Raw genomic sequence first — 57,671 nt, 5'->3', positions numbered from 1 at the left:
CGGTCATGAAATCGTTGAACAGGCCCAGCGGGTGCTCGGCGCACTGGGGCTGGACCTGACGATGGAACAGGCGCCGGTCGGCGGCACGGCTTATGATTTGCATGGCCATCCCCTGCCGGAAGCGACGCTGGCGCTGGCCAAACGCAGCCAGGCCATCCTTTTTGGCGCTGTAGGCGGATGGAATTACGATTCGCTGCCGCGCGAGCATCGTCCTGAACAGGCCATTCTGGGCCTGCGCAAGAACCTGGGCTTGTTTGCTAATTTGCGGCCGGCCATTCTTTATCCGCAGCTGGCCAATGCCTCATCCCTCAAGCCCGAAATTGTATCTGGCCTGGATATCCTGATCATCCGCGAGTTGACAGGAGACATTTACTTCGGCCAGCCCAGGGGCATGCGTGTGGTTCAAGAGGGCCAATTCAAGGGTGAGCAGGAAGGCTTTGATACCATGCGCTATGCCGAGTCCGAAGTTCGGCGCATCGCACGCATCGGTTTTGAAGCCGCGCAAAAACGCAGCAAGAAACTGTGCAGTGTAGACAAGGCCAACGTGCTGGAAACCTCGCAGTTCTGGCGCGATATCGTGATAGACGTGTCCAAGGACTATCCCGATGTCCAACTGTCTCATATGTATATCGATAATGCCGCCATGCAGTTGGTGCGTGCGCCCAAGGAATTCGATGTCATCGTGACCGGCAATATCTTCGGCGATATTCTGTCGGATGAGGCGGCCATGCTTACCGGCTCAATCGGCATGTTGCCGTCGGCCTCCCTGAACGCCTCCAACCAGGGCTTGTATGAGCCGAGCCACGGTTCAGCACCGGATATTGCCGGCAAAAATATGGCCAATCCGCTGGCGACCATCTTGTCGGCCGCCATGATGCTGCGCTATTCGCTGAACGAAGCAAGCGCGGCCGCTCGCGTGGAAGATGCCGTCAAGGCAGTGCTTGAGCAAGGGTTGCGTACAGCCGACATTTATGAGGCGGGCACCACAAAAGTTTCCACTTCTCAAATGGGTGATGCCGTATTGAAAGCGTTAAACTGATATAGTTATAAGATTCAGTTACTTATCAGGGCGGATGGCGCGCATGGCTGCGCACATCCGCTATCGCGATTATATTTCAGCACGTATATCTCAGCGGTTAGATCGCAGTGGGTATTTCTGATTGGTATATTACTAGTTAGTATATTACTGGTCGGTATATTACCGATTGGTATATTACTGGTTGATATATTTCTATCGGAGATAGTCCGACGGGTATACCAGTCTGGAATATTTTAGCCAGTTATTTTGGCTACCGTTATCAGTAAATCAATTTTTCAGTTTCACAGAATCAGGTAAAGAATTATGTCACAGTCAGTGGGTTTTGTCGGGTGGCGCGGAATGGTCGGTTCCGTGCTTATGCAGCGCATGCGCGATGAAGGCGATTTTGCCTTTATCAATCCGGTCTTTTTTTCAACGAGCAATGCCGGCGGCAAGGCGCCCGCCTGGGCAGAGGGCGCCGCGCCTTTGCAGGACGCGCATGACATTGACGCACTGAAGAAATTGCCCATTATTGTGACGGCCCAGGGCGGCGACTACACCACGCAGGTGCATGGCAAATTGCGAGACGCCGGCTGGGATGGTATCTGGATCGATGCGGCTAGCACACTGCGCATGAAAGACAATTCCATTATTGTGCTGGACCCGGTGAACCGTAACGTGATCGATACGGCCATTAGCAAAGGCGTGCGCGATTTTGTTGGTGGCAACTGTACCGTCAGCTGCATGCTGATGGGCTTGGCCGGCCTGTTCAAGCACGATTTGGTCGACTGGATGACCAGCATGACATACCAGGCAGCCTCTGGCGGTGGTGCCCAGCACATGCGTGAACTGCTGACCCAGTTTGGGCAGCTCAATGCAGCCGTCAAGCCGTTGCTGGACGACCCGGCCTCTGCGATTCTTGAAATAGACCGCCAGGTGCTGGCAAAACAGCAAGATCCGAATCTGCCGCGCGACATGTTCGGCGTGCCGCTGGGTGGCAGCTTGATCCCGTGGATAGACAAAGAGCTCGACAATGGTCAGTCCCGTGAAGAGTGGAAGGCCGAGGCAGAAACCAATAAAATCCTGGGTCGTGGCGAAGGCTTTGGTACGTCTCCCATTCCTATCGATGGCCTGTGTGTCCGTATCGGCGCCATGCGCTGTCACAGCCAGGCACTGACGATCAAGTTGAAAAAAGACGTTTCTATTGACGAAATCACCGACATGCTCAAGGAAGGCACAGAGTGGGCCAAAGTCGTCCCCAATACGCGTGAGCAAACGATGCAGGATCTGACGCCTGTCGCGACAACAGGCACACTGGATATTCCTGTGGGTCGTTTGCGCAAGATGTCCATGGGGCCCGAGTATCTGAGTGCATTCACTGTCGGAGACCAGCTGTTGTGGGGTGCGGCAGAGCCGCTGCGTCGCATGTTGCGCATCAGCGTCGGAGAGCTGTAACCATGGAACTGCCCACCTGGATCGGCAACTATGTTGCGCTATGGCTGCTTGGTGTATTAGGCGTCATCGTCGTGGGCCTGTTCATCATGCAACGTCATGATCAGCGCCGTAAGGCGCGGCTGCCGGCAGGGCCGGGCTACGACGCCTTCCAGCAGAAACTCAAATCCATCAATCTGGATCTGGATGCACCTGACTCCGACGCTTCAAGCCGATCCTGACCTGACGCCTTCGCTGGCGGGCGAATCTGCGTCCCGGCGCATCGCACTGGGCATCGCCTACAATGGCAAGCCCTATCTGGGTTGGCAGACTCAGCCGGGCGGGCGTACGGTTCAGGACACCCTGGAAAAGGCGCTGGCCGCTTTCACGTGCGAGGCGACGCCAACCATTTGCGCGGGACGTACCGATACCGGCGTGCACGCTCGTGCGCAGGTGGTGCATATCAATACCGCCATCGACAGGCGCATGGAGTCGTGGGTAAGAGGGGTTAATGCCCATTTGCCACCGGATATTACAGTGCGATGGGCTCGCCAAATGCCCGACGATTTTCACTCGCGCTTCTCGGCCACCTCTCGCACGTATGTCTACCTGTTGCGCAATGAACGCATTTTGTCCCCGCATTGGCATGGCAGGGCGGGTTGGGACTTTCATCCGCTCGACTTGGACGCGATGCAAATGGCGGCACGACATTTGATCGGGCAACATGATTTCAGCAGCTTTCGCTCCTCGCAATGCCAGGCGGCCAGCCCGGTGCGTATCATCGAGCATCTGAGCATTGTGCAGCAGGGGACGTTTTTTATCTTTACCCTCAAAGCCAACGCTTTTTTACATCACATGGTGCGCAATATTCTGGGCTGTCTTCTATATGTCGGCAAAGGCCGCTATCGGCCCGACTGGATCGTGCAGGTGCTGGCAGAACGCGACCGCAAGGTGGCGGCGCCCACATTCATGGCCGACGGACTGTATTTCGCCCAAGCCCATTATCCTGCTCATTTTGGCCTTGAGCCGCTGGACGCCTTCGATATAAGCAATCCCTTGCAGGCGCTGCTCATTGAATCCTGAGCCGGCCATTGCATGTGCAATAAAAACAACAAGTTAGACATGCATCAGTCGTAGACCTCTTGGGTAAATCGCCAAATCTATTGCAATTGCAATGGAGCGTGAAATATGCCGTGCATGATTCCTGTCACAAGAACGTATTGCAAGTGAAATTGCATTGCGGCACCGCAAATAAGGGTAATTCTTAAGGGTAAAAAGAAACTGATTCCTGTACCATCCTCCCGGTAACCAAAAGTTCGCTCCCTTTCTACTCACAATACCCATTGGAGACATAAACGATGAAACGTCGTTCCTTCCTCAAGCAGGCGACTGCTGGTGTTGCTGCAACGGGTGGTGCTGTATTGGCATCACCCGTTTTTGCGCAGGACGCACCAAGTATCAGCTGGCGCCTGGCTTCCAGCTTCCCTACCAGTGCCGACGCCATTTACAACGGCAGCGTCAATTTTGCCAAGCATCTATCGGAAGCGACCGATGGCAAGTTCAAAGTCAGTGTCCATCATGCAGGGGAAGTGGTCCCGGCGTTGCAGGTGCTGGATGCCGTTCAGAACAATACCGTGCAATGTGGTCACAGTGCGGCTTATTACTATTACGGAAAGGATCCGGCGCTCAGCTTCGATGCCGCAGTACCGTTTGGCCTCAATACCCGCCAGTACAACGCATGGATGCGTGCCGGCAACGGACTGGCCCTGACCCGCGAAGTATATAAAAAATTCAATATTGTTAACTTCCCTTGCGGCCATACCGGCACGCAAATGGGTGGCTGGTTCCGTAAGGAAATCAATAGCGTAGAGGATCTCAAGGGTCTGAAAATGCGCTGCAGCGCTTTTGCCGGCGCGGTGCTTTCACGACTGGGCGTCATCCCGCAACAGGTTGCCGGGGGCGATATCTATCCGTCGCTGGAGAAAGGCACGATTGATGCTGCTGAATGGATCGGTCCGTACGACGATGAGAAACTCGGCTTCAATAAAGTGGCCAAGTACTATTATTATCCAGGCTGGTGGGAAGGTGGCTTTCAGGTATCCCTGTACGTGAATGATGGCGAATACGAAAAACTGCCCAAGCACTACCAGGCTGCCATCATGCAGGCCAGCGCACTGGCAACCGAAGAAATGATCGGCACTTATGATGCCAAAAACCCGGGCGCACTGCGTCGTCTGATCGCCGGTGGCGGTGTTTTGAAGCGTTTTCCCAAGGCGGTGCTTGATGCCTCTTTTGCCGAAGCGACCAAAATTTTTGAAGAGCTATCCGCAAAAGATCCGCTGTTCAAGAAAATTCATGACGACTACATGGCGTTCCGCGATGATGTCTACCCGTGGTTCGGCGTTGCCGAGTTCAGCTACGATGCATTCATGCTGGACGCATTGAGAAACAAAAAATAAAAACAACGGGTAAAATTCCTGTTTTGCTGGCACCATTTTCTCAAAGGAAAAAGGGACCGGCAAAACAGGCATGTACTGGTTTTCTCTTTCTTTTCCCTATTTTTGGTGCGAAAGCAAATGAAGTTTCTCTTCACCCTTTCCCGGGCTATTGATGCGCTCATGAATGCGGTTGGCCGGGCGGTAATCTGGCTAACGCTGGTCGTGGTGCTCATCAGCGCGGCAAACGCCGTTGTGCGTAAAGTATTCCATTACAGCTCCAATGGCTGGCTGGAAATCCAATGGTACCTTTTCGGCGCGATCTTCCTGCTCGCGGCCGGTTATACCTTTCTCAAGAACGAACATGTGCGTGTAGACATCATCTCGCAGCACCTGCCTAAGCGCACCCAGATTATTATCGAGACGGTCGCTGTTCTGTTTTTTATGCTGCCGGCTTGCATGTTGCTGATTTACCTGTCCTGGCCCTTTTTCATGCTGTCATTTGAAACCAATGAACAGTCCTCCAATGCCGGCGGCCTGGTGCGATGGCCGGTCAAATTGCTTATTCCGCTGGGCTTCTCGTTGCTGGTGCTGGCGGGAGTCTCTCACCTGATCAAGTGCGTCGCGTTCCTCTGTGGGAAAGGTCCGGATCCTCTGGCGCCGATGGGGGGCAAAACCGCGGAAGAGCTGCTGGCCGAAGAAATCGCGGCCGAAGCCGAATTGAAACGACAACAATCACTGCAGGCGGGTAACTAAGCATGGAGTTCTTAATACAAAATATGCCGCCGATCATGTTCCTGACATTGATCTGCTTTTTGCTGCTGGGCTTCCCAGTTGCTTTTTCGCTTGCAGCCAACGGTATTCTGTACGCGCTGCTGGGTATCGCCTTTGGCGAATTTACGTTCCCGTTCCTGCAGGCGCTGCCTGACCGCGTTTTCGGTATTGTGCAGAACGACTCCCTGCTGGCCGTGCCGTTCTTTACGCTGATGGGCCTGATTCTGGAGCGATCGGGTATGGCAGAAGATCTGCTGGAGACCATCGGCCAGTTATTCGGTCCGATTCGTGGCGGCCTGGCCATTGCCGTTGTATTCGTCGGCGCCATGCTGGCCGCCACGACTGGCGTGGTTTCGGCGTCGGTCATTTCCATGGGTCTTATCTCGTTGCCTATCATGCTGCGTTATGGCTATGATCGCAAACTGGCCACGGGCGTGATTGCGGCCTCGGGCACCTTGTCACAAATCGTTCCGCCATCGCTGGTGCTCATTATCCTGGCGGACCAGCTGGGTCGTTCCATTGGCGATATGTATCGCGGCGCCATGATTCCCGGCTTTATTCTGGCCAGCGCCTATATTGCGTATGTCATCCTGGCTTCGTTGATCAAGCCTTCCTATGCGCCGGCGCTGCCGCCCGAAGCGCGTGTTTATCGCGAACCTAACGGTAGTAACGGCCTGCCGTCGCTGGTTGTGCTGGTCGTCATTGCCAGCGTTGGTGCCTGGCTGCTGGGCAGGGTGTTTTTATCAGAAAAAAGCGCAGCCGATGAGACCATCGTGCTCAATCTCTTGCTTTGGGGCGTTATCGCGTTTGTCATCGCTGGCCTGAACAAGGCGCTGGGGCTGGGCATGCTGTCCAAGATCGCCGAACGCGTGGTATTTGTGATGGTGCCGCCGCTGTTCCTGATCTTTCTGGTATTGGGCACGATCTTTATCGGTGTTGCCACTCCCACAGAAGGCGGGGCGATGGGGGCAGTAGGGGCGATCATCATGGCGCTCATTCGCCGTCGCCTGACGCTGTCCCTGCTTAAACAGGCCATGGACACCACGACCAAGCTGACCAGCTTTGTGGTATTCATCCTGGTTGGGTCCACGATCTTTACGCTAACTTTTACCGGCTTTGGCGGACAGCACTGGGTAGAGGCGCTGTTTGCGTCACTGCCGGGTGGAGAAATCGGCTTTCTGGTTGTGGTCAGCATTGCCACATTCCTGCTGGCGTTCTTCCTGGATTTCTTTGAGCTGGCCTTTATTATTGTGCCACTGCTGGGTCCGGTTGCAGACAAAATGGGGATTGATCTGATCTGGTTCGGCGTCTTGCTGGCGGTGAACATGCAGACCTCGTTCATGCATCCGCCGTTTGGCTTTGCCCTGTTCTATCTGCGTTCGGTAGCGCCCAAGCAGGACTATACCGACAAGGTCACCGGCAAAGTGATCAAACGGGTGACCACGGGCGAAATCTACAAGGGTTCAATTCCGTTCATCATTATTCAGTTGTTCATGGTGGCCGCAGTGATGACGTTTCCCGGTATGGTCATGCATTACAAGGGAGCGGGCACGGGCATTGACCCAAGCCAGGTCACCTTCGATACCGGCAACTCCTATGACTCCGATCCTTACGGATCTGATAGTGGCAGTGGCAGCAGCGACAGTGGCAGCGACAGTGGTGGACAGGACAATGCCTACGATGATCCGGCCAACGCCTTTAAATAGCCGATTTTCCTGGGCCGGGACGTTTTTTTTTCCAGCCCAGGTGAAGCGATAGCGGGGTTTTTGCAGGCATGACCCCGAAAATTTCGGTAAACTCGAAACCCTGGCATATGCTTTTGCCGGGGTTTTTTATGGAATAGAAAATGAGAATCCGCGTTAAGTTCTGTGGACTGACATCAGAAAAAGACATCCACGATGCCGTTCATGCCGGTGCCGATGCGATTGGGCTGGTGCTGTATGAAAGGAGCAAACGCTATGTGCCATTGGTGCAGGCGGCGGCGCTGCGTCGCCAGGTTCCGGCCTTTGTCAATGCTATCACCCTGACAGTCAATGCCGATGCGCAAGAGATTGAACAGATCATGCACCGGGTGCAGCCGGATTTTATCCAGTTCCACGGCGATGAAACGGCCGATTTCTGTGAACAGTTCTCTTATCCCTATATCCGCGCGCTGCGAGTGGGTGCGCCGGGGCTGGAGTCGCCCGGGCAAATTGCCGCGGCGGTCGGCAGCTATCCGAATGCCCATGCTTTTCTGTTTGATGCCTATTCGCCGGCCTATGGTGGCGCCGGTATTTCATTTGATATTGCCATGCTGGCTCAGGTAAGCGAGGCTCTACCGGCACACAAAATAATGATCGCCGGCGGCCTGAACGCTTCCAATATTGCCGCGCTGGTGAACAGCTATCATCCCTATGCGGTTGATCTGAGTAGCGGCATTGAAATTGCTCCGGGCGAAAAAAGCGCAGGCAAAATGCGATCGTTTATGCTGGCACTGTGCGAAGCCGACAAACTGCATCGGCCCACAGAGCTTTAACCAGCGCAAGACAGGACAGCCGGGGACACGGCAAAAATTTTTTATTCAGGCTGGTTTTCATCCAGTCAGGTATTGCTGCAATCAGGCCTTGGTCCGATCAGCACTTAATTTGAACTCGTCTTGATTCGAGCGCATCTTGCTTCGAGCCCATTTTGATTCGGTCTGGCCTTGCTCCAATCTGACCATGGTTCGTGCTGCTCTGGATTCGATCTGGTTCTTATTCGACCTGGCTCTGCACCGATAGGGCGTCGATGGACTCATGCAATTGCAGCCATTCTTCTTCCAGGCTTTCTGCCTTGCCGGTCAGTTCGCCGTGCTCGGCCAGCACCTTGACTCGTTCGTCGCGCCGTGCATCTGAATAAAAACTCTCGTCGGCAATCAGGGTATTGATTTGCGCGATCCTGGCCTGGGCTGCCTCCATCGCTTTTTCCACCTGCACCAGACGCTTGTCCAGCGGCTTGCGCAAGTGAGCAATGCGCTGGCGTTCTTCGGCCTGCTGGCGCCGCACTGCCTTGCGATCGGGCGCAGCGCTCAATCCATCGGCCGTAAGCAAGGCATCACGTTCCTGCTGACGCAGCGAAAGCGTACGCTGATTGAGCCAGTCGCGATAGTCGTCCAAATCACCGTCGAACTCCATCACCTGTCCATCTGCGACAATCCAGAAGCTGTCTACGGTGGTACGCAGAAGATGCCGGTCATGCGAGACCATCAGCATGCTGCCGTCGAACTCGGCCAGGGCAGTGGCCAGCGCTTCACGGGTATCCACGTCCAGGTGGTTGCTGGGTTCATCCAGCAAAAGCAGATTCGGTTTTTGCCAAACGATAAGCGAGAGGGCCAGCCGCGCTTTTTCCCCGCCGGAAAAGGGCGCCACTTTGTCATTGACCTTGTCGCCGCCAAACCCGAAGCCACCCAGATAATTGCGCAGCTCCTGTTCCCGCGCATCAGGTGCGATACGTTGCAGGTGCTGTAGCGGACTGGCGTTCACGTCCAACATATCCAGCTGGTGCTGAGCAAAATAGCCGATTTCCAGGCCTTTAGAGGGCTTGTAATGGCCGGCCAACGGGGCAAGTTCACGCGCGATGGTTTTGATCAGGGTACTTTTACCGGCGCCATTGACGCCCAGCACACCGATGCGTGCACCCGAGCGAATCATTAGCTCAATGTTGCTCAGAATCGGAGTCTGATTGCCTTGCGCGTCAATGTAACCGGTAGATACTTTATCCAGGCGAAGCAGCGGATCCGGCATGGACGGAGGTGAGGGGATATGAATATAAATGCCCGACTCGGCCTGTAGCGGCGCCAGTTTCTCCATGCGAGCCAATGCCTTGACGCGGCTTTGCGCCTGCTTGGCCTTGGTGGCTTTTGCTTTGAAACGGTCAATGAATGACTGCAGCCTGGCCGATTCGCGGCTTTGGCGCTCAATGGCCACTTGAAGTTGCCGCACGCGTTCGGCGCGCTGCGTCAGAAAATCATCGTATCCACCCTTGTAGCGCACCAGTTTTTGCTGGTCCACATGCAGGATCGTTCTGGCTACCGCATTCAGGAATTCAGTATCGTGAGAAATCAGGATGACCGTGCCTTCGTACGCGGCCAGCCATCGTTCGAGCCACAACATGGCGTCCAGATCGAGGTGATTGGTCGGTTCGTCAAGCAGCAGCAGTTCAGAGGGGGCCATCAGCGCGCGAGCTAGCGCCAGGCGCATTTGCCAGCCACCCGAAAAACTGTTGACCGGCTGCATCCACTGTTCTGGTTTGAAGCCCAGGCCCGCCAGCAATTGCTCGGCCCGCGACGGTGCGCTCCAGGCGTTCGCCTCGGTGAGCGCAGCTTCCAGTTCACCAATTCGGGTCCCATCAATATCAGGCGTATCAGCACGGACACGCTGCAGCTGTCGCAAATGCTTGTCGCCATCAATGACAAACTCCCGCGCCGGCTGATCGGTGGCGTGAATTTCCTGTTCTACCGTGGCAATTCGCCACGATTCGGGAATAAACAGATCCCCGGCATCGGCGTCCATTTGGCCTTGAAGCATGGCAAACAGCGTGGTCTTGCCCGAGCCGTTTTTACCGACAACGCCAACGCGTTCCTTGGGATGAACCACAAAGTCGGTATTTTCCAGCAGCACCTTGGTGCCGCGACGTAATGTAAGGCCAGAAGAACGAATCAAAGCAAATAACCTGAAAATAACGAATTATAAAAAAACGATGTACAAAGGCACATTGTAAAAAACGCGCCGGACTAGACGCGATGTATAAGAGACTTTGTACAAAATACCTTTGTACAAAAATACGAAGCATAGGCTTCAAAGCACAAACCTCAAAGCAAAAGTCATCAAGGGCGCCGACCATAACGATGACGGACAGCATATCCGGTTAAACAAGCGTTATGCCACCTGAAAATCGGGCACAAGCTGCGCCGTGACCGCGCGCCGGTGCGCTCATCTGGCCGTGTCATCGGGCACACGCCAGGCGCTCCATCACTGGATTTAACCTCAGGCGGCCAGCTATGGTCAGCGCGTTTGCAGCTGTTCCCGCGTCAGCAATAACAGCGAATCATCGGAATGCGCGGTTTCCAGAAACACCGGATTCAGTGTCGGGAACGCGTTGATGAAATTCTCGTATTCATTGCCGATTTCAAGAATGATAAAGCCGTCGTCCTTCAGATGAACGCAAGCCTGGTCAAGGATATGGCGAACGATATCCATGCCATCGTCGCCACCGGCCAGCGCCAGTACCGGCTCCTGCTGATATTCGCTGGGCAGCTGGGCCATGGCGGTGCTGTTCACATAGGGCGGATTGCAGACAATCACATCATACCGGCGCCCCTCCAGCGGCGCGTACAGGTCGCCCTGCAGTACGTTGACCTGCGCCTGCAATTTGTACATTTCCACATTTCTCTGTGCCAGACGGACGGCATGGTCAGACAAGTCCACTGCATCCACGTGTGCGTTCGGAAAGGCCAGCGCGGCAAGAATGGCCAGGCAACCCGATCCGGTACACAGATCCAGTACATCCTGCACGCTGTCGGGTTCATCAATCCAGGGTTCAAGCTGCTCGGCCAGCAGTTCCGAGATCGGCGAGCGCGGCACAATGACCCGCTTGTCGACCAGAAAACGCTGGCCTTGCAGCCAGGCCTCGCCGGTCAGGTATGCCAATGGCACCCGTTTTTTTACGCGCAGCTCGATCAGACTGATGCATTTCTTTTTCTCGTCGTCCAGCAATCTGGCATCCAGAAACGGATCCAGTGTATCGAGCGGCAGATGCAATGTGGACAGAACCAGATAGACGGCTTCGTCCCAGGCATTGTCACTGCCGTGGCCGAAGGCCAGCTGCGCATCGTTGAAGCGCGATACGGCGTAACGGATCACATCGCGGACCGTTTTCAGTTCATTGTGGATTTTCGAAGCCATGAGATATCCGATATTGATTGAATAATATGCAACCGCTCAATGGCAGTTTAAAGCAAAAGGTTTTCAAGCGTTTTACGGTAAATGGCGGCCAGTGGTTCCAGGCTGTCTACGTCGATATGCTCATTGATCTGATGGATAGTGGCGTTGATCGGCCCAAATTCAATCACTTGCGGACAAATTTTTGCAATGAAGCGTCCGTCCGAGGTCCCGCCTGTCGTGGACAATGCTGTTTGTACACCGGTAACGTCCCGAATGGCTGCCGACAAGGCGTCGGACAGCTCGCCCCGGGGCGTCAGAAACGGTTCACCTCCAAGTGTCCATTCAATGGTGCTTTCCAGCTGGTGTGCGTCCAGAATGGCCTGTACACGGGATTTGAGCGATTCAACGGTACTGGCAGTGGAAAACCGGATATTGAATAGAAATTCCGCTGTGCCCGGCACCACATTGGTCGCGCCCGTACCCGCATGGAAATTGGAAATCTGAAAGGTCGTTGGCGGAAAGTATTCATTACCCTGGTCCCATTCGGTGCCGGCCAGATCATGCAAAGCCGGTGCGCATAAATGGATAGGGTTGCGGGCAAGGTGCGGATAAGCGACATGACCCTGCAGTCCCTTGATGGTGACCTTGCCTGACAGCGAGCCCCTGCGTCCATTTTTGATGACGTCTCCCAATGTTGCTGTCGAGGTGGGTTCGCCTACAATACAGTAATCGGGCTGTATTCCCTGTTGCTTGAGGTACTCGCAGACCTTGACGGTGCCATTGATTGACGGGCCTTCTTCGTCCGAGGTGATCAGCATGGCGATGGAGCCGCGGTGATCAGGGTGGTCCTGTACAAACGCTTTGGCCGCGACCGTGAACGCTGCGATTGAGCTTTTCATATCCGCAGCGCCACGGCCATACAACTTGCCATCGCGAATTGTCGGCACAAAAGGATCGCTTTGCCATTGCTCCAGCGGACCGGTTGGCACCACGTCAGTATGACCGGCAAAAATGAGCAGCGGCGCCGCTTCATTGCGCCGCAGCCACAGATTTTGCACCTCTTCGAACGGCAAGTGCTCTGCCACAAAACCTGATTCGGCCAGCTCTGCAGCCAGCATCTGCTGACAATCTTTATCGTCAGGCGTGATGGACTGGCGCGCGATCAGCGTCTGGGTCAGGTCCAGGACCGGTGAAGAAACGGCGTTATTCATGATCAGGCACGCAGCAAATCGTTAATGCTGGTCTTGGCGCGGGTTTTGGCGTCCACGCGCTTGACAATCACTGCGCAGGCCAGGCTGTACGAGCCGTCGGCGGCGGGCAGGGTGCCGGGAACAACGACCGAACCGGAAGGTACGCGACCATATGTCACTTCGCCGGTTTCGCGGTTATAAATCTTGGTGCTCTGCGAAATAAAGACACCCATGGCCAGTACCGAGTTTTCTTCAATAATCACGCCTTCGACGACTTCGGAGCGTGCGCCGATAAAACAGTTATCTTCAATGATGGTGGGGTTCGCCTGCAGTGGTTCCAGCACGCCGCCAATACCCACGCCGCCCGACAAGTGGACATTCTTGCCGATCTGAGCGCAGGATCCCACGGTTGCCCACGTATCGACCATTGTGTTTTCGTCCACATAGGCGCCGATGTTCACGTAAGAAGGCATCAGGACCACATTTTTCCCGATAAAAGCGCCACGGCGCGCCACGGCGTTGGGAACCACGCGGTAGCCGCCTGCTTTGAAGTCCTCGTCGGTAAAGTCCTGGAATTTCAGTGGCACTTTGTCGAAAAACTGCATCGGTGAAGTGTTCATGACCACATTGTCATTCAGGCGGAAGGACAGCAGCACGGCTTTTTTCAGCCACTGGTTCACGATCCAGTCGCCATCTTTTTTCTCGGCAACGCGTAGTGTGCCAGCATCCAGGCCGGCCAGGGCGGTGTTCACGGCATCACGCACTTCGGCAGAAACAGTAGACGAAGACAAATTGGCGCGGTCGTCCCACGCTTTTTCCAGGACGGCTTGAAGATCAGTATTCATAATATTTAAATAGTTTGAAAAAATGATTAATACAATTGTGTAAGGTCTTGGCGCTCGGGTGTGCCGGCTCTTGGCCGATCCATGCGCTTTTGCCTTTCAGGATACCGAAGCTTAACAAAATCCCCGGCCTTGCAGTGAAACTGGCCGCTTGCGCGCCCCTTTATGTAGACACCAGCCGCAGGCCTGCCCGCTGTGGCTTCGGCTCAGTTCAACTGGCGTAGCGCTCACGGACAAACCGGGCAATACGCTGGGCGCCTTCCACACATTGATCCAGCGGTGCGACCAGCGCCAATCGGATACGATTTGAACCGGGGTTGACACCATGGGCTTGCCGCGCCAGATAGCTACCGGGCAGCACAGTGACATGCTGTGCGCCAAATAAATCACGAACGAAATCGGGATCGGCCACCGGTGTTCCCGCCCAAAGGTAGAACGAGGCGTCGGGCATGTTGACGTCCAGCGCCTCCGCCAGAATCGGGTAAACCGCATCGAATTTGGCTTTATACAGCTCGCGATTGTGCACAACATGCGTTTCGTCATTCCATGCAGCAGCACTTGCGGCGCTATATACCGGGCTCATGGCGCTGCCATGGTAGGTGCGGTACAGAAGAAACGATTCGAGCAGGCTTGCATCGCCCGCGACAAAACCGGAGCGCATGCCGGGGACATTCGAGCGTTTGGACAGGCTGGAGAAGCAGACGCAATTTTTAAAATCGGTACGACCCAGCTTGTACGCGGCCTGCAAAACGCCTACCGGGCGCCGCGCGTCGTCAAAATAAATCTCCGAGTAGCATTCATCGGAGGCAATGACAAAACCGTAGCGGTCCGACAGTTCGAACAGCAATTGCCATTCAGACTCCGGCATGACGTTGCCTGCGGGATTGCCCGGAGAACAGACAAATAGCAATTGTGTTTTTTCCCAAATATCCGCGGGCACTGCCGACCAATCGGGGCTGAAATTGCGCTCCGGTACTGCATTGACGTAATAGGGCTGCGCGCCTCCGAGCAGTGCTGCACCTTCATAAATCTGATAGAACGGATTCGGGCAGATGACCAGGCTGTCGCTGGCGCCGTCCAGCACGGTTTGCGCAAAGGCAAACAGCGCTTCGCGGGAGCCCAGGCAAGGCAGAACCTGGCTTTGTGGGTCTGGGGCAGGTATGCCATAGCGACGGCCAATCCACGCAGCGACGGTTTCACGAAGCAGCGCATCCCCTTTGGTGGGAGGATACGCTGACAGCCCGGACAGGTGATGGGTAATGGCTTCATTGACCAGTTCCGGCGTGGCATGTTTGGGCTCGCCAATCGACAGATTGACATGGGACAGCCCGGCCGGCGGTGTTGGCGCGGTTGCGAGCAGGGCCCGAAGTTTCTCAAAGGGATAGGGTTGCAGCAGACGTAATTTCGGATTCATGACAGACCTTGCGTAGATGTGCAAGTTTACCATTTATGGCTTGGTTTCTCTCCTGCTGGCAGGCGTTTAGCCTCTATGGCGCGCCGCTTTTGTCCGGCCTGCATAAAATCGGCGGCAATGGGCCAGCCTGTGGGTTTTTTATCGTCAATTGCGGCGATTTGTTGACAGAAAAGAGCGGAAACGACATATTTCCTTTACGCGCGAGGCCAAACCCTACTATAATCCCCGTTCTTTGATGCGAGCGTGGCGGAATTGGTAGACGCACTGGATTTAGGTTCCAGCGCCGAAAGGTGTAAGAGTTCGAGTCTCTTCGCTCGCACCACAATATTTAAACCTGTGGGACCCAGTAAACAATAAATAATTCAGTGGGTTATTGCCTTTTTTCACTGCCTCTTTGCGGCTAATAGCTAATTTGTCTGTTAATTAAATAAAGATGACTGCCGTCTTACCATGTGAAGACCTCAGGCCGCTTCGATGACCTAATTACCTAATGACGAAAGGCCCGGATTGGCAAGCATTCGTTGCTCAGACCTGAGCCAGCAATATCTCTGCCAAAGTCTCGGGATTATGACGCGCTACATTGTGCCCGCAATCGAGGGAAAAGGTCTTCCACTCAGGCTCGTTGCTCAAGCGCTCATAAAGGTCTAGAAATGGACTGCCTTCCCACCCGTGTGCGCCTATGTAGGTCTTACGCGGCACTTTACGCCAGCGTCCGTCCAGAGTAATCGATTGGAGAAACGTTCCAATCGGATGTGGTCGGCATCGAGGATCAAGATTGGGAGGCGGCGCGCAGTTTAGTCCATCAATTGTTGCACCGGCGACGAACATGTCTCGAAAGTAAGGTGTTGTCAGTGACCAGACCGAGTCACCCGAATCTGGCACATACGCATCTACATAGATCAATGCCCGTATTTGCGACGGTTCTGCGTCAGCCACGCCGCTCACGACCATCCCTCCATAGGATTGCCCGACAATGACCAAGTCTTCGTGCTGTGATCTCACAACGTTAATGACCTCGTTAATGTGAGCGTCAAGGTTGGCCGTAGGGGCGGGAGCATCGCCCAGCCCTGACAGAGTGATCATTAACGCTTTGTGCCCATGTTCCGAAAGTATATCTGCGACTTTCTGGTAGACCCAGCCACCTTGCCAACCGCCGGGTATCAGTATAAAGGTGGCCATATTGTTCATCCTTAAAATTAATGTTCTGAATCACCCGTCAATGACTTGCCCGTCATTGACAGGTGATTCAGAAAGCGAAATTACGCTAATTGGCAGGATTGCTGCAAACCACTTCAATGTTGTGTCCGTCCGGACCGATGACAAAAGCGGCATAATAATTCGCATGATACTCTGGGCGTAGACCGGGAGCGCCATTGTCTTTCCCACCCGCCTGCAACGCTTTTTGATAGAAAGCGTCCACTTGCTCGCGATTTTCTGCGGCGAAGGCCAAGTGCAGGTGCGCGGGTTTTTCTTCGGTCTGGAACAAGCACAATGAAACGTTGCTTTTTGAGCTAAGTTCGACGCCGTATGTCGGCGTTCCCTCGGACGCAACCTTTACGCCGATGGGCTCCAGTGCTTGCAGAAAGAAAGACTTGCTTGCTGCATAGTCGCTGACCCCGAATTTCACATGATCAAACACGGTATACCCCCATGCGTTTAAAATTACGTATTGCCGTAGTGTTGGAAATTATCAATAATTTACTACCCGATATTTCTGTAATCCTATCACTGCCTGGTCACAAAGTCATGCGTCACCCAGCACTTCTGAAGATGGGTGTCGTTTCAGCATAATTTACCCGTCGCTTGCATTTATTGCATTGCTTGCTAAAAAAATCCGCCGTACAAATATCACAGTCGTTATACTCGAAGGCAATAACGCTCAAACCAGAATGTCGTTCAAATAACAGAATGGCCTTTTTATACTGGGCTATTTGGAGAAGCCATGTTCAAACGTTCGCCGCTCATTGCCTTGACCTTGTCTCTTGCCTGTCCATCGGCACTGGCCGCTTACCCGGAACGACCGATTACCTGGGTTATTCCCAGCCCGCCCGGTGATGGTTCAGATTCCATTGGTCGATTGCTTGCCGACAAGGTGGGCAGGGCGCTAGGGCAGACAATCGTGATACAGAACAGACCCGGGGCAGGTGGCGTGATCGGTTCGGAAGCCGTGGCCAATGCCAAGCCCGACGGCTACACCATGATTGTGGGCAATGCGGGCTCACACGGTATTAATGCGGCGATTTATAGCAAGTTGCGCTACGACGTCGTCAAAAGCTTTGAACCTGTTGGGCTGTTCTGTACCGCCGCCAATGTGCTGGCGGTTCGGCAGGATCTGCCGGTCAGCAATGTCGAGGAATTTGTTGCCTACGTGAAAAACAGCAAAATCTCGCTCAACTATGCCTCGGGCGGCATCGGCAGTTCGGCTCACCTGTCTGCTGAGTTGTTCAAAAGTCTGGCCGACTTACCACTGGTGCATATTCCATACCGGGGAGCGACACCCGCCGTGCAGGCGGTACTGTCCGATGAAGTGGTGACCATGATCGGCAATTTGCCGCCCTGGCTCGGCCAGATCAAGTCAGGCAAGGCAAAGGCGCTGGCGGTAACCACACGCGAGCGTGTACCTGAGTTGCCCGATGTACCGACACTGGCCGAAACCTATCCTGAATTTGAGACGGTAGCGTGGTTTGGCTTGCTGGCGCCAGCCGGAACACCGCGGCAGATTATAGAGCGCGTTAACAAGGAAGTGAATCTCGCGCTGGCGTCGACCGAAATTGAGCAACGTCTCAAGGCCGTCAGTTGCGAACCAGCTCGCGCTACGCCGCAGGATTTTGCCGCGCGGATCCTTAGTGACGTTAATCGCTGGAAAAAACTGGCTCAGGAAAAGAACATCAAAGCCGATTGACAGGTTGTCTGCGCCGGCCGACGGATGGAACTTAAACCGCAAGCAGGCTTTCTATCCCGAAAGGGACGGGTTTGTAGGGATGGGCACTCATCAGTTGCCTGTCGAGCTCCACGCCTAGGCCGTTGCGGTTGGTGACTTGATACTTGCCATTTTCCAGGGACGGATGCTGATGGCGTATGAGCGCGTCATAGAGCGGACTTTCAGCAAATTGCAGCTCTAGCATATGTGCCTTGCGGGCAACGCACGCCACATGCAGGGAAGTGAGGGTGCACACCGGACCTGTCGGGTTGTGAGGGGCAAATAAAATATCATGGTCTGCCGCCATTTCTGCAATGGCCAGCATATGCGCCGGGCCGCCGCAATACTTGATATCGGGCATGACGACATCGAGCAATTTTTCACGGATTTGCATCTCGAAGGCCGCAACGCCCACCTGAGTTTCTGCCGCTGCGATTAACACGTTCTGTTCATTGGCCTGTTCCTTGACTCGGCGCAGCGAGTCCCAGTTGTTGTAGTTTTCCGCCATGGGACATTCAAACCAGTGCAGATGCGCGTCCTCCAATTGACGCAACACCTCCAGGGCGCGCATTTCGTCAAAACGCCAGTGACAATCTACCATCAACCTGGCCTGCGGTCCGACGGCCTCGCGGATGGCATACAGGCATTCAATACCGTGCCGGATCCGTTCGTCTGCCTGCCCGGCCGCGCACAGCGCAGGCGTGACACCATCAAACGGTGCAGCCTTGAAGGCCCCAAATCCAACGGCGGCAGCGCTTTTAGCCGTTTGCGCAAACCCCGACGGCGTGCGATCAACAGTCGCGCGATTGATGTTTGCGTAGACGCTGATTGCTTTTCGCTGCAGCGGAGCGAGTGCCGCATGCAAGGGGATTGCTTCCTGTTGTGCGTGAATAGTCCACAGCGCCTGGGCCAGCGCGCTCAGTACCGCATTGGATACCAGCCCGCCGGCAAGTACCGGGGACGGATGCAATTGCGTTATGGCGTCTTGTGCGCTCAGCCCCACGAGTGGCTGACCATGCAGGCCGGTTGCCGTTTGCAGGCAGACTTCCCATCCGTTTAGCGAGGCCTCTCCCCAGCCGCAGGTGCCATCACTCATTTGAACTAGAATGAAAAACCAGTTTGTTTTTGGTGAAACATTAAATGGAACAGCGGTGACGGAGGTGATCGTGCTCATAGGTGCCTAGGGTTTCCGATAGCGTGGATGGTTTTTGAATGACTCCGCGGCCCAAGAGATCCGCAGAATATTATAATTACAGATGTGATCTATAAGGATATTCCGGATGTCATAATCATAATGCAGTTGGAAGTGAGCACAATGGTTTACAGCTGTGTCAGCGTGAAACATCAGGGTTATGATTTTCAGGTAAGCTGTTCTGCAGTGGCGTCGCACCGTGAGAATAGAAAGAAAGTATCCAATATCAAGGAGTATTTCAATGAAAGTGACAACATCTATCCTGGTGGCCTTATGTGCGCTTGGAACCGTGCCTTCCTGGTCGGCAGAGTCGGTTAAACCGGCACATCAGAATGCCGCCAAGGTATGCAAGCGGGTTCAGGAAACGGCGCAAACCACATTGGAGGCACGCAAATCCGGCCATAATGACAAAGCCGGGGACAAAGCCCGGCTCGGCAGCGATAGCACTGATCCCATGTTCATTTATGCCATTGACGTTGCTTACGACAGTGATGTCAACAAGACCGGGATAGGCCAGGAGGCCTATGACTATTGCATGCTGCATAAGGCCAGCAGTTGACCGGTCGCGCCGGTTTTGCCAGCCGCTCGTTTGCTGCCGTCGACAAAACACACGGGGTTTAAAGCGAGGGTGCGCCGGCAGTTCGCAGTGCCGTAGCCGCTACACTTCATGGCCCGCCGCGGCGGTATTCGATAGCGGGGTATTTGAACCGTATGTATTCGATAAAGTACGTAGTCGATTAGGTGCATAGTCGGCAGCTCGTGTACCGGCGGTTTGGATAAAGCGCGGGCTTATCCGAACATACTACGCTATATCTCGTTGCGTTTTGCGACACCAATAGCGATAAAGGCGGTGATAGCGTTCACTTGATGCGCTAGACGATAATTCGAACTTAAATCCTCAATGATTGCTGCATGAATGCAACATCACAACGGCGCAGATGCATTGAAGTGTCGTAAAAAAGCCTTATTGATGCGAAAAAGCGACATCCCGAGGATTGTCGTTTGTTTTTTATTGCGTCCTGCAAATAGAGCGTTTCTCCAAGCATTGCGGCCTCAGTAGCCGATTGCGCCTGATATGGCCGGTGTTGCCATATATCTTTTTTTTGCTCCTTTGTCCTTTACATGGATCAAGGCAGCAATATGCCCCTCAAAAATACAATACTTCTCAAGCTGCTTCCGTAACCCTTTGATTTGAAAAGATAAGCGGGCCCGTATGCAGTGGGTTGTCAACATGACTGGCGTGCTGATTCTGTACGTTTTCAGGCATCTTGCGTCAATCATGGTGTCGAGCTACCGGAGCAATCCGGCAAAGCTGGCCGGTGTCATACCGCTAGCCCAAAGGTGATGAAGTAATCCGGTACGCCGGAATAACATTGTAAATGGAGTATTCAATATGAAAAAGGCACTGCAATCTATCGTGCTACTCGGTGCGGCAACCGGGGCGGCGCAAGCTGCAACTTCTGTAACGCTGTACGGTCTGGTTGATGGCGGTATTGCTTATACCCAGACCAAGATCTCAAATGATAAAGGCTGGGAAAAAAATCGTAACGTTGGTTTTGTCAACGGTGTCAAGAACGGCAACCGCTGGGGGTTGAAAGGCACTGAAGACCTGGGAAATGGCACCAGCGCCATTTTCCAGATTGAAAGCGGCTTTGATCTGGGAACAGGAGAGGCCCGCCAAGGCGGCAAACTGTTCGGTCGCAAAGCGATTATCGGTCTGACTGGTGATAGCTGGGGTACGTTGACATTGGGTCGTCAGTACAACGTGGCCGACGACGTCGTTTCCGGCATCGATCCGTTTGGCACCGGTGTGCTTCAGGCCGGTATTGCAGATGGCGCATTCGGTGATGCGCCATCTGCCCGCATGGACAACTCCTTCAAATATATGTCGCCTGATTTTGCAGGCTTCAAATTTGGTATTGCTTATGCCGGCAAGAACGAAAAAAAGACCGAATTTGAGAAGTTCGATCGCAAAGGGAATTGGGTAGAGAATTTCGGTAAGAGGGATACCTCCAATTGGATTTCCACGGGCCTGGGCTACGATAACGGTCCGGTGTCTTTCGGCGTGTCTTATGATCGTTTCCGTACAAAGGACCGCTCTTGGAGTCAGAAGCGCTTCTACGGTAAAGTCGTGGATGAATCCGAACAACTCAAAAAAAGCACCACTCATGCATGGAACCTGTTCGGCGCCTATGATTTTGAGGTCGTCAAATTGCACCTGGGCTATGGAGAGGTTCGCGGTATTCCCGCAGCCGGTATTGGCATCGGTCTAAATAGCCAATTGGCGGATGAGTACGTAGGTTTGGTCAAAGACGAATTCGGGAACACGCATCGTCGCTTCTACACTGAAACCCCCGAATTCCGTCAAAAGTCCTGGATGGCTGGTCTGAGTGCTCCCGTGGGTGATACGGGTACCGTCCTGTTCTCATACCAGGGCAACAGATCCAGAAATAAAAACGAAGCATTTGACTCAGTCAAGGGCAAGTTGAACATCTTTAGCCTGGGCTATGTACAGAATCTGTCCAAGCGTACTAGCCTCTACGCCGCTGCTTCTTACGGTGTAGGCCGACTGAAGTACAAAGACGACGAAACTAAAGAGATGACAAGCAGCAAACTCAAATCTACGCTGGTTGGTCTTGGCCTGCAACACCGCTTCTAATGATAGGCATCGCCTGGCGATGTATTCATAAAGCAGAAAAAACCACCCTTCAGGGTGGTTTTTTCGCTTAGACTCAAGCGCGCTTAAATGGTGTGATGTCATAAAGGCGTTGAATGTGATCAGGCTTTGTTCAGGCTTTCGGCTTGTTTTGTGTTGCTGTGTCAGCCTTTTCCTTGTCGTCGTTAACTGACGGATTATCCGATTGGTTGCCGGCCGAATCCTTCAGTTGGGAGAACGCGTCGTCCAGCTTGCTATCCGCTTGCGCCAGTTTGTCGCGCGTGGTTTGCATCCAGGCCTGGTCGTCGTCCAGTCGCTTTTTCCTCTCGGCCAGCATGCGTTCAACTTCTGCCGGCTGCGGCCCACCCGTGCCAAGCCTGGTTTTTACCATAAATTGAGCAGAGAGCACTTCCCTGAAGTGAGCTTCATCGATAGGAAGCTTGCTATCGGGCAACTTGTATTTCTGTAGTGCTGCCGTATAAAGTTCAACTGCTTTTTCATAAGGAAAGTCTTTGGGTTTGAAGCCATTGGCCCGTGCTTCGGTCACAATTTGCGAGGCAAAGCTGTGACCCACGCGAAATGGAATTTTATGTTCTTTCTGCAAAGCCTCAGCCAGCTCCATAGATGTTGTCCAGTCGTCTTCCAGTTCCTCAAGAGAGCGCTTTGCATTCACATTCAGTGCCCGCAATACGGTATTGACATTACCGACCATTTTGATCGCCTGTGGAAACAAACCCAGGTCGTCCCACGATGACTTATAGTCCGTCATTCCCGTTGTCACGTTATGTGCGCGAAAAATGACCGTTTGCGCCAGTCCCACGACATTGGATGCCGCTTCGCGGGCACGCATGATGACGCCAGGATTGCGTTTTTGCGGCATGGCACTGCTGGTATAAGTGCTGCCTTCATCCAGCAACAGCCATGGCCGGGTCTGGTGATACTGCGTATGGATATCGCCAAGCAGCGCACCCAATCGGATCGCAGAAGAAGAGGGGATGGCCGCCGCCTCTAGAGAGACGTCTGAAGGCGCCACCTGGCTTGAATCCAGGGAGTTTTCAATAATGCCATCAAAGCCCAGTAGTTGCGCCATGCGCTCGCGATTCAAAGGCCAGCTCGAATTGGCCAGCACAGCGGTACCCATGGCAGACAAGTTCATGCGTTTGTATAATTCGTGGATGCGCTGCGCATCCCGTGCGAAAGAAGCCTCGTAGGCTAACAGATAATGCGCATAGCTAATGGGCATTGCCTGTACGCCGTTAGTGTAGGCCGGAACGATGGTGTCGACGTTTTTGGCTGCGACTGCAAGCAGCTCGGTACGCAGCTTGTTCAGTTCATCCGAATAGTCCAGCACCTGATTGCGCAGCTTTGCCATCCGGTAGGTTGCATACATGTCTTGACGGCTGCGTCCAGTATGAATCAGGGAAGCATCGGGACCGATTTCGTCGGTAATGATTTTTTCGATTTGCAGTACATCTTTGGGACGTTTCCCTTCGGGCGTTTCCGATTGCGCCAGGGAAAAGGCAACGCCACGGGCAAGCTTGGCGCCCATTTTCGGATCAACGATTTTCTCTTCGGTCAGCATGACAGCAGAGGCCTTGTTGATTTTCCCCAGCCAGTAAAACTGGTCCTCCTTTTCATCATTCTTGCTGGTGGCCTTGCTGGACGCCGGCTTGGCGATCGCGCCGGCTTTGGCTGCCTGCTGCTCGCATTCTGCCGTTGTCTTGCAGGGCATCTCACCGGTGTTGGCTGCCTGGGCTACCGTGGCAACCATGCTTAAGGCCAGGATTGCCAATACCTGGGGCTTGATACGAAATGTTTGTTCATTCATGCTGCAGTCTCCTCGTTGTCATATTGATTGTTACTGACTCTCCCGCCCGCAATGGACAGGCGCCAGCGTTGGCGCATGTCCAGCACCTTGGCACCGATGACTTAGCGCTCGTTATACGCCTGACCCCGGCTCTATAAATCCTGAGCCTTTAAGGGCGTCCTTATTCGGGTAAAAAATCTTTGACTGAAAGATATCGTTCACCTGTGTCGTAGTTGATCCCCAGGACCCTGGCGTCGGCAGGCAGAGTGGGTAGCGTTTTTGCGATGGCTGCCAGCGTTGCGCCGCTGCTGATGCCAACCAGCAGGCCTTCCTGCGTGGCCGCGCGACGGGCATAGTCGAGCGATTCGGGAACCTCGACAGAGATAGTGCCGTCAAGCAGGCTCATGTCCAGGTTGGCGGGAATGAAGCCGGCGCCGATTCCCTGAAGCACGTGGGGGCCAGGTTCACCGCCGGCAATCACGGCAGAGGCGGCCGGTTCCACGGCGAGCACTTTCAGTTGCGGCCATTGCGCTTTCAGGCTGCGCGCGATGCCGGTGATATGTCCGCCCGTGCCGACTGCCGTGATCAAAAAATCCAGGCCTTCGGGAAAGTCTTTGATAATTTCTTTCGCGGTGCGTTCGGCATGAACCTGCGGGTTGGCAGGATTGTCAAACTGTTGCGGGATCCACGCACCAGGCGTGCGTTCGGCCAGTTCTATGGCGCGGGCAATGGCGCCTTTCATGCCTTTTTCTTTGGGGGTAAGATCAAACTGAGCGCCGTAGGCAGTAATCAGACGGCGGCGTTCTATGCTCATGCTTTCGGGCATGACCAGAATAAGCTTATAGCCTTTGATCGCAGCGACCATGGCCAGGCCCACGCCTGTGTTACCGGAGGTCGGTTCAATAATCGTTGCGCCAGATTTGAGTTCGCCCGATTGTTCTGCGGCTTCAATCATCGAAAGCGCCGCGCGGTCCTTCAGAGAACCGCCGGGATTGAAACGTTCTGCCTTGATCCAGACTTGCTGCTGGCCGGGGAACATACGGGAAAAGCGGATATGGGGAGTGTCACCAATGGTATCGAGTACGGATTCTGCTTTCATGGAAAGGAATGATGCTTGAAGGAAAAAAATGAATATAGCATATTGTGTCGAGGACAGAATATATAGGTTAGCCCGGGTATGGCGGGGCGGTTTTGCGGGAGGGTTTTCGGCAGGCCCTAGTATGCCAGGCGGCTTTGCAACGGGGCACACCGGTGCCAAAGCCATCCATTGGACTGCGCCAGGGGGATCCGGGGTTCCTGCTATACTGAAAGCGATGTACAAAAAGAAAATATAAAAAGATAATCGTATCGTGCGCGTTGCTGATCGTCTTATGATAAATGACATAACGTATCACAATCGTTATCAAGGTATTGAGGCATCGGTGTACCACTATCTGTGTTGCGTAATAACGAAGGGTTGGTGAGGAACGAGGGGTAGGCAATGGCATCGGAACTGGAATTGGTTGGACGGCTGCTTATGGCCGCTGTGCTTGGAAGTCTGATTGGATTTGAACGGGAACGGCTGTCCTGGGCGGCTGGGCTGCGAACACACATGCTGGTATGTGTCGGGTCTGCGCTGATTATGATCGTGTCCATATATGGATTTTCTGACACGCTGGGCGATCATGTGACGCTTGATCCGTCTCGCGTGGCTGCACAGGTTGTATCCGGCATCGGTTTCCTGGGCGCGGGCGCCATTCTCGCACGCGGGCAGATCATCCGGGGACTAACAACGGCGGCCAGCGTCTGGTCTGTTGCCGGTATCGGGCTCGCTGTTGGCGGCGGTTTGTATGTGCCATCCATTGCGGCTACCGCGATTATTTTGCTTATCCTGGCGGGCATCAAGCCGCTGGAAAAGCGTTTTATTGCCTATCATCAGCGGCGGCATGTCACCATTAAGGTCAAACGGGGACAACTGACGCTAGGGGCGTTTAATAACGTACTGGGGGTCAGCGCGAACCGGGTCAAGCAGTTTATCGTGCAGCCTTCTGAAAATGGCGATTACGATGACGTGTATGTTGTCTTTTCACGAATGTCATGGCAGGAATACGGCATGATTCGTAAAAAGTTCAAGGACCTTCCCGGCCTGGAGTCAATTTCCGAAAAAGCTACAGACGAAGAGATCGATCCATACTCATGGTAACCAAGTCTAGTTATTTCAGATGTCATGAACTTCGGACTGCCACCGGAGCGGGGCGGGTGCGCAGCTCGTATAGCGTAATGCCGATGCCGCTGGCGCAGATCACACCAATGCCCAGCCAGGTAATGCCGTCGGGAAACTGATTCCATACCAACCAGCCCAGGGCGGTGGCGCTGATAATCTGTAAATAGACGAACGGCGACAGCAGCGAAGCGGGAGCCTGGCGATAAGCCTGAATCTGCAGCAAATGCCCCAGTCCTCCTGTAATGCCGGTAGACAATAGCAGCAGCCACTGTTTCGGCTCCAGCATTGCAAGCACCTGCAGTACCTGCTGAATATTAAACAGGGTGTATATGGTTAGCACTACAGTGCCAAACAAACCGCTCCAGATCAGTGTTGTGAACGGATTGTCGCCTGCCAGACGCCGGTTTGCGATAAATTGCATAGAGAAAATAACAGCGTTGGACAAGCCGAAAAATACGCCGGTCGGATCCAGACCGCCAGATGGCCGGATGACAATCAGAATACCCGCAAAGCCGACGATGGCGGCGATCCACCGCGAGAGCATCGCCTTTTCCTTAAGTATCCAGGGCGCGACGGCAAGTAGAATGAGCGGCGCAATAAAATTGATTGCGGTCGCTTGTGCCTGCGGCAAATAGCGTAGTGTGGTGAAGAACACCATAGTGGAAGTGAGCATGAAAACGCCGCGCAGCAACTGCTCTATGGGTTTTTTTGTTTTCAGAATCTGCCAGCCCCTGGCGGGTATCACAATGGATGCGACCAGAATCAGGTGTACCGAATAGCGTACCCAGCACAACAGCAATAGTGGAACACCGACAGACATCAGCCATTTGCCGGTCGCATCCAGCATTGACAGTACCGACATCGCGACCAACAAGGAAAAAATTCCGGGCAGGGGACTGAACTTGGGCGAAGTCGGCTGATTCATTGGTTTCCGAAGGTGACAGCCGGGGCTGACACAGGTGCAGTGTCCGGCAAAACGTACTGAGGTAAATCCCAAATCCTATGGTAGAGGATTTACCCGCACAACGCCAGCACCGGACATGGAAGTCTGAGCATTCTGTTCTCTGGTGTTGTCAATATCACAAATGTCGAATGCGGCGCGCCGTTACCTGGGATGCTGTCGGCTTGTCTTGCTCGGCTCAGGTTTGAGGCCGGGGTGATGAATAAAGAGCGACCATCGCAAGCCATCAAATATTGCCCCGAACAGCCACGCGTGCCTGGCTGCGTTGACGCAGGAAATACCATGTCGAGACGGCCATCAGCAGGGCCAGAAGGATTATTTCAAGCTGTACGCTGGCATGAATGGCCCGTTGATAATCATGCCCTTGCAACAGCGATTGAGAAAACACTGCACCCAGCAATGCCGGCCCCAAGCCCATTGACGCCTGCTGAATTGTGGACAGCATGGCGCTGCCCGAACCGGCCTGATCAGCCGGAATTTGCGACATGCCGATACGATAGAATGCGCCAACAATGAACGCCTGGCCAATCCCGATAAACAGCGACGGGATAGTCAGCGACAGCAGGTTTGGCGCAGGCCAGACCTGCTGTAATACCCACAGCAGCAAGAACAGGCCTGGAATCACCATGGCGCAACCCAGCAGCAGGGTGGGAAGCAGCCCGATACTTGCGGTCACTCGCGTGCTGAGCAGCGAACCGATAAAAAAGGCAACGCCCAGCGCGATAAACGAATTGCCCGACTGCAAAGGCGTCAGGCCTGCGCCGGCCTGCAGTGTGAGCGCCAGAACAAACATAAAGCCACTCCAGCACGCAAAAAAGACGACAGCAGTGAAAAAGCCGAAACGCACCGTAGGCAGTCGCAGCAGTGTTGGCGGCAACAAGGGCAGCACGCCACGGCGCTCCTGGCGAATTTCTGTTTTCCAAAGCGCGATAGCCAGCGGTAATGCACTGGCTAGTGTCAGCAGACAGAGCCAGTTCCAGCCAAACGATGGGCCAAGCGCGACCGGAACCAGAATGCTGATAATGAGCATCGCCAGCAGCACGGTACCCGGTCCGTCGATGCCTGCCGGGTTTTGCCTGCACGTCTCGGGCAGGTGGCGCGGCGACAGCGCCAGCACCAGCGCGCATACCGGCAGATTGATCAGAAAGATACTGCGCCATTCGGTTCCGGCAAGATTGGCATGAACGAGAAAGCCGCCAAGCACCTGACCGATGATGAACGACAGACCGCCAATGGAACTGTACAAGCCAATGGCGCGCGAATGCGCATGGCCTTTGAGGCAGACGTGGATGGTGGCCAGGATTTGCGGCACCAGCAGGGCGGCGGCAACCCCTTGCAGTGTGCGTGCCAGCAGCAGAAAATAAATGCCGGGCGCAATACCGCAAAGCAGCGATGAGATGCCAAAAAGCAATACGCCGATATTGAAAAGCCGTCGACGCCCGTACATATCACCCAGCCGGCCGCCCATGGCCAGCACGACGGCAAAAGCCACGCCGTATACGGCCACCATCAACTCGAGTTCATACTCGGTTGCGTGCAGGGAACGGGCCACTGAGTCGAGCGCCACGTTGATAATGGAAAAATCGATTTGCGGCAGAAACATGCCGGCCAACAGGACGCAGAGGCCGGCGTTGTCCAGGCGGGTGGTTTTTTGAGATACAGCGGACATCATAAAAATCCTGTAAAGGGCGATAATGCGGTATTATGAACTTGCATTTAGCATGGCACCAGATCTTGTTTAGCCTGGTATAAAAAGTGTAGGTCTGGGCGCATCATTTTTTCACCAGAGGCATCCAGCCGGCAGTAATACCCCCGCATGTTAGCGGGATACCGTAGCAGCAACGATCGCATGTTTGCGGATATCACGCCTGCAAAATTACGGCGGCAAAGATCTCATGCATCCCGCATGTGCGTCAGATCCCGGGTCGGCAAAGATTTCATGCACCTCGCATGTTAGCCGGATATTGCGCTGGCACGAGATCTCATGCACTAGCGAATCAAATTGCCGCGAAACTGGCAGGAGTAAAGATGGAATTAACCGACCGCAAGACGCCGTTTGTAATGCATGCAGGCAAAGTAATGCATGCCAGCAAAGACGAGACGAAAGCGCCTGTTGACGAAAAGGTAGATCGGGCGCAAGAGCTGGGCGCATTCTTGCGCGCTCGGCGAGAAAGCCTGGATCCGCAGCGCCTGGGATTGCCCAGATATGGTCGCACCCGTACGCCGGGGCTGCGCCGCGAGGAAGTTGCGCAGCTGGCTGAAATCGGCATTACCTGGTATACAAAACTGGAACAAGGACGCCCGATACGCGTATCTGCCAAGGTTCTTCAAGCCGTAGCATCGGCGCTACAATGCACCGATACAGAAACGCGCTATATCTTCACCCTTGCCGGCCTTGCCAGCCCCGCTTCAGGGGTTTCGAGACAAATCTGCCGGTTGATGCCAAATGCCGTACAGACTATTGTCAACCAGTTGCATCCATTACCAGCCGTCCTGCAAAATGAAAAATATGACATTGTTGCCTTCAATCATGCATTTTGTCGCCTGATTAATCGCGACCTGAACCTCGTGCCGCTCGAAGAGCGAAATTGCATTTATCTGGCGCTCACTGACCCGCAGATCAGGACAGTCTTGCAGGACCCGCAGCAGGTAATCGCGCACATGGCGGCCAGGCTACGAGCACAAATGGCTGCACATCTTGGCGATCCTGCATGGGAGCGCTATCTGCAACGCCTGCTTGCCTGCTCGCCTGAATTTTCCAATATCTGGCATCAAAACCGGGTCTGCGCGACAACGGATCATATCGTATGCTATCGCTATGCTGGCCTGGGTGCGCTAGAAGTCTTGCAGACCAATTGGTGGAGCCTGCCGGTAGCTGGCGAGCGGCTTCTGGTGTATGTACCCATTGACGATGCCAACCGGGAAATTCTACATAAAAGGATCTCAGCCAATGCTTCCTGAACCGGTCAATCTGTCGCGCTTTGACCCGCAAACGCTGCGGTTGTTCCTGCTCGCTGCCCGATCGCTGAACCTCACGCGGGCAGCGCAGGATGCGCATATGACGCTGTCGGCGCTTAGCAAACGGGTATCGGAGCTGGAAAAACAAATCGGTTGCGAATTGTTCATTCGGCGCGCGCGTGGGCTTGAGTTGACGCCAGCCGGTCATGCGCTGGTGGAGCATGCCCAGTTGGTCATCGCCGCAGTGACGCGATTGACATCAGATATGAATGCCTATTCGGCCGGATTGCGTGGCCAGGTGCGGATCTGGGCCAATACGTCATCTGTGATTCAGTTTCTGCCGGCAGACTTGTCCGCTTTCTCAAGAAGGCATCCGGCGATCAGGCTCAGCCTTGACGAAAAGCTAAGCCATGAGATTATTACCGCGCTGACGCAAGAAAGGATTGATATCGGCCTTTTTGCCGATAATATTCCTAGCGGGCAGATAGAAAAATATTTTTATCGTCATGATCAGCTGGTCGTGCTCGTCCCGCGCGGGCATCCGTTGGGAAAGCGTAAGCGGATTCATTTTTCGCAGGTGCTGGACAACGACTTTGTTGGTCTCTCGGACGGCAGTTCGCTGCAGGTACGTATGCAGGACGCAGCGCTGGCCGCCGGTAAAACGCTGCGTCTGCGGGTTCAGGTCAGCAGTTTTGACGGGATCTGCAGAATGATTGAAGCCGGCCTGGGAGTCGGTTTACTGCCGCTGCAAGCGGTACGCCCTGAAATTATTGGCAAGGGACTGCACGCCCTTGCGCTGAACGACGAGTGGGGCCAGCGGACCTTGTATGTTGGCGTGCGCAATGCCGCCGGCCTCAAGCCCGATGCTCGACGCTTACTCGATTTTCTGAAACAGGCCCACCAATCTGCATAACAATCAACAACCATGCTTGTCGGAGCAGCGGGCAGCGCGGCGCGCCTGTGTGCTCGTCCGTCGTGATCCAATGATGCACAGCACACCAATGTACAGTAGCTCATTAATGGTAAAGCGCTCATCAATGGTGAAGTGCTCACCTACAGCGCAGAGTCCGCCAATGCTGCAATAGCGGGTAGTCGATTATTGTCCTGCATGTAAATTCATCGCTTGTAAACTCGCTTGTCGCACCCAACAGGCTGGGGCAAACTTGGCTCAACCGGAATTCAAGCCTTGAATATATGGAAAGGGTGCTAAGAAAATAAATGATTTTCAAATCGGCATAATCAGGTCATGATGGTGCAACCTCATCGTGAATGAACAGGTAAGTGCATGTCAAAACCGCTGGATGGAATCAGAGTACTGGAGTTGGGACAACTCATAGCCGGCCCCTTTGCCACGAAAATGTTGGCTGAATTCGGGGCTGAAGTCATCAAGATAGAGCCCCCCGGCACGGGCGATCCGCTTAGAAAATGGCGCTTGCTGCATGAAGGTACGTCGGTCTGGTGGGCATCGCAGTCGCGTAACAAGAAATCGGTCACCCTCAATTTGCATGAACCGGAAGGGCAGGACGTCATCCGCCGGCTGGTCGCAGACGTTGATGTGATTGTGGAGAATTTTCGCCCCGGTACGCTGGAAAAATGGAATTTGGGGTTTGAAGCGCTCAGGCAAATCAATCCAAAGCTCATTATGCTGCGTGTTTCCGGATACGGCCAGACCGGACCTTATAAAGATCTGCCCGGCTTTGGGGTGGTGGGCGAGGCCATGGGTGGTTTGCGGCACTTGAGCGGGGAACCGGACAGGCCGCCGGTGCGTGTCGGGATTTCTATCGGCGATTCATTATCTGCCCTGCATGGGGTGATTGGCGTGTTGCTTGCATTGAGACATCGCGATCAGTTCAACGGTGCTGGTCAAATGATCGATGTGGCGCTGTATGAATCCGTATTCAATATGATGGAAAGCATGATTGCCGAATATTCGGTGTTTGGACAAGTACGTCAGCCCGCAGGCAGCAGTCTGCCAGGAATTACCCCCAGCAATGCCTATCGCTGCGCCGACGACAAATATGCGCTGATCGCCGGTAACGGGGACAGTATATTCAAGCGCCTGATGTCCTTGATTGGGCGCGATGATATCGGCAACGACCCGGCTTTCCAGTATAACGACGGTCGCTCAAAACAGGCCGATTATATTGACGGTGTGATTGGGCAGTGGACAGCGCAACACACACTTGACCAGGTGCTTGAGCAATTGCATACGCACCGCATACCGGGCGGACGTATTTATGATGCTGCCGATATTGCCAAAGATCCTCATTACCGTGCCAGGCACATGCTGGTTCAAGGAGAACTCGAAGATGGCACACCGGTAACGCTGCCGGGCGTGTTGCCCAAATTGAGCGAAACCCCGGGAGATGTGCGGCGCCGGGCGCCGGTGCTCGGCCAGGATACACACGAGATTCTGGATCAGTTGGGTATTGATGCCACAACCCGCGATGACTGGAAGGTGCGTGGCATTATCTGAGACCTGGGCTTTTATCCCGGCCCAATGATGATTTAATCGCAGCCGGCCGGCACGGGTATGTTGACGCGCAAGACATAGGAGCAACACATGAAAAAACGGTTTATTCAGGAAGTGGCCCCCAGGGATGGTTTCCAGAACGAAGCTCGGTTTATTGAAACGGACGACAAAATCGCGTTTATTGATCAACTTAGCGACTGCGGTTATGCAAAGATCGAGGTGACATCGTTTACTTCGCCAAAAGCCATTCCAGCCCTCAAAGACGCAGAAGCGGTCATGCACCAGATCCGCCGCAATCCGGACGTTGTATATACCGTGCTGGTGCCCAATTTGCGTGGCGCCGAACGGGCGCTGTCCTGCGGCGTGGACGAAGTCAATCTGGTGATGTCCGTAAGCGAGACCCATAATTTATCGAACCTGCGCATGAGCCGGGCGCGCTCCTTCGAGCAGCTGGCCGCCGTGATAAAAGAGCTCAGAAACACCAATACGGCCATCAATGTTTCTCTGTCTACGGTATTTGGCTGTCCAATGCAGGGCGATATCGCACAAGACGAAGTGCTTGAATGGGTAGACCGGTTCGCGCAGTTGGACGTGCATGGAGTAACGCTTTGTGATACCACCGGCATGGCCTATCCAACACAGGTCGGCGATTTGTTTGCCGCTGTATTGGACCGTTTCGCACAGCTGCAGGTAACCGCACACTTTCATAATACACGCGGGATGGCGCTGGCCAATACGGTCACGGCGTTGCAGGCTGGCGTGCTGCGATTTGACAGCTCTCTGGGTGGACTGGGCGGGTGTCCTTATGCGCCAGGCGCCTCGGGCAACGCCACCACAGAAGACCTGGTGCATATGCTCGAACTGATGGGATATGACACGGGTGTGAATCTGGATGGCATTCTGGCGATCAGCAGGACATTGGCGCCATTAATAGGGCACGACGTGAACAGTCAGACACTGGCCGCCGGCGCGCGTATGGCGCTGCACCCGATACCTGAATACGTGAGGCAGTTGCAGCAGGCGCAGTAATGCAGCAATAAATGCATTTGAGCTGCAAGAAATGCAATAAAGCTCTAGCGGATGCAGTGCAGCTGCAGCAGTTGCAGCGGAGCGATAGCAGATGCAATGCAGCCAGAGCATTGTCAGTAAAACTATAGCAGATGTACTGCATCCGCAGCAGATGAACTGAACGACTACAAACGCTGTGACGCTACAGCAAACGAAGTCAATGACCTGACGGCATTGTCCGTGGCAGTAAAGCGAACAAAGATATTTGCGATCGCATGGTAAGTAGCATCGTTATTAATGACAGAAAACAACTTGGAGACATTCATGAAACACAAATTATTAAAACAGTCGCTGCTGGTAGTGGCGATCGGCACGATTGCGGCAACAAATGCGATGGCGCAGGAATCGGGCTACCCGCAACGTCCCATTTCGCTGATCGTTTCAGCGGCGCCGGGTGGTACGACCGATCTGGCGGCCCGTATGATTGCCGATCCGCTTAGCAAGGAACTGGGTCAACCCGTGGTGGTGGAAAACAAACCGGGCGCCTCTGGTGGTATCGCAGCCCAACAGGTGTTGCGTGCCAAGCCCGACGGCTATAGTTTGTTGCTGCAATATTCAGGCTACCAGGTCATTACGCCAAGCATTGAAAAAGTAAGCTGGGATCCGGTCAAGGATTTCACGCCAATTGCAAATGTATTGTCTGCGCCGCAATTGCTGGTCGTCAAAAAAGCCCTGCCGGTCAACAGTCTGAAGGAGCTGGTACAGTACGCCAAGGATAACCCGGATAAACTCAATTATGCGTCTTCCGGAACCGGTGCGCTTCAGCATGTGGCGACCGAGCAATTGAACCAGATGGCCGGTATCAAGACCACACACGTTCCCTACAAAGGAACGGGCCCGGCCCTGACGGATCTGCTGGCTGGTGTGGTCGATATGACCATTACGACACCACCGCCGTTGCTGCCGCATGTCAAATCGGGTGCGCTCAAGGCGTTGGTGGTGACAAGCAAGGAGCCATTGGCATCGCTTCCTGACGTACCAACCGCCAGCGCAGCAGGGTATCCGGATCTACTAGTTTCTTCCTGGTTTGCCATGTATGGCCCCAAGGGAGTGCCCCAAGATGTGGTCGAGCGCTTAAATGCCGCGATCAAGAAGATCATGGCTACGCCTGAGTATAAAAAGAAAGCCGAAACATTGGGCGCTACCGCCGAGTATATGGGTCCGCAGCAACTGGGCGAATATACCGCAGAAGAACTGGTGCGCTGGAAGAAAGTCATTGATGCAGCGGGCATCAAGGGCGGCAACTGAGTTCTTTGGTCGGAGTGCATGTTGCAGGTTTGCCCTGCAGCAAGGAGAACATCACAGAGGCGATCTATCTTTGCCTGCAGGGGCGTGCATTTGTTGTCCCGGTCATTATTGCATATATGATATCGGCATATTTTTGACCAACCAGGAGAACACATTGAAAAAATCCCTACTGGGCTTGATGATTGCACTGACATCGGGCGGCGCGCTCGCAGCGTATCCCGAAAAACCAATCACAATGATCATTCCCTTTCCGCCCGGACAGGCGACAGACACCTTTGCCCGGGCCCTGGCTGACGAACTGGGCAAAGCGATGGGCAAGCCTGTTATCACAGAAAACAAGGCGGGTGCCGGAAGCAATATCGGCATGCAGCAAGCGGCAAGAGCCAAACCCGATGGCTATACGATTGTGGTAGGCGGCAGCGCCGCAGCTGTTAACCAGACACTTTATAAAAATCCCGGATTCAGCCTGGATAGTGATTTGCAGGCCGTCTCGGGCGTGTTTTCCGTACCCTTGATTTTCCTGGCCAATCCCCAGTCGGGCATTAAGTCGCTGCAGGATGTGGTGAGCAAATCCCGGGCAGAACCTGAGTCGCTGGCTTATGCCAGCGCCGGCATTGGCGGCACGCAACACCTGTCGGCAGAGATGTTCCAGGCGGGAACCGACATAAAGCTCAGGCATATTCCCTATAAAGGTAGCGGCCCGGCACAGACCGACTTTATCGGCAATCAGGTGCCATTGATGGTCGACTCGGTAACAGCGGCCTTGCCTTATATTAAAGACAATAAAGCCGTGCCGCTGGGCGTAACAACGGCAGACCGCCTCAAGGCTTTGCCGGATGTGCCAGCCGTGAGTGAGACGATACCTGGTTTCGAAGCGATCGGCTGGGCCACCGTCTTTGTGCCTCAGAAGACGCCGGCAGACGTTGTTGAAAAACTGAACACAGAAATCGTCAAGGCGCTTAACAGTCCTAAACTGTCTGCCTTTATTGCTGATCGTGGTGCGCTGCCAATGCCACAGACGACACAGCAGGCAGATAAATTTATCAAGACTGAAATTGCAAAATGGGGAAAAGCCGTTAAGGATTCGGGAGCAACCGTCGACTGATTAGCGTGTCTTGCGAAAGGTCAGGTTGATGCGATTGGATCCCAATAAAGGATGCGGATTGTCTTTTAGCGCCAATACGCCATGGTAGCGCAGACGATCGGGACCACCCCAGACGACCACGTCGCCATGAAACAGCGGGATTTTCTCGGGGCGGTCACTGCGCTTGTGACCGCCAAACTGAAATATGGCTGGCATGCCCAGTGAGACGGAAACGATGGGTGCGGAAAAGTCGGTCTCGTCCTTGTCCTGATGCAGACTAAGCCGGGCCCCGGGAACATAGCGATTGATCAGGCACGAATCCGGTGCAAAATCGGCGTAGCCACAATGATCGGCTGCTTGCCGAGCGAGCGCCAGGAATGCATCGGGCATGGCGGGCCATGGCTGCCCTGTGTCCGGGTCAGTGCCGGCATAACGGTAGCCTTTGCGATCAGCTGTCCAGCCTGCGGTGCCGCAACAGGTAAGGGCGACGGACATGGTGTAGCCGCCAGGCGTCACCATATGACGAAAGGGCGACTGCTTACGGATGTCGCGCAGCGACGCCAGTATTCTGTCCACAAATCCCAGCGCATATCCACGTAACACCCACGCGCCTTCTCCCAGTTGTTGCTCGGGCGGGCCAGAGGCTGGAGCGGGAAGGGCATCCGACGGGAAAAGAGGAATATTGCTCATTGCATTATCAATTTAATTACATACCGTTAAACAAATATGGGTTCGTTAACGTACCGCGACCGATCTCGTGCGCGCAGTGATCGATCTCCCGGGCACTCGCGCGCAGTGATCGATCGCGCGATCGCAGTGACCGGCTCGGAACGACGCCGTGACCGGATCACGCTGCTCAGCGATGTTGCTGGACGTCAGACTTTAACGTTTGCAGCAGGCGGCTTGACTGGAATATCTTACATTGACTTGCAGGTCCGGAGCAAAAGCGACGAAAGCCAGGTTGCAACTGGCAACGAGTCGCATTGCATGTTTCCTTGTCCCGATGCGTTCTGACTGTGGTTTAATGATCCAACTGCTTTGTCGCGCTAAACTGTGTCGCGCTAAACATTACTGCGTAAAGCAAAATGCAGGGAAAGCAAAAAAGGTATTTGGTGGCGGCAAAGCAGGGTGTGAACCAGAAAGCCGCAAGCCCGGCTTGACGCTGTTATTTTATAATAATACTGGTTAAATATATAGTATTTCGTATTTGGTTGCCCATGTCTGAAAAAGAATCTGAACAGTCTTACCTGACAACACCTGTGCTGTTATTAATGGCCATCGCTTGCGGCCTTTGCGCTGGCGGAAACTATTTTAACCAGCCGTTGCTCCATTCCATTGCCGTCAGTCTTGGCATCACCGAGGCGCATGCAGCCCTAACAGTTACCGTAGCCCAGGTCAGTTATGCACTCGGACTGCTTTTCATTGTGCCGCTGGGCGACAAATTCGAGCGCAGGCGGCTTGCGGTCGGCCTGATGGTGCTGGCTGCGGTCGGACAATTTATTAGCGGCTTTGCGCTCAACAGTGCCATGCTGTTTACCGGAGTCGGCATGGCAGGGCTGTTTTCCGTGGCGGCGCAGGTACTGGTGCCGATGGCGGCCATTCTGTCTGCGCCTTCCCGTAGCGGTCGTGCAGTGGGCATGGTCATGAGCGGGCTGCTCACTGGTATTTTGCTTGCCCGAAGCGTTGCCGGCTTGCTCTCGGGCATAGGCGGCTGGTCTACCGTATATCTGGTGTCAGGTGTCGTCATGCTTGGCATTGCAACTATTCTTTGGCTTAAGTTGCCGTCCTCCAGAAACCCTCAGGCCCAGGCGTATATGTCCATTCTTGCTTCAATGCTCACATTGTTGCGCGAGCAGCCGCGCCTGCGTACGCGTGCGCTCATGGGCGGGCTGGGGTTTGCATCGGTCAGCGCGCTGTTCTCGACAATGGCTTTGTTGCTGGCTGGACCAGCTCATGGTTTAAGCGACGTAGCCATTGGCCTGGTGGGACTGGCCGGCGTCATGGGCGCCCTGATGGCCTCTTTGGGCGGGCGTCTTGCCGACCGCGGGCTGGGCGATACAGTAACGGCGGTCAGCGTGGTATTGTTGCTGGTCAGTTGGGGATTGCTATGGCTGGGCCATAATAATCTTTGGTGGTTTCTCGCTGGCATGCTCGTTATCGATCTGGCGCTTCAGGGCATCCACATCAATAATCAAACCACCATATTTGCTTTGCTGCCGCAGGCGCGATCGCGTTTGAATGCAGTGTACATGACCAGTTACTTTGTTGGCGGCGCCTCGGGATCGACACTTGGCACGGTGGCCTGGACATATGGCGGCTGGGCTGGCACGTGCCTGCTCGGAGGCCTGCTGGCGATACTGACCGGGTTGGCTACATGGGCTGATCGCAAGGCCAAGGCAGATATTCAGCATGCCGGATCCGCGTCTACCCCTGTCATAGGGTCTTAGTATTTAATTTTGAATGATTTTTATCGAGGAGACATAAATGAAAATTTTTTATTCTGCCGCATCGCCTTTTGTGCGCAAGACAATGATCGTTGCCGACGAACTGGGAATCGTGGATCGAATTGAGCGTCTGCCGGCTGCCGCAAATCCTGTTAATCGCGATCGCAATATTATTCCGTTCAATCCACTGGGCCAGGTACCGACATTTATTACTGATGATGAGCAGGTACTGTTCGATAGCAGGGTCATTTGTGAATACCTGAACACCACCTTCAAAGGTAATCTGTTTGGCGATGAACATACGCGCTGGAAGATGCTTACGGATCACGCGGTCGCAGACGGCGCGATCGCGGCCTCCTTGCTGGTGCGCTACGAGCTGCTGGCACGACCACAAGCGTTACGCTGGGACGAGTGGGTGGAAGGGCAGACCGACAAGATCACAACGGCATTGCAGTACTTTGAAGGGAAGGCGCCGCAACTGTACGACCGAATCGATATCGTCACCATTACCCTGGCGTGTGCATTTGATTACCTGGATTTCCGGCTGCCAGAGTACAACTGGCAAAAGCGGTTCCCTGGTTTGAAAGAATGGTATGACAAATTCAGCGTGCGTGAAAGCATTGCCAAAACCAAGCCGCAGTAACCGTTTCTGGATTGCCGCTGATGGCCACTTGGGTGGCCATTGCTGCGTGCAAGCGCTTTGCCAGTGCCTGTTGCGAGCGCCGCAACGGACATTGAAGTCAAAACAGACTATCGTTGCAATCTGAGATCTTGCAGCGCGGATCGTTTTGCGATTTGTCGCCGGTCATTCCTGGACCTTATTATGCGATTCCTGCAGGGCCTTGTTCTTTGCCCGGGTGTCCCAGACAACCAGTCCAAATATAAAATTGCAGAGAACCCATATCAGAATGATGACTGTAACACCCATGCCTTCGGTGTCTTCCGTTCCCCGAGGTAGCGCACTGGACTGCGAGTCCTGGTCCAGCAGGCCCATGCCCACCACGACCCAGCAGATCATGGCCACGTTAAAGACGATAAAAAGCCACTTGACGACTTTACCCGTCAATGTACGCTGTGGTTTTTCCAATTGAAAACCACAAGAGACGCATTTTGTGGCCGCGTCTTCAAGTTCGGTGGTGCACTGGGGGCATATTTTCATTGGGGATTTTTCCTGTCAGCCGTGGTGCCAATAGTTTACTACCGCCACCTTTTACGGCGCCCGGTTCTGGCTTTTACGCAAGCTGACTACAGCCGGATAAGCCGCTTGCCCAGGTTTTCTCCACGGTATAGTTCGGCAATCGCACCGGGAGCCGTGTGTATGCCCTCGGTAATGTGCTCTCGATAAGTCAGTTTTTTTGTCCTGATTAATTCCTCAAGCTGAGAAACATAAGAGGCATAAGTATCCTTGTGGTCGAACAGGATGAACCCCTGCATGCGGGCCCGGCGGGTCAGAAGAATGCGGTTTACGCGAGGCCCCACTGGGGGCGGATCCCAGCTTTGGATTGACGCCGTACCGCATACAATTACACGGGCGCCGATAGCCAGATGCCGTATAACGGCGTCTGAAATCGTGCCTGCCGTGTTATCGAAATAGATGTCCACACCATCCGGGCAATGGGCTTTTATGGCCGAACCGATATCGTCGGTCTTATAGTTAATGACATGATCATACCCAAATGCTTCATAGCACGCACGCACCTTTTCCTCGGAACTGGTTAGGCCGACGGTACGGCAGCCCAGTGCTTTGGCAAGTTGTCCCACGCAGGAGCCAACACCTCCGGCAGCTGTGGACACGACAACCGTTTCCCCAGATTTGGGAGATCCCAGCTTGTCCAGTGCGGTCGCTGCTGTCACGCCGTTTAGGCCTAATACGCCCAGATACAACGACGGCGCCAGATCGCTGGCGCTGACGGTCTGAACAATTGCCTCAGGCTTGACAGCGGCATAGGTCTGCCAACCGAACCAGCCCATTACGCGTTCGCCCTTGTTAATTGTTGCTGCGTTCGATTCAATGACCGTGCCGACACATAGTGATCGCATGACGTCGCCGACGCGCACACTTGCGTAGTTGTTGGCGTCGGCCAGCCACCCGCGCATTGCCGGATCGACAGACAGCCATTCGTTGCGCACCAGAATCTGGTCGGCTTCAAGCTCAGGAACCGGAAGCGTTTCCAGTTTGAAGTTTTCAGCAGTCGGTATGCCCGAGGGCCTGGAGATGACACGGACGATTTCGTTTTCAAGCGCTTTCATAGATTCCTCTGTGTGCCGGCCATCGCCTGCCGGGCTATTTTATTCCGGTGCCGCTACGTTCAGACTCAAGTGTATCGCGAGTTGCTTGCGGCGTCTCGTGGACGAGCCCGCGCCCAAAAGACGACGGGACGCTTGTATGATATTGTTGAACTGTACGTATCCGGGACAGACCCTGATATCCCTATCCCGGGCGTGTCCATCCCGGGCGTGTCCATCCCGGGCGTGTCATATATCACGCGAGTCACCGAAACGCATCGAATTCCACGTCGCAATGCCGGATAAGGCGGCAGACCGAGCCTGGCTGTGGGGATAATGCATGATATGGACTGACGGCAATATCGACAGCCTTGCCAGTATCACCGACAAGCCGGTGCGATGCGTATACTTCGCGTCGATGCAAAGTACCTTTCACAATTTGTCGTTGTCCTTTAACAGTTGCTCATTGTTTTATTGCTTTACATTATTGAAATAAGGAATGTACATGAATACGACATCTGAAATGCGCCCGCCTGTGCCGCCTTTTACGCGGGAGACTGCGATCCAGAAGGTGCGGATGGCCGAAGACGGCTGGAATTCACGCGATCCGCAGCGTGTATCTCTTGCATATACCGTGGACAGCAAATGGCGAAACCGGGCCGAGTTTGTGAAGGGCAGGGAGCAGATTGTTGCTTTCCTGACGCGCAAATGGGTCAGGGAGCTGGACTATCGCCTGATCAAGGAATTGTGGACTTTTGAAGACGAGCGCATTGCCGTGCGATTCGCCTACGAATGGCATGACGACTCCGGACAATGGTTTCGATCTTATGGCAATGAAAACTGGGAATTCGACGGCAATGGCCTGATGTCGTGTCGACATGCTTCCATTAATGATTTGCCAATTGCTGAAAGCGAACGCAAATTCCGGTGGCCGCCAGGCAGGCGGCCTGATGACCATCCGGGACTGAGCGATCTGGGATTGTAAACAACAGCCTAGTCTTGAGGAATAATGGTCACCGGGCAGACTGCGGAGTGGATCATGGCATAGCTTACACTGCCGAGCAATCCGGAAAATAAGGGATTCGAGCCGCGTGAGCCCATCACGACCATATCCACCGGCCAGTTGCTGTTCTGCTGATCGTTGACCTCTTGCACAATGCACGTCTTGGGATCCCCGATCAGCAATTTGGTTTCATAGTCTACGCCGGCTTGTTGTAATCTGGCGTTTACCGGTTCCATCACTTCATTGAACAATTGCTGTTGGTACTGCTCGATATCCTCGTGCTTGAACAGCGTCTTGGCGTGAATGGTCTGAAAGCTCGGCTGGACATTGACCACAAGCAGTTTCATGGCGGCCGTTTTTGCCAGCGACGTGGCCCACTCCAGCGCCTTGGCTGCGTTTTTTGACCCGTCAATTGGGACTAAAATGGTTTTGCTCATTGTCTACCTCTCAAAACAGGTAAGAAGGGAGCCCCCATATATTGCGCCGGGGATGTTATTCAAGTGTATAACAACCACAACTGTAATGATCATAGGGATATCTGATTACGTTCAGATTAATGTAAGAAATCTTTTGTTACTTTACTGATTTACGGATCGCTGAATACGCAAATACAACCAGAGATTCTTGACTATCAGAGAGCATTGAGCATGAAGAAAAGCCTAATATTTACGACTTCCGGTTTGCTACTGCTGGCCTCAATTGGCGTTGCAACCATGACAAACACAGTAAACGCGCAATCGACATCCCGCGGCGCTGACGCGCATCGGGACAAAGTATCGAAATCGGAGGAGACGTTTCTTGCCGGTATATTCTCGGGAGACGATATTGAACTGAAGCTCGATTCCAAAGGCAGGTTTGTGCTCAGCGGAGACGCGCTGGAAAAAACGCTGCATGGGAACTGGACCCTTGAAAAATCGGGATTGCATACGCTATTGCGCCTGAAGGCGGATAACAACAGCGAACAAGACTGGCTATTTGGGCTGCGATCGAATAACACGTTGCAATCGGTGGATGGCGGAAAACTGAAACAGCTGGACAGGCCGCTCAATATCAACGAAGACGTGGGCGTACTGACTCGTGTCAAATAGGACAATGGCCGTGGCAAACCGGTGATTGTCATGTCGCATTCGTGCATTGGCGTTGCGTGTCCACTGGTCGGGCGCTACGCTGCATCTGTTATTCAGGCATCCTATAATCGATGAGTAATCGGACAAGATGGAGATTGCAATGGATTTATGGGCTCAGCTAATTGGAATACTTATGGTAGTCGCCACGATTGCGGCTTTCTTTTTTGCGCCATCAGGCCGAGAACAGGAACCGCTTTATGTCCGCCAGATAGTGGCAGCGGTATTTGCATTTTGTGCTGCGGTCGTGTGCGCCTCTCTTTTCTATTTTTCGCCGTCTGAGACAGAAGGCACAGAAATCGTGTTTGCCGTCATCAGCGCAGTTGTGATGGTGGCAATCCCCGTCTGGTATGCCTATCGACGTCGCAAGCGCAACAAATAGCCTTTTCTGGCCAACGGCCTTCGGAAAAAGACCAGGGCCTGATCCTGATCCTGATAAAGCGCGATGAAGGGAGAAGAAGATAAATGGCATATGTGCACAAGTTCGAGTTGAATCGAAAAGGACGTGATTTTGTTGTCGGCGACATCCACGGCCACTATACAAAACTGATGCAGGCATTGGCAACGGTGGTGTTCGATGGGGATAAAGACCGGCTTTTCTGCGTAGGTGATCTGGTCGATCGCGGCCCTGAAAATGAACAGGTCATTAAGCTGATCGACACCGGCTGGTTTTTTCCGGTTTGCGGCAACCATGACGATTATGCCATTCGTTACCATCGCATTGGTCGGATGGATGAGGATAATTACCGGCTCAACGGCGGAGGCTGGTTCATTGAGCAAGCCTCGCATGATCGAGAAATGCTGGTTGCCAGGCTGGAGCTGCTGCCCATGGCCATAGAAGTTGCGACGGCAAACGGACGAATTGGCATCGTTCATGCCGATGTGCCGTGTCGACACTGGAACGATCTGGAAAGCTATTTTGATTCCAAGTCACACCGCCAGCGCGCGATGTGGGCACGCGATCGATTTGAACGCCAAGACGTAACACGGGTAGCCGGGGTCGACCATGTTGTTGTCGGTCATAACTACCACCCCATGATTATGACACTTGGCAATGTCCATCATATTGATACAGGGGGGTGGCTACCGGTTGAGTACAAAGGGTATTTTACCTTGCTGGAAATCAGCAAGCCGGGGCTGCTGTGACCGCGATAGTTGGCCGGCGAGCAACGTTGGCAGCTATTATGCAAGTATTAGGAAAGGAGAATCCAATATCACTATTGGCCGGTATTGGGCTTGCGGTTGCGCGAAACGCACTAGGCAAAATCAGATTACGACTTAGGAGCCCTGCAACGCTTCCTCGAAAACAGATTGCACGATATCTGGCAGAGTTCTGATACATTCTTCAGGTGCAATAGACCATTTCTGGCTGAAAGGTGAACTGAAAATATCTGCACTTGAGCAGATTGCGTTCTTGCAACGCTTTTATTTTCAGCAGCTCGGAGTTGCCAGACGGAGCACCGAAATCGTAAAACGGGCGATCGTATTGGAAAAAACACCGTCATGGACCTTAAGCGGCAAAACCGGCATGGTCGGTTTTGGCGATGCAACTGGCGTCAAGCTGGGGTGGCTGGTGGGTTACGTGGAGACTGCCGATAACACCTATATCTACGCCATGAATATGGACATCACAAAAGCAGCGGGCGGGCAATTACGCCTGGAGGTGACCAAGTCTGTACTCAAGGAGCTTGGACTAATCTGATCGTGTAGTATGGAAGAATCCGGCGCGCGCATCTATCACTTATTTAAAGGTGTACGAGTGGCTACCAGTGCAATCGAAATTCCGGAAGAGGGAAAAATTACGCTGACCATTGAATGCCAAGCGCTGGATTATGAACGGTTTATAGACTTCTTTAACGCGGGATAGAGGCAGTCGGCCGCCAGGTCTGTGTTAGCGCTGTGCCAATGATCCAGCCGACCTCTGCAGATCATGGCACAGCAATGCACGCCTGACCTTATTCAGGATTTCCGAATTGCTTGTCCAGTGTTTCCTTGAGCGCATTCACAGCAATTTCGCTTGGATCATCAAACTGATGTGTATGCTTCCTATCGGCAATGACGTCTGTTGTTACACAGGATTCTGCGCCCCGAACCAAATTATTGGATGGCAATTCATACGCACGCCAAACCACTACATCGCCATCTGATTCTTGCCGAAGTGCAAATTGTCTGCCGTTCACTTCATGGATGATATCTGTCATGTTTAACCTCCGTTGTTGTACTAATTATTTAATGTTACGCCGGATTTGATATTCGATGCGGTATCGGACAGGTGTTTAATTGCAGGCGTTTCCAATTCCATCGTGATAAGCGCGTCTGCGTCAATGTCAGGGCCGGCGGATCGTGTCTTGAAACAGTAAGCCCGTCTTCTATCTCTTATTAGATCATTAATATATCAGATCGTCTGTCGTTTGCTGCGTGACGGCCTAAATACCGTTTATAACTGCCAAATCAATTTGCCGGCATTCCGACGCCAGTGGAGGGTCTTGGCTCCACGCGGTTGGAACGCAGGGGTATACCGGGTTTGGTGACTGTCCTCCCGACTGCGGACTAATAGGTATGTGGTTGTACACCGAGTTTTATAAGGCGTTGCTGCAGTCCTTTCCATCGACGTGAAACCGTAGGGTTTTTTAATGGATCCTTCTTAAACATACGTTGCATCCATCCATCCAACGTATTTCTCTGGGACCTGAACTGCTTCATTATGAGTTCGACCTGCTCCCTAGTCCAAAAATCAGTCTCTGGGCTTGAATTCAAAACGCTGAAGTTTCTTATGAAAAATGGGCCGATTTCGTTGACAATGATGTTTTTCAAGCTGTCGAGTGAATAACCCATTGGCGCAACGTTTCTTGCGACCATATCCATATGCTGGTCAAACTCTTCTTGTGTTTGTTCTACGTTAACGAAAATTTCACTTAGCGCGGTCCATATATCGAGCCGTTCTTCAATCTGTTGATCGGTAAAATCGACGGGATTCTTAACCATGTTAGAAAATTCCGTTTGCGTGGGCAAATCTTGGGGAGGTTTGTGTCAATTTGCGAGGGATACAGTATCGAAAATTAGTATCGAAAATTTCATTTCATCCCGATAAGCCATTGATTTTTATAGTTACTGACAATGTTTAATCAAGGGGTGTTTATGCAGTGGTGCCGATAATAGGAGTCGAACCTACGACCTTCGCATTACGAATGCGCTGCTCTACCAACTGAGCTATATCGGCAGTCTTACAGAGTCGAAAATTCTAACATATTTTTTACGCAAGGCTTGCGGCAGGATATTGCACGAATATCTGCCCGCAAGGCTGCCTGCGGTGGCTATCGGAAGCCGGTGCGCATCAACGGCGACGTGGGCGCGCTGGGCCTGGCGCACGGCCTGCGATGTGACGGAAGGTGATGCGACCTTTGCTCAGGTCATAAGGTGACATTTCAAGGGTGACTTTATCGCCAGCCAAAATACGAATATGGTGCTTGCGCATTTTGCCGCCGGTGTACGCAATAATGGGATGCCCATTGTCCAGCGTGACCCGGAAGCGGGAATCAGGCAATACTTCTGTAACAGATCCACTCATTTCAAGTAGTTCTTCTTTCGCCATATATTGTTCTCCTGTAAAGATTAATAATCAACGGCAGATGCGGGGCAAAGTGGTGCAACCCAAGAGGCGCGAACACACGAACCACGGCAAGATGCCGGAAAATGCAAATGCGGATGCCAGGCGCTTTCGCAGAAAGCTGGTTCTGCACTACCACTCACGAAAGCGGGTCGTACTGCAGTCTGAAAAATGATGTTTGTGCACAGAAAACGATGCTTCTGGTGCCATCAAGTGAGGGAAGTTATCCGTTTGATACTGGTATGGTTCACAAGGTCATACCGACGGTAGGCGTTGTGTCTGTTCGTGAAGGCGCCCGCCAGGGCATTGCCATCACGGCTTGTTGGATTCTGTTTTTATATAGGACCGTACGTTGTTTATTATACACTCAATTGTGATATTCCCTAAAATATGTTGTGTTTTTGGAACATAACAGGACTGTTTTTTTCCAATATACGGCAGATACGTCGCTTTTTGGTCAATCGGTCAGCTCTTTACCCTTTGTTTCCGGCAGCAGAAACGTTGTGAGTAGAACAAGTACATAGGCACCCGTCGCAAACGCCGCAATGGCGCCGGCCAGACCCATCGTCTGACTCAGATAGCCGACCAGCCCCGGGAAAAGGGCGCCCACACCGCGCCCGAAGTTATAGGAGAAGCCTTGACCATTGGCGCGAATCGCGGACGGATACAGCTCGGTCAGGTAGGCGCCAATGCCGCTGAAAATCCCTGAGGCTGCAAAACCCAGTGGAAAGCCTAATATCAGCATCTGCGTATTGCTAAGAGGGAGCGCGGTATATAGATAGATGCAGACTCCTGAAAATACCGAAAACAAGATCAGGTTGGCCTTGCGCCCGAATCGGTCGGCAAAGTACGCCCCAGCGATATAGCCGCAAAATGAGCCGGCGATTATGACCAGCAGATAACTGCCTGTACCGACAACAGACAGGTGTCTTTCCGTTTTCAGGAAGGTTGGCAGCCAGGTCGTAATGGCATAGTAGCCGCCTTGCACCCCGGTGCAGAGCAGGGCGGTAAGCAGGGTCGTCTTGATAACACCTGGCGCGAAGATTCCCCAGAGACTGGACACATTTTTTTGTTCGAGTACTTTTTTCTTGAAAATCTCAGGCTCAGGAACGTGGCGACGAATAAACAGCACCAGCAGTGCTGGCAAAACGCCGATCCAGAACAGACTGCGCCAGGCCCACTCGACCGGCAAGATGGAAAACATAAGCGTATAGATGAGCGCCGCGGCGCCCCAGCCAATGGCCCAGCCGCTTTGCACCGTGCCCACTGCCTTGCCCCGGTGTTCGGCCCGGATGATTTCGCCCATCAGCACCGAGCCCACGGCCCATTCGCCGCCAAAACCCAGCCCTTGCAGTGCCCGCAGGACAAAAAATTGTTCAAAATTTTGTGCGAAGCCAATCAGCACCGTGCATACCGAGAACCAGAGAATGGTGATCTGCAGGATACGTACCCGGCCATAGCGGTCGGCCAGGATGCCGGCGCCCCAGCCGCCGATTGCTGAAAAGAGCAATGTGATGGTGCCCAGGATACCTGCCTCGGCATTACTGATGCCCCAAAGCTGGATAATGGCGCTAATGACAAATGTGAACACCATGAAATCGAAGGCGTCGGTCGCCCAGCCGCCGAAAGCGGCGATAAAGGTGTTTTTCTCTTTCCGATTCAATTGCGTGTACCAGTTCATCTGGTGTCTCCTGTGACGTGTCTGGCTTGATTAGTTCCGGAGCGGTCTGTTTTCAGCTTGAGAATTCGTAAAGGACGGCCGGGTTGTCCACCAATATCTTCTTGCGTTGAGCGGGGCTTGGAGCCCACTGAGCCAGCTGGCTCAGCAGTAAACCGGTATCAGGCATGCGGGGAATGGACACATGAGGCCAGTCACTGCCCCAGACCATGCGGTCTTCATTAGTCGCAATCAGCGCCTGGGCCCAGGGCACGACGTTAGCAAATTCAGGGAAATCGTCACTGATGCGATATGCTCCGGACAGCTTGACCCACCAGCCATGGTGTTCGATCAATTCCTGCATTGCCCGAAATCCGGGATGGTTTATGCCTTCAGCCACAGGCATATGACCCATGTGATCAATGACGCCCGGTACAGGTAGTTGTTTCAGGCGCGGCAGCAGTTCAGGTAGCTGGCGTGCGTCCATCAGAAACTGCATATGCCAACCGTAATTAGCAATTTTTCGGGCGAGGTTCTCCATGGCCTCAAAGCCGGTGCCTCCGCCGAAAAGTACATTGATTCGCAGACCCCGAACCCCAGCCTCATGCATCTGCCTCAATTGGGCGTCTGTGACGTTGTCCCGGACTACGGCGATGCCACGCAACGTGTCCGGGTGGCGTTCAAGCACCTGCAGCATATAGCGATTGTCATCGCCATACACGCTGATCTGCACGAGGACACCGCGTTGCATGCCGGTGTGGTCAAGCATGGATAAATAGCGGGTTTCAGGCGCTGCGGGCGGGGTATAACTTCGATCGGCGACAAACGGGAACGCATTGGTATCGTCGGACACGACATGGGCATGGGTATCGCAGGCGTTGGCAGGAAGTTCAAAGCCAGGAGAGGCTATCTCCTGCAGTGGGGCAAGACATAACTGCATGATCACTCCATTTAAAAACAGGGCGTTTGCATGCGTTTTATAGTAGCAATGATGCGGGGCGCGTGTCCAATATTATGTTGGTTCAGGTCGGAGCTGAACGTGTTGGTGCTACGGATAGCGCAGGATTTGCTGTACCGACGTACACATCAATTTCGATGCGTGGCGCGCCAAGGTCGAAAGTGAGTTTTTGATTTAGCGGGCTTGCCGTCGAGTCATGACAACCGTTACAAAATGTCCATCATCAACATAGCGATCAATTTCCTGCAAAAATTCACGTTCCCTTTATGCCGGCTGTTTTGATTACCTGGCTCCATTTTTGCGTTTCGGCATCAATAAAGTCGCCGAACTGGGCGGCGTTACTTTGCCGGGATTCCAGCCCCAGTGCTGATAGTTTCTGCTGTATGTCCGGATCAGACAGAGCCCGATTGATCTGATCATCCAATCGTTTCACAATCTCTGCGGGCACGGCAGCCGGGGCCATGAATCCATACCAGCCGGATGCAACGACATCCGATAACCCCTGTTCACTCAACGGGGTTGCGTCGGGATAAATTGCACTAGGCGTGGTAGAGGCTACGCCAAGCACACGCAAGCTTCCGCGACGGATATGCGGCAATGCGGCCGTGATTGCGGTCAGCGTCGCGTCAATTCGTCCCCCCGCCAGTAAATCGGTATAGGCTGCAACATCGCCGCGATATTGAACGGTCAGTCCCTTTACTTTCGCATTGCGAAAGAGTAGTTCGCTGGCAAGGTGAGGCAATGAGCCATAGCCTGGGGAACCAAAAGTCAAACCTTTGGACTGTCCTCTTCCGTAGCTGATCAAATCCTTAACAGACCCTATCGGTGTTTTTGCATTAACAACCAAAAAAAGGGGCGCCACTGCGGTCATGGCGATGGGTTTCAGATCTTTGCGCGGATCATATTGAAGCGTGCCATACAGTGCTTCCAGCGTCGTGTAGGGCGCCGCAGCATACAAAATGGTATATCCGTCATTTGGTGCATGTGCGACGAAGCTATTGCCAACCCGCGTTCCGGCCCCGGTTTTGTTCTCGACGATAAAAGTCTGTCCCAGATGCCGTGCAAGATAGTCGCCAATCATTCGTGCGGACAGATCATTGGGGCCCCCCACTCCATAGGGTGAGACAATTTTAACCGGACGTGACGGCCAGTCTTCCCGGGAAAATGCCCGTGGAGCGAGGCCGCTGCAGATACCCGCAACAGCCGTTCCCAACAACATGCGTCGATTTATTCCCATCATTGTCTCCTGGTTATTTGAATCGTTGTACCGCTGACCGGTAGCCTGATAAGCAGGGCAGGCGTAGACCTGCTGATATAATAGGTCGCCCGCTCTATACGGACAAGCTTGATTTTCTTTTCAATTTAAAGGCCTGGGTTATAAATCCATGTATGATTCCGAACCGAAGCGACGCGCCTCTACGCCGGAAATCACGCTGCGTCAATTGCGTGCGTTTCTTGCTGTTCTTGAATCCGGCAGTTTCTCCGAAGCCGCCAGTACAATGCATTTGTCGCAGGCGGCGCTCAGCGGTCTGGTCAAGGAGCTGGAAAGCCGATTGGGCGTACGTCTGTTGGATCGTGATACGCGCAATGTCAGCGCATCGCCTGTAGGTGTCGCATTTGAACCTCTGGTGCGTCGACTGCTTGGTAATTTGGAAGAGGCGCTGGAGAGTGTGACTAACCTGAAGGAGTTGCGCAGGGGCGTGGTACGCGTTGCAGCGCCAGAGCCCTTATCGTGTACGTTGCTTCCTGAGCTCATCGCTCGCTATGAGAAGCAGAATCCTGGTATTGACGTTCGATTTGAAGATGTGCCCATCGAACAGGTATTGTCTCGTTTGCATAGCGGCAGCGCAGATATCGGATTTGGGCCGGAAGGCGTGCCGGTTGACGAGGCTATACAAGCTCATATGATCAGGGCCGATCCGCTATGGGTAGCTTTGCGAGGGGATGATCCTCTGGCGGAAAAAAAATCGGTATGCTGGAAGGAACTGAGTAACAGGCCACTCATCAACTACATGCCTAATCTGACCGTCAACGTATTGAGCAACGTACCACAACGACACCATCCTCCCAGAATTATTTCTGTGCATCGCGTCAATACTGCGCTTTCCATGTTGCGGGTTCGCCATGGCTATGTGGTCTGTCCATCAATGGCCCGAGATCTGGTAGAGGGATTTGGCTTGACGTTTCGTCCACTATCACAGCCTACTGTCACTTGGCGTATCGCAGTCTTCGCCCGGCACCGGTCATCATTGTCTCCGGCGGTGGAGAGCTTTCTTGATTTCACCCTGAATACACCATCTGTGTGATTGACTTTGCGCTTGTGCAAGATAGCACTCAATGCCTGGCTTTCGCCAGTTTTGCAGATCAAAACCTGACTATCAATTAATAATTAATTATTATTAAACTATCATAAATTACAGTTTGTCTTATAAAAAACGGATCGCTATCATGGCTCTGTCGTCTCTATGGGTTCAATAAACTGAATCTGTCGTGCATTCTGCAGAGACATATCACGCGAATTCGCAGACAAACTATGATCCAGACCAATCTCGACTCTTTTTTATCGCCAGCATCCATTGCAGTCGTAGGTGCATCCTCCAATCCGGACAAGATCGGTGCCGTTCCTGTACGTTATCTTGTCGAACACGGTTACGAAGGTGCGCTATATGCCATCAATCCCAACGGGGCACAGATTCACGGACGTCCTGCCTTTGCTTCGCTGCTTGCGGTTAATCAACCAATAGATCTGGCCATTTTTGCTATTCCGGCAAGCAGCGCCGAGGCGGCGCTGGAAGATGCAATTGCCAGCGGTGTAAAAAATATTGTCATGTTTTCTGCAGGGTTCGCAGAAGTGGGACAAGCAGGAAGCCTGGCGCAGGATCGGTTGTCTAGCAGAGCCCGGGCTGCCGGCATTCGGATACTTGGTCCTAATTGTCTGGGGTTCATGAACGTTGCCCGGTCTGTGTATGCTACCTTTTCCCCAGTATTGAGTGTCGGGTTGGCCAAACCAGGCCCCATTGGAATCGTCAGCCAGAGTGGGGCCTTCGGTGCCTATGCATATGCCATGGCACAGCGGCGCGGTGTCGGCCTGTCGAAGTGGATAACGACGGGAAACGAGTCGGATATTGATATTGCGGATTGCATAGCCTGGATGACATGTGATCCGGATACTAAAATTATCATGGCCTATCTTGAAGGTTGCCGCAACGGCGTCAAGTTACGACGGGCACTGGAGCTGGCACGCGCTTCAGGAAAGCCGGTGGTACTTGTCAAGGTCGGACGTACCAGACTGGGAGCGCAGGCAGCGGCTTCGCACACCGCAGCCTTGGCAGGTGACGATGCTGTCTATGACGCCATGTTTCGTCAATGTGGCGTCTGGCGAGCCCGCTCGATCGAGGAGTTTTTTGATATTGCCCAAGGCCTCGCCGTGGCTGGAACCCCAGTCAACGGGCGCCTGGGCTTGCTTACGGTATCTGGCGGCGTGGGCGCGATGATGGCGGATGACGCGGCTGATGCTTCAATTGATGTAGCGCCGTTATCCTCTGCAGTTCAAGCGTTGATTCGCAATAAGATACCTCTGGCCGTTACCGACAATCCTGTTGATCTGACCGGTCAGGTAACCACCGAACCGGAGCTGATCGAATTGGCTGCCCGAGCTATGTTGGGAGAAGCAGATTATGGTAGCCTTCTTATATTCCTTGCTGCCTATGGTAGCACTCCGATCATGCTGCGACTTCAGCGCAAGCTGGCCGAGGATTTGCGACGTGATTTCCCAGACCGAGTAATAATCTTCAGTGCACTCATCGGTACTGAACAACAGCAGATGCTCGAAGCACTAGGTTGTTTGTGTTTTTCGGATCCAGCAAGAGCCATTCGCGTCCTGGCCGCCATGAACTTTTTTGCAGCGCATTATGAACGGCCTTTAACACCAGACCAACCGAAGGGTGAGGCCGTTCATCTGCATCGCGAGATCTACAATGAGGCCGAGGCGATGGATCTATTGGCCGGTTTCGGTTTTTCTACCATCCCGCAGCGTCAAGCCCAATCTCGCGATGATGCAACTGCCTGCGCCCGTGATTTGGGTTTTCCCGTGGCCATGAAGGTATTGTCCGCTGACATTATTCACAAGAGCGATGCTGGCGGCGTTGTCTTGAATATACGCGATGAAAACGAAGCGGGTGCCGCTTATGACAGTATCGTGGCAGCGGTGGGCAGCGCAGAACCCACTGCTGAGTTGGACGGCGTGCTTATTGCACCAATGATCCGGGGAGGCATCGAATGCATTCTTGGCGTGCGTCACGATCCCTCACTGGGGGCTGTTGTCATGTTGGGTTCGGGCGGAACCAATGTCGAATTGATGGGCGATATTGCACTCAGGCTTGCGCCTGTCAATCGTGAGCTGGCTCAGGAGATGATCGGCGAATTGAAAATAGCGCCCCTGTTAACCGGTGCCCAAGGTTTATCAAGTGCGGACGTCAACGCCCTAACTGATGCCATCGTGCGCATCTCGCAATTCGCACTGTCGGCTGGCAACAGCCTCATTTCAATGGAAATAAATCCAATTATGGTGATGCCCAAAGGCCAAGGTGCAATCGCACTGGATGCCGTTTTATTGACTCGTTCCCCAATATCCGCGACACAACCAAATGCTTGTTCTGCCGTAATGGCCACGTTGCCGCTGTTTGAGATGGCACGTATGCGGGCTGCAACAACCCCACGGCGTCATTCCGTGCAGGGTTTTGCAGGAGACGCTCCCGACTCAAGCATGCGCTGGGTGAATCAATTTACGCATACACGCCGCTTGCGAAGTCCTGACGATAAGGAAGTTGTCACACCCAATAACGACACATTGTTTTCGAATGCCTGGCTTGATTTGTCTGGCGGTCCGTTGATAATCGACGTGCCGGCTTTCGGTTCTCGCTATTGGGTGTTGGGGTTCCTTGATGCCTGGACCAATCCGTGGGCCTATGCGGGTCGGCGAACCACAGGCGGTGAGGCGCAACGGCTGTTTGTCCATGGACCTGGCTGGGAAGGGGAAATCCCTGCGGGGATGCATGTAATCAGTTCGCCCAGTGAGGATGTATGGATCATTGGTCGTATCTTGGTGGACGCAGATTCGACAGATCTTGCGAAGGTGCATGCTCTGCAAGATCGCTTTGCTATCTACAGGCCGGACGGTGCGTCGGCGCTGTGCACCGTTGATTGTCTTATCGAAAATCGAGATACGGGGATACCGGATGCGAACGAATATTTGCGCGTGCTGGATGTGATGCTCAGACGTAATCCGCCTGCGGCGCCGGTGCCGGGATGGCCGCCTGCCATATGCGACCTTCATACAGCGCTGGCCGAGGTTTATACCAATCTGCGCGAAGTGGCCAATTCATCCGCACTGGGTGGCGGATGGACGACAGCTATCAATATACGCACCGGGTTCAAAGATGACATTGTGACGCGTGCAAGGGTAGCACGCAATTGGATCGGCACGCTCGGGGTCGACGAGGCGATGTACATCATGGCTGAAGTCGATGCAAGAGATGAGGCGCTGACAGGAGAACGACGCTATGTCTTGCGCTTTGCGCCCGGTGAAGGCCCGAAGGTCGATGCATTTTGGTCTATCACGTTATATCGCCGCAGCGACTGCCTGCTTGTTGCCAATCCTATCAATCGATATTCCATCGGTGACCGGACTCAAGGTTTGCGCCGTGATGCAGACGGTGGTCTGAGCATTGCTATTCAGACAGATAACCCTGGGTTAGGAAAAAACTGGTTGCCGGCGCCGTCAGGAGAAAACTTCTATCTGACCTTGCGCCTATACCAGCCGCAACGACCACATCTTGAAGGTACGTTCTGTTATCCGGCTATTGAGCGACTAGATTGAATACAGATAAGTCTATGACAAAAGAAATATCGTTAAACATCAGGTAAGTAAATTATTACTATTCGCATGGCGGAACCCGGTGATGGAGGTGCACGTAATGGGCGCAGTAGATGCCATCAAAGCCGTTTGGACGCAAATGCAATTGCAGCAATATGGTCGGATCACGGCTTGATGTAGGTAGATATAAAGGCGGTAGTTTAATGTACCTTATTACCGATTCCCAACACGCGCTACTCAACCTTAATATTCGACTCTCGGATCACATTCGACCATTTTTTGGTTTGGTCTTGCATAAACTTGCCAAATTCCGCCGGTGAAGAGGGTGCCGCCTGGATAGCCTGTTTGTTAAAAAAAGCAGCCATTTCTGGCGTGTCCAGAACATTTTTGACTTCTGTATTCAGTCGCGAAATGATGTCGTCGGGAGTGCCTGCCGGCGCCAGCACGCCGATCCAGGATTTGGCTTCAAAAGACGGATAGTACTGAGTGATGGACGGCACGTTCGGTAATTGAGGTATTGACTGCTTTGTTGTAACCGCAAGCGCTTTGAGCTTGCCTGCGCGGATGTGTGAAAGGACAGAGCTTGTGCTGACAAACATGACCTGAACGCGTGCGGCCAGTAAATCGGCAATGGCGGGCGCGCCGCCTTTGTATGGTATATGCGTGAGATTGATGCCTGTGGTCGACTTGAATAGTTCGGCAGCCAGCTGGTTTGAACTGCCTGCGCCTGTTGATGCATAGTTCAGGGCGGCGGGATCACGTTTTGCCATTGCAACGAGCTCCGGGACGCTATTGGCTGGTACGGAAGCCGGTACGGCAAGAACCAAGGCCGATGTGCCGAGCAACGATATCGGTGTCAGGTCCTTGTCGGAGTCGAATGGCAACTTGTACAGAAGCGGGTTGATGGCATGTGTGTCGAAAGCCATCAGCAATGTGTATCCGTCCGGCGCCGACCGGGCCACCTGTGCGGCACCAATCGAACCGCCAGCCCCCGCTTTGTTCACGACCACTAACGGTTGCTTTAATGCGTTACTTAACTGGCGAGCCATGGTTCTGGTCACGACATCGACAATGCCGCCCGGGGGAAACGGTACGACTAGCTCTATCGGCTTTTCTGGGTAAGCTGCAGTTGCCGGGTTGGCAATAAAGGAGAGCATGACGACGGCTAGTGTGATTCCGAAAAAACGTGCAGTGACGTGAGAGAATTTTTCTTTTGCAATTTGCTTGTATTGATAGAAAGGCATAATAAAACCATTGTCTCGGTGGTTATAAAGGAGTGGAGTAAGGCGTTGCTATTCCAGGATCGCCACTGTCCGACACCAGCCGGCCGAGGCATCTTTGATCTTTATGGGGAAACAACTGATCGTGAATCCATGAGAGGGCAGTTGATCCAGGTTTGTGAGCTTTTCCATCTGGAAGTAACCGATTTCACGGCCTGCTTTGTGTCCTTCCCAGAGGATGGCCGGATCTTTGCTTTTATTGAACCGCTCAATGACATACTTGAATGCGGGATCCCAGCTGTACGAATCGGTACCGACAATCCGGACGCCTTGCTCCAGCATCCACAGCGTTGCGTCGCGCCCGAAACCACAGGCACTTTCCCAATAATCCGGTTGCCCGAGCCTGGCTCCAGCGCGCGTGTTGGCGACCACGATATCCAGGGGTTTGAGTTCGTACCCGATGCGCGTGAGTTCGTCCTGTATATCTTGTGGCGTGACCACGTAGCCTGCTTCAAAGTGACGAAAATCCAGCTTGACGCCTGGCTTCAGGCACCAATCCAGGGGTACCTGATCGATGCCGGGCGCGGGCTCGCCTCCCGCCGTCAATGCATGATTGGTGGTAGGGTGGTAGTGCCAGGGGGCATCCATATGGGTGCCAGCATGGGTTGATAATGAAATTTTTTCCACGGCCCAGGCTTTTTGGTCGGGCATGTCCGCGGGAGTGACTCCCGGCAGAAGTTTGCCGAACAACTCCCACGAATCGTCGTGATTGACGTAATCTATTTTCGGTTGATGGTGGGCCGGAGAAGTGGGTTTGTCCTCAAGGGTAACTGATAAGTCGATAATTTTTCGAGTCATGTTTTTCCTTTTTTTCTGCGAGCAAGTAGGGTGACGTTTGGCGCCGCAAATCCGGCGACTACAAATGCAACCAGCTGGTTGATGATGACGGTGGGATCGTCAGTGTCGCAAAGCCCGGCCGATAGCCTGTTGAGACGATGATAGTTTTTATCACCATCGCTGATGATGTACATCATTGCACCAATGGTGAACGAGTAGCGCCAGAATGCTTCCGCTCGATTTAATCCCGGCGTAACTTTCATAAATGACTCCACGAAAAGCAGCGCCATGGCGTCGTATTGCTCAAAGATCGCGGCGTTGGTTGTTGCCTGGGGCAGTGCTCTGGCTTGCATCAGAAGCCTGACCAGAAGCCGGCTGTCGCCAGTGGTCCTCAGGCTGTGCATGATGGGCGGAGCGACCAGCGCATCCACAATTCGTTCCAGCGTCAGCGTCCCGTCTCCTGATAATTTTTCAAGCGCTTGCATACGCAAGGCGTTGATTGGCTGGGCGACCGATTCCAGTACGACCCGTATCAGATCATCCTTATTGCCGAAATGGTAGTGGATCGCAGCGACATTGACGTTGGCGTGCGTCGTAATATCTTTTAATGTAGTTGCATCAAAACCCCGTGTGGCAAAAAGGGTAAGGGCACTGGTGGTAATTTTTTCTTTGGTCGACATGCATCTGGATTTAAATATAAATTTCAAATAATAATTTGAAATTTATATTTAAATCTTGCCACTGTCAAGATGTTTACAAAAAATTTTGTCTACATGTTGAAATGACGGCAAGTTATTTTGTATTCCCATATAAAAAATAATTGCAGCTGGCAAATTCCCAACTGTGACATATAGCGTATTCAATTGTGTAAAAGCACATACCACTTTCCAACTCAAGTTTATTTTATGTAACTATCCCCTAAAATAATACAGCTGAAGCGTAGAATTTTTCTTACACTAAGAAAAAAGGATTTTTACGATGAGCAAACGGATGACAGAAAGCCAAATTGTGGCGATGTTGAAAGAAGCGGAAGCTGGGATACCGATTAAAGAGCTGTGCCGCAAGCATCATGTAGGTAACTCCACATTTTATAAATGGCGAGCCAAATATGGCGGCATGGAGCTCTCCGACGTAAAACGACTCAAA

General features: G+C 53.4%; 54 protein-coding genes and 2 tRNA genes (1 of these 56 running past the window's edge). 30 read left to right on the top strand and 26 right to left on the bottom strand.

The genetic code is table 11. The features are described from left to right. The 8 genes from leuB to CAP48_RS13105 all read left to right on the top strand — a co-directional run. Nucleotides 1–1,039, top strand: partial view of a 3-isopropylmalate dehydrogenase gene (gene leuB, locus CAP48_RS13140; RefSeq protein WP_100697452.1) — the 3' portion only. The gene continues 38 nt to the left of window position 1, outside the view; only the last 1,039 of its 1,077 coding nucleotides appear in the window; the start codon falls outside the window, past its left edge; it ends in the stop codon at nt 1,037–1,039. Between the two features lie 303 nt (nt 1,040–1,342). Further along, a complete protein-coding gene (gene asd / locus CAP48_RS13135) occupies nt 1,343–2,473 on the top strand; it encodes an aspartate-semialdehyde dehydrogenase (RefSeq protein WP_100697450.1) in 1,131 nt (376 codons plus the stop codon). A gap of 2 nt (nt 2,474–2,475) precedes the next feature. Further along, a complete protein-coding gene (locus CAP48_RS13130) occupies nt 2,476–2,691 on the top strand; it encodes a hypothetical protein (RefSeq protein ID WP_100697448.1) in 216 nt (71 codons plus the stop codon). Then, complete coding sequence (truA, locus tag CAP48_RS13125; protein ID WP_100697446.1) at nt 2,657–3,532, top strand: tRNA pseudouridine(38-40) synthase TruA; 876 nt, start codon at nt 2,657–2,659, stop codon at nt 3,530–3,532. Before CAP48_RS13130 ends, truA begins: the two co-directional genes overlap by 35 nt. Nucleotides 3,533–3,807: 275 nt before the next feature. Continuing rightward, a complete protein-coding gene (locus CAP48_RS13120) occupies nt 3,808–4,908 on the top strand; it encodes a TRAP transporter substrate-binding protein (RefSeq protein WP_100697444.1) in 1,101 nt (366 codons plus the stop codon). A gap of 117 nt (nt 4,909–5,025) precedes the next feature. After that, entirely contained in the window at nt 5,026–5,640 is a 615-nt protein-coding gene (locus CAP48_RS13115; protein WP_100697442.1) for a TRAP transporter small permease subunit, read from the top strand. A gap of 2 nt (nt 5,641–5,642) precedes the next feature. Continuing rightward, nucleotides 5,643–7,364 (top strand): TRAP transporter large permease subunit, encoded by a 1,722-nt coding sequence (locus CAP48_RS13110; protein WP_100697440.1) that lies wholly within the window; start codon nt 5,643–5,645, stop codon nt 7,362–7,364. A 140-nt stretch (nt 7,365–7,504) separates the two neighbouring features. Continuing rightward, entirely contained in the window at nt 7,505–8,173 is a 669-nt protein-coding gene (locus tag CAP48_RS13105; RefSeq protein WP_100697438.1) for a phosphoribosylanthranilate isomerase, read from the top strand. 217 nt (nt 8,174–8,390) lie between these two features. Here CAP48_RS13105 and CAP48_RS13100 read toward each other — a convergent pair whose 3' ends face one another. From CAP48_RS13100 to dapC, 5 genes are all read right to left on the bottom strand, one after another. After that, nucleotides 8,391–10,337 carry an ABC-F family ATP-binding cassette domain-containing protein gene (locus tag CAP48_RS13100; RefSeq protein WP_100697436.1) on the bottom strand — a complete coding sequence of 649 codons (1,947 nt, stop codon included), beginning with the start codon at nt 10,335–10,337 and terminating at the stop codon, nt 8,391–8,393. Nucleotides 10,338–10,679: 342 nt separating this feature from the next. Beyond that, entirely contained in the window at nt 10,680–11,579 is a 900-nt protein-coding gene (gene prmB / locus CAP48_RS13095) for a 50S ribosomal protein L3 N(5)-glutamine methyltransferase (protein ID WP_100697434.1), read from the bottom strand. 47 nt (nt 11,580–11,626) lie between these two features. Beyond that, entirely contained in the window at nt 11,627–12,769 is a 1,143-nt protein-coding gene (gene dapE, locus CAP48_RS13090) for a succinyl-diaminopimelate desuccinylase (protein ID WP_100697432.1), read from the bottom strand. A 2-nt stretch (nt 12,770–12,771) separates the two neighbouring features. After that, nucleotides 12,772–13,593, bottom strand: a complete 822-nt coding sequence (gene dapD / locus CAP48_RS13085) for a 2,3,4,5-tetrahydropyridine-2,6-dicarboxylate N-succinyltransferase (RefSeq protein WP_100697430.1) — start codon at nt 13,591–13,593, stop codon at nt 12,772–12,774. A gap of 208 nt (nt 13,594–13,801) precedes the next feature. Next, on the bottom strand, nt 13,802–15,004 hold the full coding sequence (gene dapC / locus CAP48_RS13080; RefSeq protein ID WP_100697428.1) for a succinyldiaminopimelate transaminase: 1,203 nt from the start codon (nt 15,002–15,004) through the stop codon (nt 13,802–13,804). Between the two features lie 237 nt (nt 15,005–15,241). On the opposite strand from dapC, the gene CAP48_RS13075 reads away from it, so the two are divergent. Continuing rightward, nucleotides 15,242–15,326 (top strand) — tRNA-Leu (locus tag CAP48_RS13075). Nucleotides 15,327–15,529: 203 nt separating this feature from the next. On the opposite strand, the gene CAP48_RS13070 is transcribed toward CAP48_RS13075, so the two are convergent. Together CAP48_RS13070 and CAP48_RS13065 are read right to left on the bottom strand one after the other, a co-directional pair. Then, nucleotides 15,530–16,183: an alpha/beta fold hydrolase gene (locus tag CAP48_RS13070; RefSeq protein WP_100697426.1), complete on the bottom strand. Its 654-nt coding sequence runs from the start codon at nt 16,181–16,183 to the stop codon at nt 15,530–15,532. 85 nt (nt 16,184–16,268) lie between these two features. Further along, nucleotides 16,269–16,643 (bottom strand): VOC family protein, encoded by a 375-nt coding sequence (locus CAP48_RS13065; RefSeq protein ID WP_100697424.1) that lies wholly within the window; start codon nt 16,641–16,643, stop codon nt 16,269–16,271. Nucleotides 16,644–16,946: 303 nt separating this feature from the next. Between CAP48_RS13065 and CAP48_RS13060 the strand changes: the two genes are divergently transcribed. Further along, nucleotides 16,947–17,906, top strand: coding sequence for a tripartite tricarboxylate transporter substrate binding protein (locus tag CAP48_RS13060; protein WP_242444483.1), 960 nt, complete (start codon nt 16,947–16,949; stop codon nt 17,904–17,906). Between the two features lie 31 nt (nt 17,907–17,937). Here CAP48_RS13060 and CAP48_RS13055 read toward each other — a convergent pair whose 3' ends face one another. Next, nucleotides 17,938–19,098, bottom strand: a complete 1,161-nt coding sequence (locus CAP48_RS13055) for a mandelate racemase/muconate lactonizing enzyme family protein (protein WP_100697422.1) — start codon at nt 19,096–19,098, stop codon at nt 17,938–17,940. A gap of 259 nt (nt 19,099–19,357) precedes the next feature. Between CAP48_RS13055 and CAP48_RS13050 the strand changes: the two genes are divergently transcribed. Next, nucleotides 19,358–19,675, top strand: a complete 318-nt coding sequence (locus CAP48_RS13050) for a hypothetical protein (protein ID WP_100697420.1) — start codon at nt 19,358–19,360, stop codon at nt 19,673–19,675. Nucleotides 19,676–20,509: 834 nt separating this feature from the next. Further along, nucleotides 20,510–21,775 (top strand): porin, encoded by a 1,266-nt coding sequence (locus CAP48_RS13040; RefSeq protein WP_100697416.1) that lies wholly within the window; start codon nt 20,510–20,512, stop codon nt 21,773–21,775. A gap of 130 nt (nt 21,776–21,905) precedes the next feature. Here CAP48_RS13040 and CAP48_RS13035 read toward each other — a convergent pair whose 3' ends face one another. Together CAP48_RS13035 and cysK are read right to left on the bottom strand one after the other, a co-directional pair. After that, nucleotides 21,906–23,600 carry an argininosuccinate lyase gene (locus tag CAP48_RS13035; RefSeq protein WP_100697414.1) on the bottom strand — a complete coding sequence of 565 codons (1,695 nt, stop codon included), beginning with the start codon at nt 23,598–23,600 and terminating at the stop codon, nt 21,906–21,908. 160 nt (nt 23,601–23,760) lie between these two features. Beyond that, nucleotides 23,761–24,678 (bottom strand): cysteine synthase A, encoded by a 918-nt coding sequence (gene cysK, locus CAP48_RS13030; protein ID WP_100697412.1) that lies wholly within the window; start codon nt 24,676–24,678, stop codon nt 23,761–23,763. A gap of 381 nt (nt 24,679–25,059) precedes the next feature. On the opposite strand from cysK, the gene CAP48_RS13020 reads away from it, so the two are divergent. Further along, nucleotides 25,060–25,761, top strand: a complete 702-nt coding sequence (locus CAP48_RS13020) for an MgtC/SapB family protein (protein ID WP_100697408.1) — start codon at nt 25,060–25,062, stop codon at nt 25,759–25,761. A 22-nt stretch (nt 25,762–25,783) separates the two neighbouring features. Here the strand turns inward: CAP48_RS13020 and CAP48_RS13015 are convergent, their stop codons facing one another. Both CAP48_RS13015 and CAP48_RS13010 read right to left on the bottom strand, forming a co-directional pair. Continuing rightward, a complete protein-coding gene (locus tag CAP48_RS13015) occupies nt 25,784–26,707 on the bottom strand; it encodes a DMT family transporter (RefSeq protein ID WP_100697406.1) in 924 nt (307 codons plus the stop codon). 262 nt (nt 26,708–26,969) lie between these two features. Next, nucleotides 26,970–28,415 carry an MFS transporter gene (locus tag CAP48_RS13010; protein WP_242444482.1) on the bottom strand — a complete coding sequence of 482 codons (1,446 nt, stop codon included), beginning with the start codon at nt 28,413–28,415 and terminating at the stop codon, nt 26,970–26,972. A gap of 356 nt (nt 28,416–28,771) precedes the next feature. On the opposite strand from CAP48_RS13010, the gene CAP48_RS13005 reads away from it, so the two are divergent. The 6 genes from CAP48_RS13005 to CAP48_RS12980 all read left to right on the top strand — a co-directional run bounded on the left by CAP48_RS13005 (nt 28,772) and on the right by CAP48_RS12980 (nt 35,595). Then, the gene (locus CAP48_RS13005; RefSeq protein ID WP_197707274.1) at nt 28,772–29,704 is read left to right on the top strand and encodes a helix-turn-helix transcriptional regulator; all 933 of its coding nucleotides are present in this window, start codon (nt 28,772–28,774) and stop codon (nt 29,702–29,704) included. Next, complete coding sequence (locus CAP48_RS13000; RefSeq protein WP_100697402.1) at nt 29,694–30,614, top strand: LysR family transcriptional regulator; 921 nt, start codon at nt 29,694–29,696, stop codon at nt 30,612–30,614. The genes CAP48_RS13005 and CAP48_RS13000 overlap by 11 nt, the downstream gene beginning before the upstream one ends. A gap of 372 nt (nt 30,615–30,986) precedes the next feature. Next, entirely contained in the window at nt 30,987–32,177 is a 1,191-nt protein-coding gene (locus CAP48_RS12995; protein ID WP_100697400.1) for a CaiB/BaiF CoA-transferase family protein, read from the top strand. 87 nt (nt 32,178–32,264) lie between these two features. Continuing rightward, nucleotides 32,265–33,203, top strand: a complete 939-nt coding sequence (locus CAP48_RS12990; protein ID WP_100697398.1) for a hydroxymethylglutaryl-CoA lyase — start codon at nt 32,265–32,267, stop codon at nt 33,201–33,203. 303 nt (nt 33,204–33,506) lie between these two features. Continuing rightward, nucleotides 33,507–34,490: a tripartite tricarboxylate transporter substrate binding protein gene (locus CAP48_RS12985; protein WP_100697396.1), complete on the top strand. Its 984-nt coding sequence runs from the start codon at nt 33,507–33,509 to the stop codon at nt 34,488–34,490. Between the two features lie 178 nt (nt 34,491–34,668). Further along, complete coding sequence (locus tag CAP48_RS12980; RefSeq protein WP_100697394.1) at nt 34,669–35,595, top strand: tripartite tricarboxylate transporter substrate binding protein; 927 nt, start codon at nt 34,669–34,671, stop codon at nt 35,593–35,595. On the opposite strand, the gene alkB is transcribed toward CAP48_RS12980, so the two are convergent. Next, entirely contained in the window at nt 35,596–36,264 is a 669-nt protein-coding gene (alkB, locus tag CAP48_RS12975; protein ID WP_100697392.1) for a DNA oxidative demethylase AlkB, read from the bottom strand. 527 nt (nt 36,265–36,791) lie between these two features. On the opposite strand from alkB, the gene CAP48_RS12965 reads away from it, so the two are divergent. Then, nucleotides 36,792–38,021, top strand: coding sequence for an MFS transporter (locus CAP48_RS12965; RefSeq protein ID WP_100697388.1), 1,230 nt, complete (start codon nt 36,792–36,794; stop codon nt 38,019–38,021). A gap of 37 nt (nt 38,022–38,058) precedes the next feature. Further along, a complete protein-coding gene (locus CAP48_RS12960) occupies nt 38,059–38,661 on the top strand; it encodes a glutathione S-transferase (RefSeq protein ID WP_100697386.1) in 603 nt (200 codons plus the stop codon). 162 nt (nt 38,662–38,823) lie between these two features. Here the strand turns inward: CAP48_RS12960 and CAP48_RS12955 are convergent, their stop codons facing one another. Together CAP48_RS12955 and CAP48_RS12950 are read right to left on the bottom strand one after the other, a co-directional pair. Continuing rightward, on the bottom strand, nt 38,824–39,177 hold the full coding sequence (locus CAP48_RS12955; RefSeq protein WP_100697384.1) for a hypothetical protein: 354 nt from the start codon (nt 39,175–39,177) through the stop codon (nt 38,824–38,826). A gap of 86 nt (nt 39,178–39,263) precedes the next feature. Further along, nucleotides 39,264–40,268 (bottom strand): NADP-dependent oxidoreductase, encoded by a 1,005-nt coding sequence (locus CAP48_RS12950; protein WP_100697382.1) that lies wholly within the window; start codon nt 40,266–40,268, stop codon nt 39,264–39,266. Between the two features lie 481 nt (nt 40,269–40,749). On the opposite strand from CAP48_RS12950, the gene CAP48_RS12945 reads away from it, so the two are divergent. Continuing rightward, a complete protein-coding gene (locus tag CAP48_RS12945) occupies nt 40,750–41,229 on the top strand; it encodes a nuclear transport factor 2 family protein (protein WP_100697380.1) in 480 nt (159 codons plus the stop codon). 8 nt (nt 41,230–41,237) lie between these two features. Here the strand turns inward: CAP48_RS12945 and CAP48_RS12940 are convergent, their stop codons facing one another. Beyond that, nucleotides 41,238–41,684, bottom strand: a complete 447-nt coding sequence (locus CAP48_RS12940) for a universal stress protein (protein WP_100697378.1) — start codon at nt 41,682–41,684, stop codon at nt 41,238–41,240. A 276-nt stretch (nt 41,685–41,960) separates the two neighbouring features. On the opposite strand from CAP48_RS12940, the gene CAP48_RS12935 reads away from it, so the two are divergent. From CAP48_RS12935 to CAP48_RS20245, 5 genes are all read left to right on the top strand, one after another. Next, complete coding sequence (locus CAP48_RS12935; protein ID WP_153045704.1) at nt 41,961–42,335, top strand: hypothetical protein; 375 nt, start codon at nt 41,961–41,963, stop codon at nt 42,333–42,335. Between the two features lie 139 nt (nt 42,336–42,474). After that, nucleotides 42,475–42,753, top strand: a complete 279-nt coding sequence (locus CAP48_RS12930) for a hypothetical protein (protein WP_153045703.1) — start codon at nt 42,475–42,477, stop codon at nt 42,751–42,753. An 83-nt stretch (nt 42,754–42,836) separates the two neighbouring features. Next, complete coding sequence (locus CAP48_RS12925; protein ID WP_100697372.1) at nt 42,837–43,517, top strand: metallophosphoesterase; 681 nt, start codon at nt 42,837–42,839, stop codon at nt 43,515–43,517. A gap of 172 nt (nt 43,518–43,689) precedes the next feature. Further along, nucleotides 43,690–44,073: a penicillin-binding transpeptidase domain-containing protein gene (locus CAP48_RS12920; RefSeq protein ID WP_100697370.1), complete on the top strand. Its 384-nt coding sequence runs from the start codon at nt 43,690–43,692 to the stop codon at nt 44,071–44,073. 9 nt (nt 44,074–44,082) lie between these two features. Further along, nucleotides 44,083–44,238, top strand: coding sequence for a hypothetical protein (locus CAP48_RS20245; protein ID WP_161495261.1), 156 nt, complete (start codon nt 44,083–44,085; stop codon nt 44,236–44,238). A gap of 88 nt (nt 44,239–44,326) precedes the next feature. Here CAP48_RS20245 and CAP48_RS12915 read toward each other — a convergent pair whose 3' ends face one another. The 7 genes from CAP48_RS12915 to CAP48_RS12885 form a co-directional block, all read right to left on the bottom strand. Further along, a complete protein-coding gene (locus CAP48_RS12915; protein ID WP_100697368.1) occupies nt 44,327–44,572 on the bottom strand; it encodes a hypothetical protein in 246 nt (81 codons plus the stop codon). Between the two features lie 349 nt (nt 44,573–44,921). Continuing rightward, entirely contained in the window at nt 44,922–45,356 is a 435-nt protein-coding gene (locus CAP48_RS12910; RefSeq protein WP_100697366.1) for a hypothetical protein, read from the bottom strand. Between the two features lie 159 nt (nt 45,357–45,515). After that, nucleotides 45,516–45,591, bottom strand: a tRNA-Thr gene (locus CAP48_RS12905). Nucleotides 45,592–45,705: 114 nt separating this feature from the next. After that, nucleotides 45,706–45,963 carry a translation initiation factor IF-1 gene (infA, locus tag CAP48_RS12900; RefSeq protein ID WP_100697364.1) on the bottom strand — a complete coding sequence of 86 codons (258 nt, stop codon included), beginning with the start codon at nt 45,961–45,963 and terminating at the stop codon, nt 45,706–45,708. 472 nt (nt 45,964–46,435) lie between these two features. Then, a complete protein-coding gene (locus CAP48_RS12895; protein ID WP_100697362.1) occupies nt 46,436–47,659 on the bottom strand; it encodes an MFS transporter in 1,224 nt (407 codons plus the stop codon). 52 nt (nt 47,660–47,711) lie between these two features. After that, nucleotides 47,712–48,575 (bottom strand): amidohydrolase, encoded by an 864-nt coding sequence (locus CAP48_RS12890; RefSeq protein ID WP_100697360.1) that lies wholly within the window; start codon nt 48,573–48,575, stop codon nt 47,712–47,714. A gap of 271 nt (nt 48,576–48,846) precedes the next feature. Continuing rightward, a complete protein-coding gene (locus tag CAP48_RS12885) occupies nt 48,847–49,833 on the bottom strand; it encodes a Bug family tripartite tricarboxylate transporter substrate binding protein (protein WP_369806355.1) in 987 nt (328 codons plus the stop codon). A gap of 145 nt (nt 49,834–49,978) precedes the next feature. On the opposite strand from CAP48_RS12885, the gene CAP48_RS12880 reads away from it, so the two are divergent. Both CAP48_RS12880 and CAP48_RS12875 read left to right on the top strand, forming a co-directional pair. Beyond that, nucleotides 49,979–50,899: a LysR family transcriptional regulator gene (locus CAP48_RS12880; RefSeq protein WP_100697356.1), complete on the top strand. Its 921-nt coding sequence runs from the start codon at nt 49,979–49,981 to the stop codon at nt 50,897–50,899. Nucleotides 50,900–51,126: 227 nt separating this feature from the next. Continuing rightward, nucleotides 51,127–54,471: an acetate--CoA ligase family protein gene (locus tag CAP48_RS12875; RefSeq protein WP_100697354.1), complete on the top strand. Its 3,345-nt coding sequence runs from the start codon at nt 51,127–51,129 to the stop codon at nt 54,469–54,471. A 230-nt stretch (nt 54,472–54,701) separates the two neighbouring features. On the opposite strand, the gene CAP48_RS12865 is transcribed toward CAP48_RS12875, so the two are convergent. From CAP48_RS12865 to CAP48_RS12855, 3 genes are read right to left on the bottom strand one after another with little or no spacing between them, the layout of a single operon-like run. Then, nucleotides 54,702–55,712 carry a tripartite tricarboxylate transporter substrate binding protein gene (locus CAP48_RS12865; protein ID WP_100697352.1) on the bottom strand — a complete coding sequence of 337 codons (1,011 nt, stop codon included), beginning with the start codon at nt 55,710–55,712 and terminating at the stop codon, nt 54,702–54,704. Nucleotides 55,713–55,760: 48 nt separating this feature from the next. Then, nucleotides 55,761–56,546: a cyclase family protein gene (locus CAP48_RS12860; RefSeq protein WP_100697350.1), complete on the bottom strand. Its 786-nt coding sequence runs from the start codon at nt 56,544–56,546 to the stop codon at nt 55,761–55,763. Next, nucleotides 56,543–57,205, bottom strand: a complete 663-nt coding sequence (locus CAP48_RS12855; protein ID WP_100697348.1) for a TetR/AcrR family transcriptional regulator — start codon at nt 57,203–57,205, stop codon at nt 56,543–56,545. The genes CAP48_RS12860 and CAP48_RS12855 overlap by 4 nt, the downstream gene beginning before the upstream one ends. A 298-nt stretch (nt 57,206–57,503) precedes the next feature. On the opposite strand from CAP48_RS12855, the gene CAP48_RS20480 reads away from it, so the two are divergent. Beyond that, on the top strand, nt 57,504–57,671 hold a 168-nt coding region (locus tag CAP48_RS20480; protein WP_153045702.1), incomplete at its 3' end, for a transposase.

The sequence above is a fragment of the Advenella sp. S44 genome (assembly GCF_002810445.1).
GTDB lineage: Bacteria > Pseudomonadota > Gammaproteobacteria > Burkholderiales > Burkholderiaceae_B > Advenella.
The sequence above is the reverse complement of the archived record's forward strand: the minus strand, read 5'-3'. Positions and strand labels throughout refer to the sequence as shown.

Bases quoted from the DNA above. Each gene is read 5' to 3' on its own strand.
- asd (WP_100697450.1), top strand. From the start codon at position 1,343: ATGTCACAGTCAGTGGGTTTTGTCGGGTGGCGCGGAATGGTCGGTTCC.
- CAP48_RS13130 (WP_100697448.1), top strand. From the start codon at position 2,476: ATGGAACTGCCCACCTGGATCGGCAACTATGTTGCGCTATGGCTGCTT.
- truA (WP_100697446.1), top strand. From the start codon at position 2,657: ATGCACCTGACTCCGACGCTTCAAGCCGATCCTGACCTGACGCCTTCG.
- CAP48_RS13120 (WP_100697444.1), top strand. From the start codon at position 3,808: ATGAAACGTCGTTCCTTCCTCAAGCAGGCGACTGCTGGTGTTGCTGCA.
- CAP48_RS13115 (WP_100697442.1), top strand. From the start codon at position 5,026: ATGAAGTTTCTCTTCACCCTTTCCCGGGCTATTGATGCGCTCATGAAT.
- CAP48_RS13110 (WP_100697440.1), top strand. From the start codon at position 5,643: ATGGAGTTCTTAATACAAAATATGCCGCCGATCATGTTCCTGACATTG.
- CAP48_RS13105 (WP_100697438.1), top strand. From the start codon at position 7,505: ATGAGAATCCGCGTTAAGTTCTGTGGACTGACATCAGAAAAAGACATC.
- prmB (WP_100697434.1), bottom strand. From the start codon at position 11,579: ATGGCTTCGAAAATCCACAATGAACTGAAAACGGTCCGCGATGTGATC.
- dapE (WP_100697432.1), bottom strand. From the start codon at position 12,769: ATGAATAACGCCGTTTCTTCACCGGTCCTGGACCTGACCCAGACGCTG.
- dapD (WP_100697430.1), bottom strand. From the start codon at position 13,593: ATGAATACTGATCTTCAAGCCGTCCTGGAAAAAGCGTGGGACGACCGC.
- dapC (WP_100697428.1), bottom strand. From the start codon at position 15,004: ATGAATCCGAAATTACGTCTGCTGCAACCCTATCCCTTTGAGAAACTT.
- CAP48_RS13070 (WP_100697426.1), bottom strand. From the start codon at position 16,183: ATGGCCACCTTTATACTGATACCCGGCGGTTGGCAAGGTGGCTGGGTC.
- CAP48_RS13060 (WP_242444483.1), top strand. From the start codon at position 16,947: ATGTTCAAACGTTCGCCGCTCATTGCCTTGACCTTGTCTCTTGCCTGT.
- CAP48_RS13055 (WP_100697422.1), bottom strand. From the start codon at position 19,098: ATGAGCACGATCACCTCCGTCACCGCTGTTCCATTTAATGTTTCACCA.
- CAP48_RS13050 (WP_100697420.1), top strand. From the start codon at position 19,358: ATGAAAGTGACAACATCTATCCTGGTGGCCTTATGTGCGCTTGGAACC.
- CAP48_RS13040 (WP_100697416.1), top strand. From the start codon at position 20,510: ATGAAAAAGGCACTGCAATCTATCGTGCTACTCGGTGCGGCAACCGGG.
- CAP48_RS13035 (WP_100697414.1), bottom strand. From the start codon at position 23,600: ATGAATGAACAAACATTTCGTATCAAGCCCCAGGTATTGGCAATCCTG.
- cysK (WP_100697412.1), bottom strand. From the start codon at position 24,678: ATGAAAGCAGAATCCGTACTCGATACCATTGGTGACACTCCCCATATC.
- CAP48_RS13020 (WP_100697408.1), top strand. From the start codon at position 25,060: ATGGCATCGGAACTGGAATTGGTTGGACGGCTGCTTATGGCCGCTGTG.
- CAP48_RS13015 (WP_100697406.1), bottom strand. From the start codon at position 26,707: ATGAATCAGCCGACTTCGCCCAAGTTCAGTCCCCTGCCCGGAATTTTT.
- CAP48_RS13010 (WP_242444482.1), bottom strand. From the start codon at position 28,415: ATGATGTCCGCTGTATCTCAAAAAACCACCCGCCTGGACAACGCCGGC.
- CAP48_RS13005 (WP_197707274.1), top strand. From the start codon at position 28,772: ATGGAATTAACCGACCGCAAGACGCCGTTTGTAATGCATGCAGGCAAA.
- CAP48_RS13000 (WP_100697402.1), top strand. From the start codon at position 29,694: ATGCTTCCTGAACCGGTCAATCTGTCGCGCTTTGACCCGCAAACGCTG.
- CAP48_RS12995 (WP_100697400.1), top strand. From the start codon at position 30,987: ATGTCAAAACCGCTGGATGGAATCAGAGTACTGGAGTTGGGACAACTC.
- CAP48_RS12990 (WP_100697398.1), top strand. From the start codon at position 32,265: ATGAAAAAACGGTTTATTCAGGAAGTGGCCCCCAGGGATGGTTTCCAG.
- CAP48_RS12985 (WP_100697396.1), top strand. From the start codon at position 33,507: ATGAAACACAAATTATTAAAACAGTCGCTGCTGGTAGTGGCGATCGGC.
- CAP48_RS12980 (WP_100697394.1), top strand. From the start codon at position 34,669: ATGATTGCACTGACATCGGGCGGCGCGCTCGCAGCGTATCCCGAAAAA.
- alkB (WP_100697392.1), bottom strand. From the start codon at position 36,264: ATGAGCAATATTCCTCTTTTCCCGTCGGATGCCCTTCCCGCTCCAGCC.
- CAP48_RS12965 (WP_100697388.1), top strand. From the start codon at position 36,792: ATGTCTGAAAAAGAATCTGAACAGTCTTACCTGACAACACCTGTGCTG.
- CAP48_RS12960 (WP_100697386.1), top strand. From the start codon at position 38,059: ATGAAAATTTTTTATTCTGCCGCATCGCCTTTTGTGCGCAAGACAATG.
- CAP48_RS12955 (WP_100697384.1), bottom strand. From the start codon at position 39,177: ATGAAAATATGCCCCCAGTGCACCACCGAACTTGAAGACGCGGCCACA.
- CAP48_RS12950 (WP_100697382.1), bottom strand. From the start codon at position 40,268: ATGAAAGCGCTTGAAAACGAAATCGTCCGTGTCATCTCCAGGCCCTCG.
- CAP48_RS12945 (WP_100697380.1), top strand. From the start codon at position 40,750: ATGAATACGACATCTGAAATGCGCCCGCCTGTGCCGCCTTTTACGCGG.
- CAP48_RS12940 (WP_100697378.1), bottom strand. From the start codon at position 41,684: ATGAGCAAAACCATTTTAGTCCCAATTGACGGGTCAAAAAACGCAGCC.
- CAP48_RS12935 (WP_153045704.1), top strand. From the start codon at position 41,961: ATGACAAACACAGTAAACGCGCAATCGACATCCCGCGGCGCTGACGCG.
- CAP48_RS12930 (WP_153045703.1), top strand. From the start codon at position 42,475: ATGGATTTATGGGCTCAGCTAATTGGAATACTTATGGTAGTCGCCACG.
- CAP48_RS12925 (WP_100697372.1), top strand. From the start codon at position 42,837: ATGGCATATGTGCACAAGTTCGAGTTGAATCGAAAAGGACGTGATTTT.
- CAP48_RS20245 (WP_161495261.1), top strand. From the start codon at position 44,083: ATGGAAGAATCCGGCGCGCGCATCTATCACTTATTTAAAGGTGTACGA.
- CAP48_RS12915 (WP_100697368.1), bottom strand. From the start codon at position 44,572: ATGACAGATATCATCCATGAAGTGAACGGCAGACAATTTGCACTTCGG.
- CAP48_RS12910 (WP_100697366.1), bottom strand. From the start codon at position 45,356: ATGGTTAAGAATCCCGTCGATTTTACCGATCAACAGATTGAAGAACGG.
- infA (WP_100697364.1), bottom strand. From the start codon at position 45,963: ATGGCGAAAGAAGAACTACTTGAAATGAGTGGATCTGTTACAGAAGTA.
- CAP48_RS12895 (WP_100697362.1), bottom strand. From the start codon at position 47,659: ATGAACTGGTACACGCAATTGAATCGGAAAGAGAAAAACACCTTTATC.
- CAP48_RS12890 (WP_100697360.1), bottom strand. From the start codon at position 48,575: ATGCAGTTATGTCTTGCCCCACTGCAGGAGATAGCCTCTCCTGGCTTT.
- CAP48_RS12885 (WP_369806355.1), bottom strand. From the start codon at position 49,833: ATGATGGGAATAAATCGACGCATGTTGTTGGGAACGGCTGTTGCGGGT.
- CAP48_RS12880 (WP_100697356.1), top strand. From the start codon at position 49,979: ATGTATGATTCCGAACCGAAGCGACGCGCCTCTACGCCGGAAATCACG.
- CAP48_RS12875 (WP_100697354.1), top strand. From the start codon at position 51,127: ATGATCCAGACCAATCTCGACTCTTTTTTATCGCCAGCATCCATTGCA.
- CAP48_RS12865 (WP_100697352.1), bottom strand. From the start codon at position 55,712: ATGCCTTTCTATCAATACAAGCAAATTGCAAAAGAAAAATTCTCTCAC.
- CAP48_RS12860 (WP_100697350.1), bottom strand. From the start codon at position 56,546: ATGACTCGAAAAATTATCGACTTATCAGTTACCCTTGAGGACAAACCC.
- CAP48_RS12855 (WP_100697348.1), bottom strand. From the start codon at position 57,205: ATGTCGACCAAAGAAAAAATTACCACCAGTGCCCTTACCCTTTTTGCC.